Source organism: Neptuniibacter caesariensis, assembly GCF_000153345.1.
Lineage (GTDB): Bacteria > Pseudomonadota > Gammaproteobacteria > Pseudomonadales > Balneatricaceae > Neptuniibacter > Neptuniibacter caesariensis.
This window is the reverse complement of sequence record NZ_CH724125.1, coordinates 365753-423290: the sequence shown is the minus strand read 5'-3', so window position 1 is coordinate 423290 and position 57538 is coordinate 365753. Positions and strand designations below refer to the sequence as shown.

Annotated in this window: 64 protein-coding genes (2 of these 64 cut by a window edge); 50 read left to right on the top strand and 14 right to left on the bottom strand. The window is 43.9% G+C overall.

What is annotated here, in order from left to right; genetic code table 11:
• The 3 genes in view from MED92_RS02085 to serS are tightly spaced (at most 30 nt apart) and all read left to right on the top strand, a layout consistent with a single transcriptional unit that may run on beyond the window.
• Window positions 1-1106, top strand: partial view of a replication-associated recombination protein A gene (locus MED92_RS02085; RefSeq protein ID WP_202899542.1) — the 3' portion only. It extends 205 nt beyond the left edge of the window; 1106 of the gene's 1311 nt are visible here — the last part of the coding sequence; the start codon falls outside the window, past its left edge; it ends in the stop codon at window positions 1104-1106.
• Window positions 1107-1110: 4 nt separating this feature from the next.
• Window positions 1111-1482 carry a fluoride efflux transporter CrcB gene (crcB, locus tag MED92_RS02080; RefSeq protein ID WP_007019813.1) on the top strand — a complete coding sequence of 124 codons (372 nt, stop codon included), beginning with the start codon at window positions 1111-1113 and terminating at the stop codon, window positions 1480-1482.
• A 30-nt stretch (window positions 1483-1512) separates the two neighbouring features.
• A complete protein-coding gene (gene serS, locus MED92_RS02075) occupies window positions 1513-2787 on the top strand; it encodes a serine--tRNA ligase (RefSeq protein ID WP_007019812.1) in 1275 nt (424 codons plus the stop codon).
• A 49-nt stretch (window positions 2788-2836) separates the two neighbouring features.
• Here serS and MED92_RS02070 read toward each other — a convergent pair whose 3' ends face one another.
• Complete coding sequence (locus MED92_RS02070; RefSeq protein ID WP_007019811.1) at window positions 2837-3808, bottom strand: integron integrase; 972 nt, start codon at window positions 3806-3808, stop codon at window positions 2837-2839.
• Between the two features lie 318 nt (window positions 3809-4126).
• On the opposite strand from MED92_RS02070, the gene MED92_RS02065 reads away from it, so the two are divergent.
• From MED92_RS02065 to MED92_RS01985, 18 genes are all read left to right on the top strand, one after another.
• Window positions 4127-4570 carry a hypothetical protein gene (locus MED92_RS02065; RefSeq protein ID WP_007019810.1) on the top strand — a complete coding sequence of 148 codons (444 nt, stop codon included), beginning with the start codon at window positions 4127-4129 and terminating at the stop codon, window positions 4568-4570.
• Window positions 4571-4628: 58 nt separating this feature from the next.
• Window positions 4629-4919 carry a hypothetical protein gene (locus MED92_RS02060; RefSeq protein ID WP_007019809.1) on the top strand — a complete coding sequence of 97 codons (291 nt, stop codon included), beginning with the start codon at window positions 4629-4631 and terminating at the stop codon, window positions 4917-4919.
• A 75-nt stretch (window positions 4920-4994) separates the two neighbouring features.
• Window positions 4995-5318: a barstar family protein gene (locus MED92_RS02055; RefSeq protein ID WP_007019808.1), complete on the top strand. Its 324-nt coding sequence runs from the start codon at window positions 4995-4997 to the stop codon at window positions 5316-5318.
• Between the two features lie 105 nt (window positions 5319-5423).
• Window positions 5424-5801 (top strand): hypothetical protein, encoded by a 378-nt coding sequence (locus MED92_RS02050; RefSeq protein ID WP_007019807.1) that lies wholly within the window; start codon window positions 5424-5426, stop codon window positions 5799-5801.
• A gap of 79 nt (window positions 5802-5880) precedes the next feature.
• The gene (locus MED92_RS02045) at window positions 5881-6237 is read left to right on the top strand and encodes a hypothetical protein (protein ID WP_007019806.1); all 357 of its coding nucleotides are present in this window, start codon (window positions 5881-5883) and stop codon (window positions 6235-6237) included.
• An 89-nt stretch (window positions 6238-6326) separates the two neighbouring features.
• Complete coding sequence (locus MED92_RS02040) at window positions 6327-6839, top strand: hypothetical protein (protein WP_007019805.1); 513 nt, start codon at window positions 6327-6329, stop codon at window positions 6837-6839.
• 67 nt (window positions 6840-6906) lie between these two features.
• Entirely contained in the window at window positions 6907-7332 is a 426-nt protein-coding gene (locus MED92_RS02035; RefSeq protein ID WP_007019804.1) for a hypothetical protein, read from the top strand.
• Window positions 7333-7421: 89 nt separating this feature from the next.
• A complete protein-coding gene (locus MED92_RS02030) occupies window positions 7422-7796 on the top strand; it encodes a hypothetical protein (RefSeq protein ID WP_040661443.1) in 375 nt (124 codons plus the stop codon).
• A 99-nt stretch (window positions 7797-7895) separates the two neighbouring features.
• The gene (locus MED92_RS02025; protein WP_007019802.1) at window positions 7896-8273 is read left to right on the top strand and encodes a hypothetical protein; all 378 of its coding nucleotides are present in this window, start codon (window positions 7896-7898) and stop codon (window positions 8271-8273) included.
• 88 nt (window positions 8274-8361) lie between these two features.
• Window positions 8362-8670 carry a hypothetical protein gene (locus MED92_RS18930; protein ID WP_007019801.1) on the top strand — a complete coding sequence of 103 codons (309 nt, stop codon included), beginning with the start codon at window positions 8362-8364 and terminating at the stop codon, window positions 8668-8670.
• A 591-nt stretch (window positions 8671-9261) separates the two neighbouring features.
• The gene (locus MED92_RS02020; RefSeq protein ID WP_007019799.1) at window positions 9262-9897 is read left to right on the top strand and encodes a LysE family translocator; all 636 of its coding nucleotides are present in this window, start codon (window positions 9262-9264) and stop codon (window positions 9895-9897) included.
• Between the two features lie 92 nt (window positions 9898-9989).
• Entirely contained in the window at window positions 9990-10583 is a 594-nt protein-coding gene (locus tag MED92_RS02015) for a transglutaminase-like domain-containing protein (RefSeq protein ID WP_007019798.1), read from the top strand.
• A gap of 159 nt (window positions 10584-10742) precedes the next feature.
• Window positions 10743-11207, top strand: coding sequence for a class I SAM-dependent methyltransferase (locus tag MED92_RS02010; RefSeq protein WP_238321481.1), 465 nt, complete (start codon window positions 10743-10745; stop codon window positions 11205-11207).
• Window positions 11208-11256: 49 nt separating this feature from the next.
• The gene (locus MED92_RS02005; protein WP_007019796.1) at window positions 11257-11649 is read left to right on the top strand and encodes a cupin domain-containing protein; all 393 of its coding nucleotides are present in this window, start codon (window positions 11257-11259) and stop codon (window positions 11647-11649) included.
• Window positions 11636-11923 carry a hypothetical protein gene (locus MED92_RS02000; protein WP_154715124.1) on the top strand — a complete coding sequence of 96 codons (288 nt, stop codon included), beginning with the start codon at window positions 11636-11638 and terminating at the stop codon, window positions 11921-11923. Before MED92_RS02005 ends, MED92_RS02000 begins: the two co-directional genes overlap by 14 nt.
• Window positions 11924-11991: 68 nt before the next feature.
• On the top strand, window positions 11992-12399 hold the full coding sequence (locus MED92_RS01995) for a hypothetical protein (RefSeq protein ID WP_007019794.1): 408 nt from the start codon (window positions 11992-11994) through the stop codon (window positions 12397-12399).
• A 406-nt stretch (window positions 12400-12805) separates the two neighbouring features.
• Window positions 12806-15025: a DUF3857 domain-containing transglutaminase family protein gene (locus MED92_RS01990; RefSeq protein ID WP_007019793.1), complete on the top strand. Its 2220-nt coding sequence runs from the start codon at window positions 12806-12808 to the stop codon at window positions 15023-15025.
• On the top strand, window positions 15025-16383 hold the full coding sequence (locus MED92_RS01985; protein ID WP_007019792.1) for a tetratricopeptide repeat protein: 1359 nt from the start codon (window positions 15025-15027) through the stop codon (window positions 16381-16383). Before MED92_RS01990 ends, MED92_RS01985 begins: the two co-directional genes overlap by 1 nt.
• Window positions 16384-16462: 79 nt before the next feature.
• Here MED92_RS01985 and MED92_RS01980 read toward each other — a convergent pair whose 3' ends face one another.
• Entirely contained in the window at window positions 16463-17743 is a 1281-nt protein-coding gene (locus MED92_RS01980) for an MgtC/SapB family protein (protein ID WP_007019791.1), read from the bottom strand.
• An 83-nt stretch (window positions 17744-17826) separates the two neighbouring features.
• On the opposite strand from MED92_RS01980, the gene MED92_RS01975 reads away from it, so the two are divergent.
• The 6 genes from MED92_RS01975 to MED92_RS01950 all read left to right on the top strand — a co-directional run bounded on the left by MED92_RS01975 (window position 17827) and on the right by MED92_RS01950 (window position 23023).
• Window positions 17827-18150, top strand: a complete 324-nt coding sequence (locus MED92_RS01975) for a hypothetical protein (protein ID WP_007019790.1) — start codon at window positions 17827-17829, stop codon at window positions 18148-18150.
• A 105-nt stretch (window positions 18151-18255) separates the two neighbouring features.
• Complete coding sequence (locus MED92_RS01970) at window positions 18256-18957, top strand: aspartate/glutamate racemase family protein (RefSeq protein ID WP_007019789.1); 702 nt, start codon at window positions 18256-18258, stop codon at window positions 18955-18957.
• 19 nt (window positions 18958-18976) lie between these two features.
• Complete coding sequence (locus MED92_RS01965) at window positions 18977-19711, top strand: AraC family transcriptional regulator (protein ID WP_007019788.1); 735 nt, start codon at window positions 18977-18979, stop codon at window positions 19709-19711.
• Window positions 19712-19803: 92 nt separating this feature from the next.
• Entirely contained in the window at window positions 19804-20697 is an 894-nt protein-coding gene (gene yddG / locus MED92_RS01960) for an aromatic amino acid exporter YddG (protein WP_007019787.1), read from the top strand.
• A 70-nt stretch (window positions 20698-20767) separates the two neighbouring features.
• Window positions 20768-21988 (top strand): MFS transporter, encoded by a 1221-nt coding sequence (locus tag MED92_RS01955; protein ID WP_040661439.1) that lies wholly within the window; start codon window positions 20768-20770, stop codon window positions 21986-21988.
• A gap of 174 nt (window positions 21989-22162) precedes the next feature.
• Complete coding sequence (locus tag MED92_RS01950; RefSeq protein ID WP_007019785.1) at window positions 22163-23023, top strand: LysR family transcriptional regulator; 861 nt, start codon at window positions 22163-22165, stop codon at window positions 23021-23023.
• Between the two features lie 48 nt (window positions 23024-23071).
• Here MED92_RS01950 and MED92_RS01945 read toward each other — a convergent pair whose 3' ends face one another.
• Window positions 23072-24925 (bottom strand): substrate-binding domain-containing protein, encoded by a 1854-nt coding sequence (locus MED92_RS01945; RefSeq protein ID WP_007019784.1) that lies wholly within the window; start codon window positions 24923-24925, stop codon window positions 23072-23074.
• Between the two features lie 86 nt (window positions 24926-25011).
• Between MED92_RS01945 and MED92_RS01940 the strand changes: the two genes are divergently transcribed.
• Window positions 25012-25368: a DUF4124 domain-containing protein gene (locus tag MED92_RS01940; RefSeq protein ID WP_162010844.1), complete on the top strand. Its 357-nt coding sequence runs from the start codon at window positions 25012-25014 to the stop codon at window positions 25366-25368.
• A 21-nt stretch (window positions 25369-25389) separates the two neighbouring features.
• Here the strand turns inward: MED92_RS01940 and mepK are convergent, their stop codons facing one another.
• The 5 genes from mepK to MED92_RS01915 all read right to left on the bottom strand — a co-directional run bounded on the left by mepK (window position 25390) and on the right by MED92_RS01915 (window position 29218).
• Window positions 25390-25956 carry a peptidoglycan L,D-endopeptidase MepK gene (mepK, locus tag MED92_RS01935; protein ID WP_007019782.1) on the bottom strand — a complete coding sequence of 189 codons (567 nt, stop codon included), beginning with the start codon at window positions 25954-25956 and terminating at the stop codon, window positions 25390-25392.
• A gap of 88 nt (window positions 25957-26044) precedes the next feature.
• Window positions 26045-27280 (bottom strand): L,D-transpeptidase family protein, encoded by a 1236-nt coding sequence (locus MED92_RS01930; protein WP_007019781.1) that lies wholly within the window; start codon window positions 27278-27280, stop codon window positions 26045-26047.
• Between the two features lie 218 nt (window positions 27281-27498).
• Entirely contained in the window at window positions 27499-27801 is a 303-nt protein-coding gene (locus MED92_RS01925) for a hypothetical protein (protein ID WP_007019780.1), read from the bottom strand.
• A complete protein-coding gene (locus tag MED92_RS18335; protein WP_007019779.1) occupies window positions 27801-28637 on the bottom strand; it encodes a hypothetical protein in 837 nt (278 codons plus the stop codon). The genes MED92_RS01925 and MED92_RS18335 overlap by 1 nt, the downstream gene beginning before the upstream one ends.
• On the bottom strand, window positions 28637-29218 hold the full coding sequence (locus tag MED92_RS01915; protein WP_007019778.1) for a PilZ domain-containing protein: 582 nt from the start codon (window positions 29216-29218) through the stop codon (window positions 28637-28639). Before MED92_RS01915 ends, MED92_RS18335 begins: the two co-directional genes overlap by 1 nt.
• Before the next feature lie 231 nt (window positions 29219-29449).
• On the opposite strand from MED92_RS01915, the gene MED92_RS01910 reads away from it, so the two are divergent.
• Window positions 29450-30694, top strand: coding sequence for a lipoprotein-releasing ABC transporter permease subunit (locus MED92_RS01910; RefSeq protein ID WP_007019777.1), 1245 nt, complete (start codon window positions 29450-29452; stop codon window positions 30692-30694).
• Window positions 30687-31373 (top strand): ABC transporter ATP-binding protein, encoded by a 687-nt coding sequence (locus tag MED92_RS01905; protein ID WP_007019776.1) that lies wholly within the window; start codon window positions 30687-30689, stop codon window positions 31371-31373. Before MED92_RS01910 ends, MED92_RS01905 begins: the two co-directional genes overlap by 8 nt.
• A 1-nt stretch (window position 31374) precedes the next feature.
• On the opposite strand, the gene MED92_RS01900 is transcribed toward MED92_RS01905, so the two are convergent.
• Window positions 31375-31890 carry a DUF2062 domain-containing protein gene (locus MED92_RS01900; RefSeq protein WP_007019775.1) on the bottom strand — a complete coding sequence of 172 codons (516 nt, stop codon included), beginning with the start codon at window positions 31888-31890 and terminating at the stop codon, window positions 31375-31377.
• 80 nt (window positions 31891-31970) lie between these two features.
• On the opposite strand from MED92_RS01900, the gene MED92_RS01895 reads away from it, so the two are divergent.
• The 9 genes from MED92_RS01895 to MED92_RS01855 all read left to right on the top strand — a co-directional run bounded on the left by MED92_RS01895 (window position 31971) and on the right by MED92_RS01855 (window position 40993).
• On the top strand, window positions 31971-34202 hold the full coding sequence (locus MED92_RS01895; RefSeq protein ID WP_007019774.1) for a DNA internalization-related competence protein ComEC/Rec2: 2232 nt from the start codon (window positions 31971-31973) through the stop codon (window positions 34200-34202).
• A 45-nt stretch (window positions 34203-34247) separates the two neighbouring features.
• Window positions 34248-34868: a MotA/TolQ/ExbB proton channel family protein gene (locus MED92_RS01890; RefSeq protein ID WP_007019773.1), complete on the top strand. Its 621-nt coding sequence runs from the start codon at window positions 34248-34250 to the stop codon at window positions 34866-34868.
• Window positions 34869-34879: 11 nt separating this feature from the next.
• Complete coding sequence (locus MED92_RS01885; protein WP_007019772.1) at window positions 34880-35299, top strand: ExbD/TolR family protein; 420 nt, start codon at window positions 34880-34882, stop codon at window positions 35297-35299.
• Complete coding sequence (gene lpxK / locus MED92_RS01880; RefSeq protein WP_007019771.1) at window positions 35296-36285, top strand: tetraacyldisaccharide 4'-kinase; 990 nt, start codon at window positions 35296-35298, stop codon at window positions 36283-36285. Before MED92_RS01885 ends, lpxK begins: the two co-directional genes overlap by 4 nt.
• Before the next feature lie 5 nt (window positions 36286-36290).
• Complete coding sequence (locus tag MED92_RS01875) at window positions 36291-36476, top strand: Trm112 family protein (protein ID WP_007019770.1); 186 nt, start codon at window positions 36291-36293, stop codon at window positions 36474-36476.
• A gap of 9 nt (window positions 36477-36485) precedes the next feature.
• A complete protein-coding gene (gene kdsB, locus MED92_RS01870) occupies window positions 36486-37253 on the top strand; it encodes a 3-deoxy-manno-octulosonate cytidylyltransferase (protein ID WP_007019769.1) in 768 nt (255 codons plus the stop codon).
• An 11-nt stretch (window positions 37254-37264) separates the two neighbouring features.
• Window positions 37265-37732, top strand: a complete 468-nt coding sequence (locus tag MED92_RS01865; RefSeq protein ID WP_007019768.1) for a low molecular weight protein-tyrosine-phosphatase — start codon at window positions 37265-37267, stop codon at window positions 37730-37732.
• Window positions 37733-38758 (top strand): UDP-N-acetylmuramate dehydrogenase, encoded by a 1026-nt coding sequence (gene murB / locus MED92_RS01860; protein WP_007019767.1) that lies wholly within the window; start codon window positions 37733-37735, stop codon window positions 38756-38758. It begins immediately after the preceding gene.
• Between the two features lie 291 nt (window positions 38759-39049).
• Window positions 39050-40993 (top strand): propionyl-CoA synthetase, encoded by a 1944-nt coding sequence (locus tag MED92_RS01855; protein WP_272941714.1) that lies wholly within the window; start codon window positions 39050-39052, stop codon window positions 40991-40993.
• Window positions 40994-41106: 113 nt separating this feature from the next.
• Here MED92_RS01855 and MED92_RS01850 read toward each other — a convergent pair whose 3' ends face one another.
• Window positions 41107-41886 carry an enoyl-CoA hydratase gene (locus MED92_RS01850; protein WP_007019765.1) on the bottom strand — a complete coding sequence of 260 codons (780 nt, stop codon included), beginning with the start codon at window positions 41884-41886 and terminating at the stop codon, window positions 41107-41109.
• Window positions 41887-41941: 55 nt separating this feature from the next.
• Window positions 41942-42790: an SDR family oxidoreductase gene (locus tag MED92_RS01845; RefSeq protein WP_007019764.1), complete on the bottom strand. Its 849-nt coding sequence runs from the start codon at window positions 42788-42790 to the stop codon at window positions 41942-41944.
• A gap of 245 nt (window positions 42791-43035) precedes the next feature.
• Here MED92_RS01845 and pqqA point away from each other — a divergent pair, with 245 nt between their 5' ends.
• The 10 genes from pqqA to MED92_RS01800 all read left to right on the top strand — a co-directional run bounded on the left by pqqA (window position 43036) and on the right by MED92_RS01800 (window position 55452).
• Window positions 43036-43107 (top strand): pyrroloquinoline quinone precursor peptide PqqA, encoded by a 72-nt coding sequence (pqqA, locus tag MED92_RS18770; protein ID WP_003243383.1) that lies wholly within the window; start codon window positions 43036-43038, stop codon window positions 43105-43107.
• Between the two features lie 157 nt (window positions 43108-43264).
• Window positions 43265-44185 (top strand): pyrroloquinoline quinone biosynthesis protein PqqB, encoded by a 921-nt coding sequence (gene pqqB / locus MED92_RS01840; RefSeq protein ID WP_007019763.1) that lies wholly within the window; start codon window positions 43265-43267, stop codon window positions 44183-44185.
• Between the two features lie 31 nt (window positions 44186-44216).
• Entirely contained in the window at window positions 44217-44987 is a 771-nt protein-coding gene (pqqC, locus tag MED92_RS01835; protein WP_007019762.1) for a pyrroloquinoline-quinone synthase PqqC, read from the top strand.
• The gene (pqqD, locus tag MED92_RS01830; protein ID WP_007019761.1) at window positions 44980-45261 is read left to right on the top strand and encodes a pyrroloquinoline quinone biosynthesis peptide chaperone PqqD; all 282 of its coding nucleotides are present in this window, start codon (window positions 44980-44982) and stop codon (window positions 45259-45261) included. The genes pqqC and pqqD overlap by 8 nt, the downstream gene beginning before the upstream one ends.
• Window positions 45236-46420 (top strand): pyrroloquinoline quinone biosynthesis protein PqqE, encoded by a 1185-nt coding sequence (gene pqqE / locus MED92_RS01825; protein WP_007019760.1) that lies wholly within the window; start codon window positions 45236-45238, stop codon window positions 46418-46420. Before pqqD ends, pqqE begins: the two co-directional genes overlap by 26 nt.
• A gap of 11 nt (window positions 46421-46431) precedes the next feature.
• Entirely contained in the window at window positions 46432-48306 is a 1875-nt protein-coding gene (locus MED92_RS01820; protein ID WP_007019759.1) for an alpha/beta hydrolase family protein, read from the top strand.
• 406 nt (window positions 48307-48712) lie between these two features.
• Window positions 48713-49876 (top strand): alcohol dehydrogenase-like regulatory protein ErcA, encoded by a 1164-nt coding sequence (gene ercA / locus MED92_RS01815; protein ID WP_007019758.1) that lies wholly within the window; start codon window positions 48713-48715, stop codon window positions 49874-49876.
• Entirely contained in the window at window positions 49860-51593 is a 1734-nt protein-coding gene (locus tag MED92_RS01810) for a PAS domain-containing hybrid sensor histidine kinase/response regulator (protein ID WP_007019757.1), read from the top strand. The genes ercA and MED92_RS01810 overlap by 17 nt, the downstream gene beginning before the upstream one ends.
• Window positions 51594-51710: 117 nt before the next feature.
• The gene (gene nosP, locus MED92_RS01805; protein WP_040661432.1) at window positions 51711-52865 is read left to right on the top strand and encodes a nitric oxide-sensing protein NosP; all 1155 of its coding nucleotides are present in this window, start codon (window positions 51711-51713) and stop codon (window positions 52863-52865) included.
• A complete protein-coding gene (locus MED92_RS01800; RefSeq protein WP_007019755.1) occupies window positions 52858-55452 on the top strand; it encodes a hybrid sensor histidine kinase/response regulator in 2595 nt (864 codons plus the stop codon). Before nosP ends, MED92_RS01800 begins: the two co-directional genes overlap by 8 nt.
• Here MED92_RS01800 and MED92_RS01795 read toward each other — a convergent pair.
• From MED92_RS01795 to MED92_RS19385, 3 genes are all read right to left on the bottom strand, one after another.
• The gene (locus tag MED92_RS01795) at window positions 55443-55832 is read right to left on the bottom strand and encodes a bacteriohemerythrin (RefSeq protein ID WP_007019754.1); all 390 of its coding nucleotides are present in this window, start codon (window positions 55830-55832) and stop codon (window positions 55443-55445) included. The genes MED92_RS01800 and MED92_RS01795 overlap by 10 nt on opposite strands.
• Window positions 55833-55924: 92 nt before the next feature.
• Window positions 55925-56593, bottom strand: a complete 669-nt coding sequence (locus MED92_RS01790) for a response regulator (RefSeq protein WP_007019753.1) — start codon at window positions 56591-56593, stop codon at window positions 55925-55927.
• An 89-nt stretch (window positions 56594-56682) separates the two neighbouring features.
• Window positions 56683-57222 (bottom strand): rhodanese-like domain-containing protein, encoded by a 540-nt coding sequence (locus MED92_RS19385; protein ID WP_420170113.1) that lies wholly within the window; start codon window positions 57220-57222, stop codon window positions 56683-56685.
• A 218-nt stretch (window positions 57223-57440) separates the two neighbouring features.
• Between MED92_RS19385 and MED92_RS01780 the strand changes: the two genes are divergently transcribed.
• Window positions 57441-57538 carry the 5' portion of an ABC transporter substrate-binding protein gene (locus MED92_RS01780; protein WP_238321480.1) on the top strand. 859 nt of this gene lie beyond the right edge of the window, so 98 of the gene's 957 nt are visible here — the first part of the coding sequence; the start codon lies at window positions 57441-57443; the stop codon falls past the right edge of the window.

Below are 57538 nucleotides of genomic sequence, written 5' to 3'. Positions count from 1 at the left end.
TTAAGGATATACGCGTAGCCGTAGAACAGGCGAAACAGCATTCTGCGCAAACAGGGCGTAAGACCATTTTGTTTGTCGATGAGGTGCATCGGTTTAATAAATCGCAGCAAGATGCATTTCTGCCATACATAGAAGATGGCACCATTATCTTTGTGGGGGCTACGACTGAAAACCCCTCGTTTGAGCTGAACAACGCACTGCTTTCAAGGGCCAGGGTGTACCTGTTACGTTCTCTCGAAGCTACAGATATTCTTAATGTGCTTAATAGGGCGCTAGACGATCAGGAAAGGGGCTATGGCCAGCGTAAGCTGAATATCTCTGACGAGATGCTCAATCGTTTAGCTCAGGCGGCTGACGGTGATGCTCGTCGTTCGCTTAATCTGCTGGAGATCGCCGCTGACCTTGCTGTAAAACAGGATGATGGCTCTGAACTGATCAACGAATCTGTTTTGGAAGAGGTGCTCAGTTCAACAGGCCGTCGTTACGATAAACAGGGCGATTTGTTCTATGACATGATCTCGGCGTTTCATAAATCAGTTCGTGGCTCATCACCCGATGGTGCCTTGTACTGGTATTGTCGAATGCTGGATGGCGGCTGTGATCCTCTTTATGTCGCTCGAAGGCTGGTGGCGATTGCCTCAGAAGATATCGGCAATGCTGATCCAAGGGCGATGCAGGTGGCTATATCCGCCTGGGATGCTTTTGAACGGGTGGGTCCTGCGGAAGGCGAGAGGGCCATTGCCCAAGCAGCGGTTTATTGCGCCTGTGCACCGAAGAGTAATGCCCTGTATATGGCGTTTAACCAATGTCTGGCGGCGGTTAAATCACAACCAAGCTTTGAAGTCCCTGTTCATCTCATAAATGCACCCACTTCATTGATGAAAGAAATGGGTTATGGTGATGAGTACCGTTATGCGCATAATGAGCCAGATGCTTATGCTGCTGGTGAAAACTACTTACCACCGGAAATTGCCGATGAACAGTGGTACTATCCTGAACCCAGAGGGCTCGAAATTAAGATTCAGGAAAAGCTGCGTCATCTGAAGCAGAAGGATCAGCACAGCCCGCAACAACGATATTCTGATTTGGACAGATCTAAGGATTGACTCGATGCAGCATCTGATCGCTATTGCTATTGGTGGAGCACTCGGTGCGCTTGGGCGTTACTGGGTCAGTGGCTTATTGAACAATGCTGAGCACAGAATTCCCTATGGAACCCTGACCTGTAACGTGGTCGGATCATTTTTGATGGGTATCTGTTTTGTCCTGATTCTGGAAAAATCTCGATTAAGCCCAGAAATGAGACCGCTGTTAATGGTCGGTTTTATGGGCGCATTCACAACTTTTTCCACTTTTTCGCTGGAAACTATCGCAATGCTGCAGGAAGGGCATGTTATGTCTGCGGCGATTTATATATCATTAAGCGTTCTATTGTGCCTAATCGCCCTTTACGGTGGATTATGGTTTACACGCTTATTCTAATATTCTTTCTACAAGGTGTTTTAGAAGCTCATGCTTGACGCTAAATTTGTCCGTGCAAATCCACAAGACGTTGCACAGCTACTGAAGAAAAAAGGTTTTGAATTCCCGGTTGCTCAGTTCGAAGAACTGGAGAACCAGCGTAAGCAACTACAGGTTGATACTGAAAACCTGCAGAACGAGCGAAACACACGATCGAAAGGCATCGGTAAAGCCAAAGCTGCCGGTGAAGATATCCAGCCATTGTTGGCGGAAGTCGCTGATCTGGGTAGTAAGCTAGACGCGGCTAAAGCAGATCTGAATGCTGTACAGGAAAAACTGGAAGATCTGTTATCTGGAGTGCCTAACATTCCTTCTGACGAAGTGCCTGAAGGCGCAGACGAAGAAGACAACATAGAAGTCCGTCGCTGGGGTACGCCACGTGAATTTGACTTTGAACCTCAGGATCACGTAGCGCTTGGTGAAAAGAGCGGTGAGCTGGATTTTGAAACTGCTGCGAAACTGACCGGTGCACGCTTCTCTGTAATGACAGGCAAACTGGCGCGTCTGCACCGTGCCCTGATCCAATTTATGCTGCATGTTCAGACCGAAGAGCACGGTTACACGGAAGCTTACGTTCCGTACATGGTTAATGAAGACAGCCTGCGTGGTACAGGTCAGCTACCGAAGTTTGGCGAAGATTTGTTCAAGGTTCCATTTGGCGATCGTCAGTACTACCTGATCCCAACCGCTGAAGTACCAGTCACTAACGTTGTGCGTGATGAAATTGTTGAAGGTGATCAGCTGCCAATTAAATTTACTGCGCACACGCCATGTTTCCGTTCTGAAGCGGGCTCTTCCGGTCGCGATACTCGCGGTATGATCCGCCAGCACCAGTTCGAAAAGGTTGAGATGGTACAGATCGTAGAGCCGTCTAAATCCTGGGAAGCACTGGAAGAGATGACTAACAACGCTGAGGTTATCCTGCAGAAGCTGAACCTGCCATACCGCGTTGTTACCTTGTGTGGTGGTGATCTGGGCTTTAGCTCCGCGAAAACTTATGACATCGAAGTATGGTTGCCAGGTCAGGATAAATTCCGTGAGATCTCCTCTATCTCTAACATGACAGACTTCCAGGCGCGCCGCCTGAAAGCACGCTGGAGAAACCCAGAGACCGGTAAACCTGAACTGGTTCACACCCTGAACGGCTCTGGCCTTGCCGTAGGTCGTACGCTACTGGCTGTGATGGAAAACTACCAGACCGCAGAGGGTAAGATTCAGATCCCTGAAGCCCTGCAATCCTACATGGGTGGCAAGACTGAGATCTGATCTTAACGATCTAAATAAAAAACACGCTCTAGGGCGTGTTTTTTTGTGTCTAAATGTCGGATAGAGGGCTAATTACGGCTCTACCTCCGCGATTTAATACATGGGTATAGATCTCTGTGGTACGGACATCACTATGACCTAATTGCTCCTGAACCGTCCTGATATCAGCGCCGCGTTCTAAAAGGTGCGTAGCAAAACTATGGCGGAGGCTGTGACAGGTTGCCTGCTTTGCAATACCACTCTTTAAAACCGCTCGTTTAAACTCTCTTTGCATTGATCGCTCATGGAGGTGGTGACGTCTGATGGCATTGTCATTTCGTTCATCAACTAAGCGCTTCTTGGTAGGCAGCAAGTATTGCCAGGAAAACTCAAAAGGAGCGTTGGGGTATTTTCTTGAAAGTGCAGGAGGGAGGTAACACCCGCCCCAATCATGACAAAGTTTATCCTCTTGCCAGCAAAGACGAGCATGCGCAATCTGATTTTTGAGCTCTGACACACAGAACTCAGATAAGGTCGTAATCCTTTGTTTCTTACCTTTCCCCTCAAAAATATGTATTGATAGCCGATCTAAATCAATATCCTTAATACGAAGCCGACAAGCTTCCATCAATCGAAGACCCGATCCGTACATAAGCTTTGCACACAGGAGATAGTCCCCCTGCAGGTGCTGAAAAATTAAACGTATCTCGTGTTGTGTTAATACGGTCGGAATCTTTTTAGGCTTGGTTGCTCGCTTAAAAGAACCTAGCTGTAACAGTGATTCATCTCTACCAAAATAATGTTTATAAAGATAAACAAGTGCATTTAGAGCCGTCCGCTGGGTAGAAGGCGAAACTTGGCGTTTTACCGCAAGATATTCTAAGTATCGAACGATCTCAGGTACGCCTAGTTTCTGGGGATGGATTCTATTATGGAATCGTATGAAATCTAAAACCCAATGAACGTAAGTCTTTTCCGTTCTTTTGCTGTAGTTTCTTGCGCGGATATGCTCACGCAGAGATTGTATGAATTGCGAAGCCATTGTACGTCCTTGTACTGTGGTTATAGCCAGTGTTTTCTATGTGTTGTTTTTATGCAACTATAACAAAACCAAGGAGATAAGGTAGCCTGCCTTAACGGATTAATGTTAACGATTCCTATTAATTGTCATTTTCGGATTTTGATGTGGAAACACGACGCTTTGTCGTATTTCTGCAAAGCAATATTTTTGATAAGGCTCGATTAATTGCATTTATTTCAGTAGGTTATCTTTGTCTTATAAAAAACAATTAAGCAGGGGGTATACGACAAGGTGTCGCATTTCTACAAAACGCTTGTCGTATATTTAGCTGTTAGCATTATGAATAAAACACTTATATTACTTCTACTGTGTGCTCTTTCTAATATCACATCCGCTTCGATAGCTGATGAGTTAGTGGGGGACTGGGAATATTATAATTCAGGAATTGGCCGAACTTATTCTTCACTAAAAGTTTCATCAGACTATATTGGAGCATTTACTTGGAAACAGGATATGTTCAATGAGAGTTTCACTTTTAATAAAGAGAATATTACATTCGCTCAAACACATATCCTTATAGAGCTAATTCCAAGAAAAGATTATGAGTATCACCCTGTTAAATGGGCACTATTGCTGTCAAAAGCTAGTGTGGGCGCTCATTGGAATGCTCTACTAATAAGTAGGCCAGAGAATATGGAGCACAAGGGGTCTATTCCTTTTGTTCTTGAAAAAGTAGATGTGCCTTTTGTTGAATGGGTTCGTAATAAAAATGCTAACAAGTAACAGCAGCCGATCGTCGCTGCGCGCCTCCAGCTGTGTTAGGCGTTAAGTGTCACTTGCTATGAAGACAATAACAATTACGGTAGCAGTTCTAATCTTGGTGTTCCTGGGATGGTGGGGATTTAAAATCCTTACAAAGCCTAAACCTGTAGGCCAAATCATTGGAAAGGTTATTTCTGTAAATGGTGATAACGTAACTATTAATCAATCTGATGGTTCAGAGATCTCCATAACAGCTCAAGGATTAAGCACAGGAGAAAACGTAAATATCGCTGTTTATAAATCCAAACTTACAGGCAAAACCGAATATCGTTTCTATAAAAAATACAGTGTTGGGGTGGCGGGGAAGTGAAGCACTTAACAAGAAGCTGTAGCGGATCGTCGCTGCGCTCCTCCCCACTAAGCTAGGCGTTAGCACTCAAAGATTATGGAAGAACAACTACTTATTGACGTATCAGGGATCATGGATGAAGAAACCTTCCATGAATACATATCAAAGAAACTAGGTTTTCCCGGATACTATGGTTTTAACCTCAATGCCCTGTGGGACTGCATAACAGATGAAGATCAATCTTCAATGCCCCGGGTACTAATCGTTGAAGGTTTAGCAGCTCTAAATAGTTTTCTTCCCGAACTCCATGATGGCTTTGTTCAATGCCTTTCTGATTATTTAAAAGAGTTCCCAGATCGCAAAGTAATAATGCGTCAAAATAGCCCCTCTGGTGAGGGCATCGAGTTCGAAAATGAATAGAAACTATCTACTAAAAATCAGTGCTAACAAGGCCAGCCAGCATCGCTCCCTGCGGTCGCTGGACCTCGTTTCACTCGGCCGCTGCTGGCGGCGTTAGTTGTCATCATGAGCACATACGAACACACAAGAAATGGAATCGAGCAAGCTGGGTTTAACCCTGAGATTATTGAGCAACTAGCTTCCGATATTGCAGGCTCTAAAACTATTGCGCAGGCGGAGAATAATTATTTTGCCTTCGAAACAGAAGCTGAAAAATTACCTTGGCCTTGGGATCACGATTTCGGCGCTCTTGTGTTACAAAAGCAAGCTGTTGGTGCTTTAAATGAGGTTGCAAAGTATATGCTTTCACAAGCAATAAGACGTGCTCAGTGGTGTGCTACTTGCGCCACTTCCGGCGGCGAAGGTTTAGCACGTGCATCGCATATGAAGGAGCTAGAAGTTGAGCTGGCTAAAATACAACTAACAAGCAAAGGCAGCGGATGAACCGCTGCTTTAGGCGTTATACGCAATCATGAAATTGAAGAGCATAAAGTCACTGTCACATAATTTAAGTCATTCATATGTGAGCTTCGAAAACTATGTTGATGGTGAATTTGTATTCAAAGAGCTGAAAGAGTTAGCAGTTAAAGCTAACGGTGAAAGGGTATCTATACATTGGCTATATCCAGAAAATAAAGTGGTTCCTTTGTTCAGCGAACGAATCACCAAAAGTATCGAATATTACAAAGAGTGGCTTCCGCGGCTTCTCACTCAGCATGAGTTAGATGCTTCGGTAATTGCAGAGCTAAGAACCGACATATACCTTGCGCCAAATAAGCAGCTAGAAGTTCAGGCATATGCGCGTGACCTCAATGGCAAAGAGTATGTCAAAAACATCTACGAATTTGCTGACCTCAAACTATATAGAGGTGAGTCATGAGTAGAGCGTATAACAAGCAAAGGCAGCATCGCCACAACGTGGCTGGACGCGCTAACGCACGCCGCTGCTTTGGGCGTTATGAGTAATTTATGAGCGATAGAGAGATCGATAATACTCCAAAAATTCCCGTATCGTTAAAGTTGCTGGCGTATCCGTCAACTGCTTTAGCTATAGGATTCATTGTTTATACGACTGGTGCAGGGGCATTAATAGCGTTCGTTATGGGGTTGTTGTCTGCGTTTGGTTTGATTTTTATACGTGTTTTTATTCGCTTAATTTCGTTTCGTAAATTTCTAAAGGGGCTCGGAGAAGAAACTACGCCATCAGAACATAAAACTAACTTGAACATATTTGGTGCTGTACCTTTTTCAAGCAAAGCTGTCGCATTGAGCACAGCTCCAACAGTCAACGGAATTTTGGTTAGTCGTTTAGGAACAAATCGTTTTATTGGCTGGGAAGCAATTTCAGAAATTCGAAACATTAATTTTATGGGTAAGCCTGTACTGGAAGTGGTTGTGAAGGGGTTAGAAACCTCCCAAAAAATCTATATTCCATGGTGCAAGGAAGCTAATGAATACATTCCTCAGCGTCTTCACTCATAACAAACAAATGCATCCGACGCATACTGCGCGGCTGCTTTGAGCGTTATGGATCCAAGAAGTCGAGATTATGAACTTTGAAGAAAAGCTTAAGAAAAAGACTGGTGGAAGAGCATTCTTCTATTCTTTTCAAGATGTAGCTTGGGCCACTAGATATGAAGGGCTAAGAGAGGCTGGCTTTATCAATTCCGATATTCTTACACTTTCAGAAGTGAAAGTTGAAGCTGCAGAAAAATTACTTATAGATGTACTATCGACTGACCTTTGTTACAAAAGGGAAGTCATGAGTAAGTATAGTGCCAGAGAGTTGGCAAAAGAATTTATGACGCTTCAAGATAAACAGGCTCGGTTTTTCACTAATAGTAATGTTCCTTATCGTAGTGGCGAGAGCGCATGGTCTTTCACACCTATCACGGAGGCAACGATTGATACGGGCTTGATAGTGAAAGTTGGTAAGCAGCTAGATTCCATGCTTTGGGTTTCGGATATAGACTAATGCATAACAAGTCAATTAACTACGCGCCTACGGCGCCGGACAGTCAATAGCGTGGCTTCGCCACTGGCTGCCGGTTATTGAGGTGTTAAATGCCAAGAGAAGCTATGTGCAATTGCAATGAACAACCCGCTTTAATTGATATCAGCAACAATCACTCTGATTTCAAATCAAAGCTAAACCAACTGGATGTTGGCAATTGGGTTTTGTTAATGCAATGTCCCAATTGCAAGCAGCTCTACAAAGTCGATGAATGGGATAAATATCAAACCTGCTATGCAGTAAAAATTCCTTCATGCGAAAACTGGGAAGCATTTGATAGTGAGTCACTCATAAAAGAGCAAATGGTTCAAAATCGCGGTGGTCTTACCAACGAATCATGCATGTGGTCAGGCTGTGACATCAAACAAGTAAAAGGCAGTGCTTACTGTGTTAACCATCTCTATTCAGGTGGCACTCGTGCGTAAGCATTTAACAAGGCAAGGCAAAATCGCCCTGCGGGCTGGACGCGTTAACGCGCGCCTTTGCTTGCGGCGTTATGTGTCTGAAGAATTAGGGATTGCGATTTGAGTGATATTAACCAAAAGGAACTTGATACCCGAAGAAGGAGCTTGCAACTCTTTGTCTGTGGGTTTTCTGTAGTTGTAATTAAGCTTTTCACTGTAGGTCTAGTTGAAACAGCTTATATATCCGAATTAATGCTCTATTTTGGTTTCTTGTTCCCATTTCTTTTCTATATGGCTAGAGGCAATTCATTTGGGTTTTGGTTGGGAGTTGCTGCAACAGTATCAGTTTCTCTATATCTAGAAATCTCAGGTAGCCGGTTGATAAGTTCAAATCCTGAAGACGGCTTTAAAGCATCTACAGAGGTAGGTTTGTTAGGGGCATATCTAATTTATAAAGTCTGGGAGCTGTATTGTGCTCGCAAGTATAAAAACACATAACAAAAACATCAAAAGCCGCCCTTCGGGCTTGGACCGCAGCTGCGCTGCGGCCCTTTATGTTGGGCGTTATGTCTCAAGGAACTGAGTAATGAGTACAGGGTTATCTTCCTCAGCTTGCAAGAATTCAATAGAAGAAGCTGTGATGTGGAGTTTCTTAATCGCTTTTATTGCTTTCATTTCAAGTGTAATGATCATTTTTTCTGATGAAAGCAACCAAAATAATAAGAGCAAAAGCCTATTATGGGATTGGTACTGGCCAGTGCTATTAATCTTTACAGGTAAGCACCTCAGTGAAGAATCAAAGATGTGGAGGCCAGTATTTCTCTGTTCACTTTTGTATTGTGTTGGCGGGTTTTATTTAGCTGAATACTTAGGTATTTGCGTAAAAGAAACATAACAAGTAACAGCAGCCGATCGCCGCTGCGCGGCTCCAGCTGTGTTGGGCGTTATAGCTCATAAGTAGTGAGATGAATATCAAACCGATAATCTCAATATTGGCTCTGTTACTCATCATAGGTGTTGCGCCATATTTAGTATTAATCAGCGATGATAGATACTCTTGGAGTGAAATGGATATAAACCAAAATGGGTTTGTATCCTATGGTGAGGCCTATGAGTTCCTAGATTCAGGAAAGCGAATCGTCACCTCGAACGGAAGGGAATGCGTGGAATACTATGCGTATAAAGATGGCCTTCCATTTCATACGATTTGCACTGAATAATGAACTATAACAAGTTTGTTAATAATCGCCCTTCGGGCTGGACCGCAAACTGCGCTGCTTCGCAGCAATGCGACCCATTACAAAAGCGTTATAGGTCTCAATTTTCGAACAGATGAATTTAGGAAAATTCGATTTTGAGTATCACATACAAAGCTTGAAAGATTTTGTGGTTTTTCCTATTCAGTTGAAGGTGATGCTGGAAAGGTTAAATACACTTTGTCGTTCACTTATACCTATTGGCAGCGATAGTTAATGATGAGGACCTTATGAATTACGACACTTTAATTCTCTATAGCCTGGTTTCGTTTTTTTACATTATCAGCCCAGGTCCAGCGATTTTTTTAGCTATTTATAATGGCGCTACAAATGGTTTGAAGTGTGTGGCTGCATCCGCTTTGGGAAACATTATTGGTTTGTTGTTTTTATCAATACTGTCAATTAGTGGTCTGAGTGCGATACTTCTAACATCAAGTACGTTGTTTATGTTGATAAAAATAATCGGTGCTATCTATCTAGTGTATTTAGGTATTAAGCAGATCCGATCAACGGGCCGAATTCCTAGTAACCAGAATGCAGGTATTGGGTCAGATTCAAAACCGCTGGGTTCGTATTTTAAGCAGGGGCTGTTTGTTGCTGCAACGAATCCTAAGCCGATCATTTTCTTTGCCGCATTGTTCCCACAATTTTTGAGTACTGATTTGGCCATCATGCCGCAATTTACCGTGATGACTGCGATCTTTATGTTATTTTCGTTTGTATCACTGACTTGCTATGGATTCCTGGCACATAAGGCCAAAGGCTTTCTCAATAACCCTGACTATGCAAAATGGTTTCATCGTATCAGTGGTAGTTTGTTCGTCGGTATGGGGGTTAGCCTTACTCAGCTTAAAAGTGCTAATTAAGCACTTCAAATTTAAAGGGGCGGGCTTCGCCAAAATAATGGCAAGATGTGCTTTAACCTAAATTGTGGTCGTGTTAATTCGAGTTAAAGAATATGAACAAATACTTAGCTTCATCAGAATACATCGATTGGGAAAACCCGAGTGTATTAGCTCAGGCCAAAGCCCTTGCTGAGGGTTCTGAAGGCCCGGAGCAGATTGTGAAGCGATGTTTTGAATTTGTTCGTGACGAGATTCATCATAGCTGGGATTACCAACAAAACCCGGTTACCTGTAAGGCGTCAGATGTGCTCAAGCATGGCACCGGGTATTGTTATGCTAAAAGCCATCTGTTAGCAGCACTGTTACGCGCAAACAAGATTCCTGCTGGTTTATGCTATCAACGGCTGACCATTACAGACGTTCCTCCATTCTGCCTTCATGGCCTTAACGCTGTATTCCTAACGGGGTATGGCTGGTACCGCATTGATGCGAGGGGCAACAAGCAAGGTGTTTCGGCTGAGTTCTGCCCGCCAGTTGAGAAATTGGCTTTTCCGATAGTGACAACAGGTGAAGCGGATTTACCTGAAATTTGGGCAGAACCTTTACCTGTTGTAACCGAAGTTCTAATTGCTAGTCAGACTTATCAAGACGTTGCTGATAATTTACCAGATATCGAGCTGACGACTAGCTCATTAACTTTTGCTTAGCCATTCAAAGTAGAAATCTGGAATGAATGATCTATCCCTTAGTCATTTCATTTATAGAGAGCTTATCGTTTGCCTGTAATAGAACTATTTGTGATAGCTGGCTTAATGCTTATAAGTGTGTCCATCGTTTGGAGTACGCTTAAAGTTGGCATATCACCGATGCCAAGCTCGAGAAAAGCCCGCAACGCGATAATCAAGTTAATGAAAGATACTGGCAATGGGCCTGTTTATGAACTTGGTAGTGGTTGGGGTGGGCTTGCGTTGGTGCTAGCCAAACGTTTTCCCCAACGTTCAATCATAAGCTATGAAGCTTCGTACATTCCTTGGTTATTATCAGTTGTTATACAGAAGCTATTGCGCATAGATAATCTTAAAATATACCGAAAGGATTTCTTAAGGGCAGACCTCTCAGAAGCTGAGGTTTTAGTGTGTTATTTACATACGGAAGGGATGCAGCAGATAGCCGATAAACTCAAAGATGAAGAACAGGGTCATCGTTTTCTTATCAGCAGTACCTTCGCGCTGCCTGGTTACCCAATCGATAGATCGGTACAGATTAATGACTTCTATAAATCACCCGTTTATCGTTATCGCTTTACGAATGATGCGGATGAAGGAAATTAAGCTATTAGAAAGCCTTGTTGGTTCTATCTTCTAAAGGAATATTACATAAATGCCTAAAACAACAGCAACCTATTGGAATGTGTTGGCAGGGGACCATTCTGATAAGTGGGAATCTATAGAGGGTACACAAGGGCAACTTGAGCAACTGACGCTGGCTCAAGACAGTGTGACCGGTGACTATACTCGTCTTACCCGATTCAAAGCAGGGGCTAATACGGCAGAGTTCGGCGTTAATGCTCATGATTACCCGGAAGAGATCTATATAATCTCTGGTCGTTTGTATGATGCTGCCTTTGATATGTGGCTAGAAGCCGGCCATTTTGCCAGCCGTCCGCCGGGTGAGAAGCATGGCCCCTTTATCTGTGAAGAGGAGTGCCTAGTGCTAGAGGTATCCTTTCCCAGCCAAAGTATTCAATTGCCAGAGGAAGATGATGCTGAGTGATGCAGAAAGGCTCGGGTTTGATAAGATTCCTAGTGCTGTTAATTCATCAGGTGATTATCAGGCGCAGCACGAGAAGATCATTGCAGTCGCTAAACAGGTGGTGCTCCATTATAAGGGTAGGGAGGTCTATCTGAATGAACTTAGACTCACTGAGCCCTATTTAATTGGGAGAGTTACTGAGATCGCTAATGTTTGTGCTCTATCCTATGAGAGCATCAGGTATGGGCAAGCGCTGACATTTAGTTACTCTCATATACAGCAAACCATACAATAGGCTAATTCTCCCTATATGAGCTTTTAGGAATAAATTAAGTTTGTAGTACTACACAAGGAAACGTAGAAATGGAAAATCTATATAAAGCGCCAGAATCTGAATTAGCACTTGAGGCGGATAAACTGCAGAACAATTCGGGCATGGGTGAGGACGTTTACCCTGAAGGGGTAAAGGGCTGGAGCTGGGGTGCTTTTCTCCTTAACTGGATTTGGGCGATCTTTAACAAGACCTGGATTGGTCTATTGGTGCTGGTGCCTTATGTCGGCTTTATCATGATGTTTGTTTTGGGCTTTAAAGGACGCCAGTGGGCCTGGAAAAACAAACAGTGGGAGAGTGTAGAGCAATTTAATCGCGTACAACGTAAATGGGCGATCTGGGGTGTGGCATTACTGCTTATCCCTGCCATTCTGGGTATTCTTGCTGCGATCATTTTGCCTGCATACCAGGAATACACGATTCGTGCGGGCGGTATGTAGTTCAGGTTATGCCAGGTGCATTAAATAGATAATTAATGCACCTATCAGCACAGAACAAAACATGGCGGGTGCCACACGTATCGACAGTGATCTGTCACCGACCATGATTACAATTACACTCTCACTGAATTTCAGCCGAAACGCGATAAGCGTTTAACTCTATTTGTAGCTGGAATTGACGCCTCACACTCTCTTTTAAATCAGTTTTATCTTTTGATTTTATGACGTTTATTTAAATAAAATAAAAATTGTATATGGTACTGATATTCTCTGTAAATCAGGTAAAGTAGGCTTACTTCTCTTTGGATGGGGATGAAAATTTGAATGGATTCTGTAGTTTACTTGTCTGCAGTTAAGAGCTCTCCGTTCTGTCTTCTTCCCCTACTGTGTCGCTCTAGGGGATAGAATGAAGTTATTGAATCCAAAATTCTCAGTTGTTGTTTCTCTACTATTGCAGTTGCCAGTTAATTTATATGCAGCTGAAAGAATAGCTCCGCCACTTACAGAACTTGCCAATCGCTCTGGACATAATCAGGCGGGGGCGGTGGTTTTGTTGCAGAACCGACAGGTCAAGCTTGATCTAGAGGGGCAAACCCACAAAGTTCTTTATCGGGCAATCAAACTTAATAGCCGAGAGGCTGCCCGTGATTTTAGTCAGATCTCTATTGGCTTTAATAGCTACTTCACTGACGCTAAACTAGATTTTGCCAGAGTCCTGACTGCTGAAGGAAAAGTGTTGGAGCTGGATAAAGATGCTGTTCAGATACAAAACAATGCCCGTTCTGACTTCTATCAGGATGGACGTGATCTCGTATTTTCCCTCCCAGCAGTAACTGAGAATTCGGTAATAGAATATCAAATAGATTTTACACCACTGAAAGCACGTATTGCTGGTGTTACCAGTGGTGGGCATTTGTTCCATGCCCCGACCGATTCCCAGAGTGAAAAAGGATACCGGGTTGATCCCGTTTTAGAGTCACTGTTTTCGGTGCAAGTGCCTTCAAAAAAGAAGCTTAAATTTACCCAATTGGGGCAGGGGGCGGCCTATTCTAATTCACGTCGTGACGGTTTTACTGAGCACCAATGGCGATATCGTCGCTTACCTTCCGTGACCATTGAGCATGGCATGCCAGCTCTTGTGGATTTAGTGCCCTATCTTGAATATTCGACTGCTGAAGATTGGTCAGTGATTGATAGCTGGGCGTCGGAACTTTTCGATGACAAGATGATCGCTAATGATCAGATTCGCAAAATTGCGAACAATATTGCGGCTAACAGTTCAAGCCGAGAAGAAAAGATTAAGGCCGTTTATGACTTTGTTCAAAAGAATATTCGTTATGTGTTTGCCCATGTAGATCGGGGAGGTTTTGAACCGCACTCGGCTGCAAAGGTGCTGACAAGTCAATATGGTGATTGTAAAGATCAAACGGTACTCATGGTCAGTTTGCTGCGTGAACTGGGTATCGATGCACATCCTGCACTTATATCAACTGAAGGCTCTGTCAGAACGAACCCGCTGATTCCTAATCTGCCTTTTGATCATATGATTACCTATCTCCCTGAAACCACTGATAGCCCGGCGATCTGGGTCGATACTACTGGAGAGCAATCTCTTTTTCCTGGGTTCAGTAGAATGATCGAAGGGCGTAAGGCTTTAATCGTGAATGGGCAGGGGGGATTCATTAAGGGCACTCCCATGCTTAGCGCCGAAGAGAATGAGGCCATAATTGATATCCATTTTTCGAAACTGGATAAGCAGAAAGCTAATGGCGCGATCAATTTTACATTCAGTGGGCTTTATGAAGATTACTTTCGTTCTTTGTGGATTAACACCGACGATAAAAAATCATTGGCTGTCGGCTTGCTAAAAGATCTCTATCCCGAAATAGAATTGGTTGATTTTAACGTTACTTCGCCCCTGGATTTAACGGTGCCTTTTGAGTTGAATGCTCGTTTTATTAGTAGTAATGATGTAGTTGAAGATGGAAAAATCAGCTATCTGACTACACCCCTTCAACTAGTGAAATTGTTTACAGGGTTGATGGAATTACCAGATGCAAAAGATCGAATTCATGATTTCGTCTTGCCTAAAGGGTTAAGCCTTAAGCTTAATGTTGTTATCGATGCGCCTGTTAATGGGGCTAAGCCAGTTTTACTTAATACTGGCCTGGACAAGAGAAATGATTGGTTTGAATTGAGCCAGACAGGCCATGAAAAAAATGGCAGGTACCATATCAATATGGCCTTCAAGCTTCCCGCCGATCAATTGAGCAATCAGGAGTTCAAGGAATTCAGTAATTATGTTGAACGCCTTAAAAAAGATCGCCCATGGCTAGTGCTTTACCAAGTAGATATAGATCATGGTGAAGTAGAGGCTGGTATTACAAAGGCGAATAAGCCTAAAGCCAAAACAATTAATGCAGGTGATGTACTAAACCAGATACAGAATGAGTTGGATGAAGGGGAATACGAATCCGCTCTTTTGAAGGCACAGGATTACGTCAAAGCAAATCCAAAATCAGGTAAAGGCTTTTATTTACTAGGATTGGCGCAAGGGTATTTAGATAAATTCTCTGCATCTGATCGTTCTTTCGCTAAAGCTAAGTCACTAGGATATAAAATCTGATGAAAACATCATTGAAAAAAACACTATTAGCCGCTGCAATCTTAGGTATGGTGGGTTGTCAGACTGTACCCGAGGAACAACGTAAAGCTATTGAGCAGATCAAGGAGCAGCAAGCTAGCACTACTGATTCGAGCCTGCACTTTGATTTAGCAAGAGAGTATCTTAAAACTGCCGAGAAAACTGATGATATACAGTATGTCTATATGGCAGTTGAAGAGATGGAGATTTTCTCAACTAAAGAGCCACAGCATCTGGAAGGGCTTATTGCTCGTTATCAGCTTTACTATGATTTAGCTGGTCGTGGCGATGTGATAATGGCAAATAAATTACGAATGCTGTTTGATAAATTACCAGATGAAGTGATTAAAAATGTTAACCCACCAACGCTTGCTAAAGCGGTCTATAAAGTCCGAACTGAAGGTTTTAGTGATGCTTACGGCCTCCGCAGATTACTTAAAAAGAGTATTAAGGAACAGCCACATTCAGTCACTGCCCATATTATGTTAGCTAAGCTCTATGCTTACGATGAAAGATATAATCTGGCGGTACCATTAATGGCTAAAGTCACCGAGATGCAGCCAGAGAATGGAAAACTTGCCAAATTGTATGCAGATATGCTGGTAGATTCAGTCGAGAAAGATTGTCTCTATCGTGAGCAGGCACCATATAAAGAAGCCTTAGTGCAATTGCGTAAGTCCCTGAAGGCTAATCCTGAAGATCCTAAAGTTCATGCTGAAATTGCAAGAATTTACTCCAATATCGGACGTACTAATCTGTCACTTAATGCGTACAAAAAGTATGACAAGTTAAAAAATGATGCGGATAGTAAGGCTGATCTTGTTTCTGCATATGTAGAGGCAGGTAAGCCGGATAGTGCACGTGTTTTAATTGAGAAGCAGATTGCGAAGAATGATGTTTCACCTTATTTCTACGAACATAGTGCACGGTTCTACTTTATGGAAGGTGAGATCGAACATGCCTCTGAAATGTGGAATAAGATGTTCGAGTCTACAGACCGTTTTGGGTTCTATGATGTGCTTGCATATAGCTATATTAATGAAAAACTAAATGGTCACGATATAGCTATGGCAGCATTCGAGCCACAGTCAAATAGGTACCGAGGTAAATGGCAGAAGCATCTTCGTGATTACCGTCTTGGAGAGATCACTAAACCTGAGTTATTTCTCGAGGCCAGTAATGCTTGCGAATTAACTGAAGCGAATTACGCAGCGGCATTAGATGCATGGCTGAATGGGAATGATGTCCTCAACCAAAAACACTTACAAGAAGTGGTAGATAAAAAAATATATGGATTTGTGGAGTACATTGCTGCAAAGCATATGCTGGCAAATAACTGATCTGATTATCTAAGAAAATTAGCGGGTGAGGTTACTTAACCTTTAAGTGTGTAGATTCTAATTGAGTATCACTCTAAGCCTATGCCAGGTGCATTAAATAGATAATTAATGCACCTATCAGCACAGAACAAAACATGGCGGGTGCCACACGTATCGACAGTGATCTGTCACCGGCCATGATTACGATCATCATCTTAACCAGGCTGTTGACGGTTGCAGTGATAAAGATTCCTGCTAGTGCGATAGCCATCTCAATAGATTCAGGTGCCTGACGCCCTAGGGCAAGGGTAATGGGATCTACATCAGTAAGCCCAGCAATGGCTGAGAGCAGCAATGTGCCGGTATCGCCAAACCATTCGGTTAGCGCTTTAGAAAGCACCATTATCAACATCAGAATAAAACCAAACATGACGGCTGAACTGAGCGCCAAAGGGTTACGCTTTGTTTCGACTTGCTTGGTTTCTCCGTCACTGTGTTTTAACCAGATCCATAAACCAGGTAGATAGAAACCAGCCATCATGGCCAGCATAGAGGGCCAAAGCTGATAGGTCAGCGGTGCATTAATAACCAGAAGGACCATCAGTATTCGTGGAAACATGGTGCCGCAGCTAAACAGAATGCCACTGGCCAGCAGAGGACTTAAAGCAGGTTGTGACCGGGAAAGGCTTGAGAACTGAATGGTTAATGCGGTTGAAGAACTTAAGCCTGCAAACACAGACGTAAACATAATACCGCGCCTTGCGCCGCCAATGCGTATCGCAAAGTACCCCAGAAAAGAGATACTTGCGATCAGGACTACCATCCACCAAATCTCATACGGGTTAATTGCATCCCATGGCCCATAGCCTTTATCCGGAAGGATCGGCAGCATGACAATGGAGATCAGCAGCAGCCTTAACCCAGCATCCAGTTCGTACTCTTCGAGTTTTTTTAGTGCCGAATGCATCTCCGGTTTGCCATCAAGAATCAATGCTGTGATAACGGCTGCTGATGCAGCAATAACCGGTTCACCTGAAACAGCCAGCGCGCCCAGTGCATAGGTGATTAATAAGCCGACAATACCGGTTATGCTCACCACATTACTTTTCTGATAGCTGATATAGAAGGCAACAGCCAAAATAACGATAAGGGGGATTAACCCAAAACCGAGCAACCAACTGGAAAACTCCATTGCCAGGGCTGCACAAAGGCCGCCATACAATCCAGTCAGGGCAAACGTTCTTATCCCCGCGACACGGCTACCTTCAGAACTGTGCCTTTGTGACCAGCCCCGTTCTATACCAATAATTAAACCTAAAGCCAGTGCAATAAGAAGTGACCAGAATAGGTTGATTTCTAAAGAGAAAATAGACAGTTCCATGTGGTTAATATTGAGACAGTTCGTGCGTTATCGCCAGTCTGGAAGTATGATTTATTGATTAAGAACAAATCGATAAATTTGAAATGATCAGCGAACAATTAGAAAAACTGTGGGACGAAGCCCGACAAGCGCATGAGAAACTGCAGGCAGAGCATGCGAAAATGGACCCGATCATTGGTGTTAGTCAGCATATGCGTAAACAGGGGATACCCGCGGACGTCATGATGATTGACCATGCCGTTAGCGGAAAACGGATCATCATTATTCTTCATGATCACTATCCTCAGCAAATTCGGTATCAGCTTGCCTGGATCGAGAAAGATCCGGCCAATGAGTTTATCGAGATAGATTTCGCTCAGGTTGATGCAAACCGAATATTCACCTGGATGGTTGAATACTTTATTTAACTGTCATGAATCACTTACTGTACTTATATATTCCTCTGTAGACTGTATCTGTCATTGCAAGCGCCTTTCTTTAATACTGTCATACTCTAGGTATGGAGAAATCAGATGAAAACAATCGGTCTACTGGGTGGAATGAGTTGGGAATCCACAACCAGCTACTATCAGCAGATTAACCGTGGCGTGCAAAAAGAGTTAGGTGGTCTTCACTCGGCAAAAGTCATACTTAATAGTGTCGATTTTGTTGAAATAGAATCGTTACAACATGTAGGCGACTGGCAAGGTACAGCGGATATACTGATTGAAGCGGCAAAAGGCGTTGAGAGAGCTGGCGCAGATTTTGTACTGATTTGTACCAACACAATGCATAAGGTCGCAGATGCCATTCAGGAAAACATTAGTATACCTATCTTACACATCGCTGATGCGACGGCAGAAAAGCTGAAAGCTGATGGTGTGAGCAAGGTGGGGCTGCTGGGTACCCGATTCACCATGGAACAGGATTTTTATAAGCAGCGCTTAACGGACAAGCATGGTATAGAGGTTGTTGTACCTGAAGCTGAAGAAAGGGAAGTCGTGCATAGTGTTATCTATAATGAGCTTTGCAAAGGCCTGATCGAGGATCCTTCAAGAGACCGTTATCTGAAGATTATTAATGATCTCTATAAATCAGGTGCTCAAGCGGTCATTCTTGGATGTACGGAGATTGCCTTATTGGTAAAACAGACAGATACAGCGGTAAAGCTCTATGACACTACTGCCATTCATGCTGATTATGCGGTCTTCTTCGCATTAAACAAAGACCTGTAATTGTTAACCAAGTGATGTTGTGACGAATAACAAACTGATACTGGATCTACGAAGCTATGACAGTGAAACACTCTGTCATCAGCATGATTACCATCAATTGGTACTGCCGGTATTAGGTGGTATGGAGATGTTAGTCGCGGGTAAAGGTCGTCATGTTACGGGCGCTACTGCGGCAATTATTGCAGCAGGTAATGAACACGGTTGTAGTACGGATCAGGACAATCAGTTTATTGTTGCGGATATCCCGGTGGCTCTCGCGCCAGAGTTGGCCCGGTTACCTGAATATATCCAGATGGACCCTGCACTCAGCCACTATGTTAATTTCCTGTATGAACAGATCAATCAGGACCACAGTGAGAAAAGGTCGGGTTCTGCATCCAGCCAGAGACAGATGTTACTTCTGTTACTTCAGCTACTTCAGGAACGTTTTGGTGAGGATGTGAGTATTGATAAGCGGATCAATACGGCGCGTCTTTATCTTGATGAAAACTATGCAGAGCAGATATCTCTAGCATCACTGGCATCGATTGCCCATATCAGCGAACGCCAGTTAACCGAGTTATTCAAATCTCAACTGGGGATGACGCCGAATCAGTATCTGCTGGAAAAACGCATGCAAACGGCTTGGCAGAAACTTGAACAGAGCAACGACAGTATTCAGAAAGTTGCCTTTGAGGTTGGCTATTCGAGTCAGGCAGCATTTAGTGATCGCTTTAAAAAGCATTTTGGTCGTTCACCCAAATATTTCCGATAGTTCGCCGTTTCGCGAAAAATGACTGCAGTTTTACTAAAAACATATCGGTAACTTCCCGTTAGCCTACTAAGGTCTTCAGAAGGAAAGATCTTATGCAAAATTATTCAACAACTGCAGCCACGGCTATCGGTTTTATCTCAATTGTCCTTTGGGGCACGCTAGCGCTACTCACAAAATTAACCGATGGCGCTATTCCTCCCTTACAGCTGATGGCAATGACGTTCTTTCTTGCCTATCTGGGTATGCAGATACGATGGCTATACCGAGGCGAAAGCGGCTTTCGTTACCTTAAACAACCCAAAAAAGTGTGGTTGGTTGGCATAGGCGGTTATCTGAGTTATCACTTTTGTTACTTTGCTGCGATGGCGAGAGCGCCTGCTGTAGATGTTTCGCTGATTGCGTACCTCTGGCCACTGTTTATTGTTCTCTTTTCTGCACTTCTTCCGGGAGAGAACCTTAAGGTGAAACATACCTTAGGTGCTGTTCTAGCGCTGACCGGTTGCGCGTTAATTATCACCCAGGGTGGTAACGGGTTAAGTTCTGAATACGCAGCAGGCTATCTGTTTGCAGCAGCTTGCGCCCTTATCTGGTCAAGCTATTCTGTATTGACCCGTTTAATTAGTCAGGTCTCAACCGGTATTGTTGGCTGGTATTGTTTATTCACCGCAGTTCTCGCGGCTATTGCCCATTTTATCTTCGAGCAAACAGTGCTACCTGAAACTTCAATACAATGGATAGGGATTGTGGGTTTGGCTCTGGGGCCAATGGGGCTGGCATTTTTCACCTGGGACTATGGGATGAAGCGAGGCAATATCCAACTACTTGGGGTTTTAAGCTATTCAGCGCCCCTGATCTCTACACTGTTGCTGGTTTTGTTCACCGATGAACTGTTAACCAAGACATTACTCGTTGCATGCCTGCTGATTGTTATTGGTTCAGTTATAGCAGGTGTTAAGTTTGAGAAGAAGGCACATATAAAAACTTGATCTAATGTAATAACTGGGTAGAATGCTGGCTCATTTCATTGGGGTAAACCCTATGTTATTTAGGTGATTAGTGAACAGATCTGTAATTAATCCATGGTGGGTTGTTGCTGCGGCCTTCATAATTTTAGGCTGCAATATGGGGATCCGTTTAACCACGGGTCTGTTGCTACCTGAAATCAGCATAGATCTAAGTGTTCCGACATCGGAGATTGCATTTGGGTTTGGTGTACAAAATCTTCTATGGGGTGCGGTGTCGCCGATCGCGGGTATGATGGCTGAACGTTATGGAACAGCCAAGATACTGATTGCGGGAACAGTTATCTTTATTGCAGGAATGTTTTGGGCGGCCTTAACGGAAAGCAGTTTGGGTTTCTTTTTCGCTAACGCCATTCTTATTGGGATAGGCGTTGGCGCAACAACTTTCCCTATAGTGCTTGGTGCTGTAGGTAAGCGCTTTCCTGCAAAGAAAAGAACATTTGCTCTGGGTATAACCAGTGCGGGAGGTTCACTAGGTCAGTTTTTCTATGCGACGGCACTAAACCAAACGGATGCGTTTCTGAATTGGTCTGAGATCTTCATGTTGTTTGGCGCTTCCATGGCGATCATTTTTATTGCCTGTTGGTTTATGAAAGATCCTGCCGCTGAACAAGGGAGCTTAAAAGAAGTAAAAGAACCTACAAAACTATTTAATTGGCAGGCCATTGGTGAGGCGTTTAAAAACCGTGACTATCAGCTCCTCAACTTAGGTTTCTTTGTCTGCGGTTTTCATATAGCTATGATGACTGTGCATATGGCAGGCGTAGTGAGTTACTGTGGGCTACCACCAGAAATGGCTTCCAGTTCATTGGCTGTTATTGGTTTGGCTAATGTTGTCGGGGTAATCATTGCCGGTTGGGCGGGCGACCGTTGGCATAAGCCCTGGTTATTACTACTGGTCTATTGGCTACGTGCTTGTCTCTTGATGCTGCTGTTATTTATTCCGATGAATACAGCACTTTTCTATACTTTCTCTGTATTAATGGGCGTGCTCTGGCTATCTACGGTACCGCTGACTAGTGGGGCGGTTGCCCAGATATTTGGCACACAGAACTTGGCATCACTATTTGGATTTGTGATGTTGAGTCATCAGATAGGTGCATTTGTCGGGAGCTGGTCGGGAGGCATCATATTTGATACTTATGGTTCTTATGAGCTTGCACTAGTGATTAGCGCGGGTCTTGGAATACTGGCTGCGGCCGTTCATCTGCCCATCACGCCTAAAAGGCTTTCTGCATATCAGGCGAATGCATAAAAAAAGCTCGTTTCTGTCATCGCAGAAACGAGCCAAAGCGGTCATTTAGGAGAATTAAGCAACAGCACTCTTGGATCGGGGTTGAGTGCTAACTCCTGCTAATTAAGTATCTCTCTTTATCTTGCATATGTATAATCGATTGAATTTATCATTAGCATAGATGGGCTCTATGAAATGGAGATTCGCCAGCTTAAGCACTTTATCGCAATTGTAGAAACCGGCAGTTTTACGCGTGGCGCGGAAAAAGTTCACATATCGCAACCTTCGATTTCCTCTTCGATCAGCAAACTTGAAGACGAGCTTGGCGTTACGCTTTTTACCCGCGGTAGGAAACAAGCGCTGCTTACCGTACAGGGTGAGAAGTTTAAAATCTCAGCGCAGCGTATTCTTAAAGAATATGGTGCTGTAAAAACCTCTTTTCAGGAAAATACTGAAGCAATCCATCTCAAACTTTGTGTCGCTTCAAACTATCCACTACCCAAGCTATCTTCGCTTCTGGCTGATTTTACTGAATTGGTCCCTGATCTTTCCTTCAGTATCACAGACACGGCACCGGATAAAATGCTCAGCGCAGTGGGCAAGGCTGAGTTTGATATGGCTTTTGGTATTACCTACGAAAATGAGCGACTGCCACAAGGGGCACGTGCGCTGATATTAGGTGAAGAATCCTATGGGGTTGCGGTGCCTTTCGATAACCATTTAGCGCAACGTGACAGTATCAGCCTTATGGAGCTAATAGATGAGCCTGTTATTGAAATCAGGCGCTGGGAATATAGAAACGTCGTTATTCAGCGTTTAAAAGATGAAAACATCAAACTTAATGTAAAGCATCGGGTTGATCAGTACTCAAGGGCGCTCTCATTAGTTAAATCAGGTTTGGGTATTACCGTTACGGCGTCAGGCCTGATAGAGGAGGGAGTTAAATTTATACCTTTTAATGAATCTGGAATGCGGCGTCGTTTAACGCTGTTTGTTTCGCCAAGTGCTGAAAGTTTTATTAGAGATAACCTCAGTTCTTGTATTAAGGGATCTTGATGGACAGTACTGGAGCCGTTCAATGAACGTCTCCAGAATACACGCTATCTATCTGATAGCTGCGTTATAACCTGACGTAGTATTACTGTTAACCCATATCTCTACACGTCGATTACGTTCGCGACCGATTCGAGTCTGATTTGATGCGATCGGTGCAGCTTCCCCCATGCCCAGTGTTGTTTGGATATTTATCCCACGTGCGAGTAGTGCTCTTTCAACGGCTTTTGCGCGTTGAAGAGAGAGTGAAGCATTAGCCGCAGGGTCACCGATACTGTCTGAGAATCCGATAAGCATGGCTTGCTGCCCTGGATTCTTTTCAAAGAAATCTACAACACGCTGCAGATCACGCTCGGCTTTGTTATCCAACTGAAACGTCCCGCTGTGGAATCGGAAGTTCAAAGAAAGGCGATCCGCATTGGCGATGGCAGCAAGATAATTCTGCGGAAGGCTCGCCGTCATCATCGGTTTTGTTTTATAGATATTTTGCGAGATGAACCCGGCTTCTTTTACAACCTGCTGACCTGCTTCTGAAAGCACGAAAGTGATGAATTTATGTGCTTGAGAATCCGTATCAATAGTAGACGGCTCATAGATATAGAGTCGTCTTACCAACGGATAGTCTTCTGTGGAGATAGTAAATGTTGTCGGATAGATTGGATTACCATTTCTATCATCTGATATAGCCAGTGCTTTTGATCGCAGTACATAAGGAAGGCCAATAAAACCGATGGCTCCGGGCGTCTTGCTCACCTGGTCTGATAGTTCGACACTGGACTCGATTCTAACGGCATTTTCAACAAGTTTAACGCCGTGCTTCTTAAGCACCATGCTTTTAAACGAATCCCAGGTACCGGAATTAGTGTCGCGGGCAAAGACTTTAACAGGTGCATCCTGACCACCGAATTCCTTCCAATTGACTGCATTACCAGAGAACAACTTAGCCAATTGTTCCGTGCTTAGGTTATCTATTGGATTTGAAGGATTTACGATCACCGCTAGACCATCCATTCCTATAATATGTTCAGTGCTCTTTGAACGCAGGTTTCCATATTTTGGCCCCAGTTGTTTTAGCTCTTTGTCTTTAATTCGGCGTGAGGCCATCGCTAGATCTGTCTGGTTCTGATCAAGGGCTTTAAAACCTGTACTGGAGCCGTGAGCATGAATTGGAATCATCGATTCTGCATCATCACCAGCTAGCTTAAGTTTGATGTTGTTTTCAACCTCGACATCAGTTTTCTCGATGCTGATTTGGCTAGCACCTTCGCTTTTATAGAAGGCTTTTATTAACTCTGGAGCTAACACTTCGCCAATCGTGTTTGAGCCGTAAAGCCTGAATAAAGGTTTTTGGGGTTCGGGTTTTAGTACTTCGGGAATCTGGGCAACTATTTTTTCTGTAATCGTTTGGTCTTCAACTGACTTAGCAGGGCTTAGTTCTTCAATCGACTTTTCTGTTACTAAGGCAGATGTATTACCAGAAAGCGACGGCCTCTCAGATGACTTCTTGATGACCATGGGCTTAACATCTGCGATTGTCGGGTCATCGGCACTGTCATCAAAAAGCATATAGCCAAAACCTGATACCAGTAGAACAATAAGTGCGAAGGCCAAATAGGCAGTAGTGTTACTCGCAGGTTTGACTTCAGGGGAGGTAAGTATTTTTTCTGAAGGCTGATCGGGTACTTCCACTTCTTTTGCCAGGTCTAAACGTTCATTTTGCAGAAGGTCCTTGTAGATCTCTTCAAGTGCCTTACTAAAATGCAGTTCGCTGATATCTACATTGAGCAGTATTGCCTGCCTGTAATCTTGTTCATGGGTGAATCGGTGCAGATCGATTTTATTATGACCATGCTTTTCCAGCTCTCGCTTCAGTTTCCAGATAAGGTCAAATACAGTTGTTTTCACGATACTACTCTCTGTTACTTATGCAGATTCGGAGGACCGATGATTCTAGAAGCAACAGATGTATGAATTGTTACAGGATTAAACAATTGTTTGATCCAGCAAATTTATTGATTACTGCTAATATTATTGGAGAGGAGGGAACTTGCATGCATTTGAAATTAAGTACTTTAATTCTTACTACCTTTTTTTCATGCGCGATATCTGCAGGAACAATTTATACGTGGACTGACAGTGACGGTATTAAGCACTACAGCGACAAACCTCCTCAGGGAGAGGAAAGGTTGGTGGTGCAGGGAGATATTAGAGCTGGAGAGTTGAAAATTGATCGTTTTACTTCAATGAAAACTTACACGCCGCCGACAACAGGTAACTCTGTGAGAAGGCAGGAATCGAAACCAATCACGACTAGTGGTGAAATGATAGCTCCACCTACCAGGCAGTGAGGTGGAGCTTATGTTGATCTATTAACTTCCCCAGCGCCTGACTCGGCCAACATCGAGGTGGATGAAATTGCTTCGAGTATAAAGTCCAACGCCACCGGCTTTTAAATCCAAAGAGGCTTTATGCAGGTCTTTTAGTTCCACACCAGGAATTCTAATGTCTATGGCCTGACCCTTCATGTGGTAACTTTTCTTAGCAACCTTGCTGTTTTTCTGACTTAACATCGCATTGGTTTTTGGTGAGCGATAAGCTGAAATTACATGAATAGGATTGTGCTCGCCAAAGGTTTGTTGCAGTTCATTGAGTAATAACAGCAACTGCTTATCCATATTCATAGCCTGATCGGTACGGTGATCACGCAGAACATGGTTCAGATCAGCCAGGCTGTCATATTGATACTCTCCACCAGCCAAAAATGTACTGTTAATTGATTCCCCAGTATGGAGATTCAATAAAGATAAGGAACGTTCCTGTGGCTTATGGATGTTGGCAATAGCTGGGTTTGAGATAGCAGATAATGCAGAGATACCACCAATGGCTTTAAGAAGCTTTCTTCGAGTAGGGCAGTGCCCATCAGGCTTATACGACATTTAACTTTCATACTATAGATACAGACGGGCTGATTATGACCTAACGATCATGGGTTGTATATAATATGAACAGTTGTTTGCATGAGGATTATTCAGTTTGCTTCAGTTGGGCGATCTCCCAACGATCTTTTTTATAAAGGTCTCTGCGGAAATTTAATCCATTCTCATCGATAAAAGCAGTCCAATAAGTTACATGTAAGTCTATTGTGTCAGGCATATTGATAGTCTTACGTTCAGTGTCGTTAAAGTAGGTGTCTAGCTTTTCTTTTTCCCACCCATGGGTCATACGCATCAACTCATTTGCCAGTGATCTCGGTTTTTCTACTCTGATACATCCGGAGCTAAATGCCCGTGTTTCTTTTTCGAACAATCTTTTAGCACTGGTATCGTGAAGGTATACAGAATAGGGGCCCGTAGTTAAAAACTTAACTGAACCAAGTGTGCCGTTATTACTTGGTGGTTCCCAGAACCTTTGGTAGTTTTCACCTTTATAGAGCTTGTCAAGGTCAACCTGATCCTGACTGAGTATGGTCTTTGAATTACCCCAGCCAGTGACCAGTTTGAGATTCATTTTTTTTAAATATTCAGGGTCTGATTCAAGTTCAGGAACGATATCCTTGTAAGCAATGCTTTTTGGCACATGCCATGAGGGATTAATGACAAGTCTGTTTACTGTGGTATTAAATACTGGCGTCTTACGTTTTTTTTTACCAACAATCGTTTTCATTGAGAGTATTTCAGCTCCGTGTTCAAATAATCTGAGCCGGTATTCTGGAATGTTAACCTGAATGTAACGATCAGAAACGGGGTTGAATGACTTTAATCTATCGATGTTGACAGTAATCTGGAGGGCACGACTGCTCGGTGAGACGTTTAGTTCTCGTCTTGTGGCAGGACCGTAAATACCATCAGCTTTTAAACCATGACGTTTTTGGAACTTAATCAGTGCGTTATGTAGGTCGATACCAAATAAAGGGTCATCCAGTTCACAATGCACAAGTTCATCAAGATCCCCTAGCAGCATTAAGCGCGTTCTTAGTTTTGGTATAACCGTGCTTTCATCGCCAAATCTTAAGAGTTTAGTTTTAAGTAAACTAGGCCATTGATTGGCCAGGGATAATTGCTCTAGGCGTATTTTATGCTCTTCAAGGGCTAAGATCTGTTTTTCTATGCCTTGCGGTTCTGGGGTTTCGGTTAACGACATTGCCCCGGCACTTTCAGTTATCTGTTCAATACCTGAATCTAACAGAGCATAAGTCTCTGCTTCGGCATATGTGTGCGATGCTATCAGCAGCAGCGCGAATGTCTTTACTAATCTGTTCATGTAAATCGCTCCCTGATGGCCTAGGAAGGGACACCTGTTCATTAATTACAGGAAGCCGTTGGAGATTCTGCAAATTTTGAAACTGAAATATTTTCACTAGCATACATGGAGTAGATTAACTACGGCTGAAGGAGTTGGAGAGGCAGATGAGAGGAATTAGAAAGAAACAAGCCCCTGAGCGGGGCTTATTTGAATAGGTCTTTACGAAATGCTGCTATTTATTTCTTCTTATTTTTCAGTTCTTCATTCTCTTTGTAGAACTCATCTTCGTAATAGATACCTTTAACGCTGAGCTTTTTCTCTATCCAGCGGTTGTATAAGGTCCAAAGATAAAAACCAGGTGTCATCATGATCATGACGCCTAGCATCATCCCGGCGCCTGCGTATTCACGAGGAACCTGCTGAATCATCCAGTCAAGGAAGCCGAGTTCTTTACCAGCGTAATACCATAAAATTAAGCCGGCAAAACCAATCGCAACAGCGATATGATGGGGGAGTTTATTTGATTTCTCTTTGCTCATTATTTCTTGTATCGATGTACGCGTAAGCTTGGTAAATAGGGATCAGTTTCAATAACAGAGTCAGCCCTGAACTGCCGGGAACGTTTCTCCGGTGGTGTTAAGGCTGGGGTATTATATTCCGGAAATGGTTTGTCTTCACTCATTGGAAAAAAAAGAGGGAGTGGGCAATTTCTGGCCTTTCTTACCCAGTCAGTACCGCTCCTCCAGGCGATATTAGCTCGTATAACGGGTACTTGATTCTGGATCTGTACCAGTGGTTCTGACTCACTGAGTTTATTTAAAGCTTCAATTTGCATTTGAATGTGAATCTGTCCTGTATCCATCTTCATAAGCCGTTCTAGTGCTTGCTTAACACTCAGTTTCTTTTGGCTTTTACCACTGGTATACCAACTGAAGGTTACTTTGTCAGGGCAGCTTTCCAGGATCGGAAGTGTTCGATAACACTGCTTAAGGTGTAAGCGCGCTAATCCGGATTTGCTCAAACCAAGATTAAGTTCACATGCTCTTTTAAACAGAAAAGGGCCAGGTTCTTTATTCTGCTCACGATAATCTTGTATCGCTTGCTTAAAAAACAGTTTTTTTTGGTTGATCTGTTGAAGTAATGGGATAAATGAAGGAGGGACGCCCACTAAGCCATATTGATTAAGCGTCCTTCTGCCATCGCCTTCTTGCGTGTACCAGATCTGTGTGAGGAGATGAGGTAAGTTTATAGTTTCCGAAGTATCGGGGGTGAACAGCTGGAAAATGACTCGCTGATCATTCAAGAGCAACCGAAGTTCGCTAAGCGCTTGTTCAAGCTGCTCATAAGCATTTATTAGTGCAATATCGCTAGACATTAATCATCAGAATCGTCGTTGGCGAGTTTTTTCCTTTCTCTGGCCTGACTTTCAAAAATCTGTCTTGCCAGGATCATTCGGCAGTTTTCTGGCATACGAATAAATTCTACACTGATAACAAAGCTGCCATCTCCCATTTCGTCGCATCGACAGCATTGAGCGTAAATAAGAACACCAATGCAAGACTCAGGAAAAACGAGCTTAAGTGATAGAAAAGCGCCTTGTTCGATCGCATGATCTTGTCTGAACTGTAGACCGCCTTCAGAAATATTGACTTCCTGAATCGCGGCATTGCCAATCTTCATCTCTGTTGATGCGACTGCTTGAGCTATGCGTTCAATCTTGTCATGGACGATCTTTAGGAAGGAGGAAATATTGCTGTCCTTCTCGGCAATCTTGCGTAGCAGGTGACTACTCTCAGCTTCCATCTCCTGTAACTGACTCAGCAAGAGGAAGTTAGGCGATACATCAAATTGAGTAGGGCTTGGATGTTCAGAGATCTCAGATTCAGAGATTATTTTGAGTTCTAAGGAAACACGTTGCTCTATACGAAAATACTGGCGACGCTCATCAGCTTTCATTGTTAGCCCTCTGCTATATCTGTATTTAAGACCCTATGAAATAGTCTCTGACCGAGTATAAAAAGTATTTTCAAGAAAAGCACCTTCCGAATGGATATTTCGAACGCTTGTTTTTATTAAGCCCTTAAATAACTATTGTTTTGTAAACAGAAGGTTACAGAAACTTTACTAAGTGGTTTGTAAGCTTGAAAGCCTTTTTACTAAGTCTGGTTTCTGTGGTTTAATCGCGCAATGTTTAAACCCTTGTCGATATTTATTGGTTTGCGCTATACCGCTGCTAAGCGTAGTAACCATTTCATCTCTTTCATCTCTATGGCATCAATGCTTGGCTTGATGCTGGGTGTCGCGGCGTTAATTGTTGTTCTTTCCGTTATGAATGGTTTCGACCGAGAGTTGAAGCAACGTATTCTTGGCATGGTCCCTCATGCGACCATAAGTGGTTATGGGAAACCATTGGACAACTGGTCGGAACTCATTGAACAGCTTGAGAGCAATCCAGAAGTTATTGCAGCGGCACCTTTTGTCCAGGCTCAGGGAATGCTTACCAGTCGAGGCGTTGTTCGGGGTGCAATGGTCAATGGGATTAATCCTGAAATAGAGAAAAATGTATCCATACTGGGTAACCACATTGAAAGTGGATCCCTTGACGCGCTCAATGAGCAGCGTTTCGGTATTGTTTTAGGTGAAATTCTAGCGCGATATCTTGGGGCAAAAATTGGCGACAAAGTGACTTTGGTGTTACCGGAAGCCTCTGTCAGTGTTGCTGGAGTTGTACCGCGCCTTAAGCGCTTTACTGTTGTTGGTATTTTCTCTGTTGGCGCTGAACTGGATGCTAATCTGGCTTACATCCATATGCGTGACGCGGCCAAGATTAAGCGTATTGGTGAGGGTGTAGACGGTATACGTCTTAAGTTTGATGACCTGTTTACTGCGCCAACAAAAGTACGCGCCATCGCAGCTGAATTGGATGGTTACTATTATGCTAGTGACTGGACCCGTACTCACGGAAACCTATTTCAGGCAATTCAGCTTGAGAAACGGATGATTGGGCTGCTGCTTTTCCTTATTGTTCTGGTTGCTGCTTTTAATATTGTCTCAACGTTAGTGATGGTTGTAACCGATAAGAAAGCTGATGTAGCTATTCTGAGAACACTTGGGGCTACGCCTGGAAGAATAATGCGCATATTCATGGTGCAAGGTACTGTGATAGGTATCTTGGGTACTTGTCTTGGTACGCTGTTAGGCGTTCTTCTGGCTTTAAACATTGCAGGTATTATCGCCTGGGTTGAAGAAACCTTTGCAATTCAGTTCCTTGATCCTAATGTTTATTTCATAAGTACGTTCCCTTCTGATTTACAGTGGAATGATGTAGGTATTATTACCAGCACCGCACTGATTATTAGTTTCCTTGCAACTATTTACCCTGCATGGCGTGCAGCGAAGACCGATCCGGCTGAGGCATTAAGATATGAGTGATACAAACATTGTCTTAAGCGCAGAGGGTGTCTGTAAAAGCTATAGCGATGCAGGCAATACCGTTGATGTTCTATCCGGTCTCGAGTTTCAGCTTGAGAAAGGTGAGCAGCTTGCAATTATCGGGTCATCAGGTTCTGGGAAAAGCACATTACTGAATATCCTCGGTGGCCTGGATAAACCAAGCAGTGGGCAGGTCATTATTCAGGGGGAAGATCTCCACCAGGGTACTGAAAAGCGCAGAGCGCAAATTCGTAATCGCTCTCTAGGGTTTGTCTATCAGTTTCATCATTTGCTTCCAGAGTTTACTGCTCTGGAAAATGCTGCCATGCCTCTGCTGATGAGAAACCTGCCTCTGTCTGAGGTCAAAGAGGAAGCCGAGAAAGTATTACGCAGCGTTGGCCTGGAAAAACGTCTTCAGCATAAGCCTGCTCAACTGAGTGGCGGTGAGCGGCAGAGGGTCGCTATTGCAAGGGCGCTAATTGGTAAGCCGGCCGTAGTATTAATGGATGAGCCTACTGGCAACCTTGATCGAGGCACAGCGGCACATGTTCAGGATTTAATTGATGGTCTAAATCAGGAATATGATATTGCTTTTACCTTAGTGACCCATGATCCCGAAATGGCTAAAAGAACAGGAAGAATCCTGGAATTGAAGGATGGCAAGCTGGTTGAGAGGTAACTTAATCCGGTTTAACTGAGCGTTTCTTCCAGCTTCTGCCTACATGCCATGCCCAAAAGCTCTGAATACCAAAATACCCTAGCAATCCGAACACTATTCCGCAGATAACGGAGCCAAACAGCAACGGCCACCAGATCAGAGATATGCTGTTCTGTAGCCACTCCATGCTCATTTCAAATTGAATCGATTGCCCCGGTTCGCCAATGAGAAAATCCCCAACCAGATAGGTAAAGTAAAAAATAGGTGGCATGGTAAGTGGGTTAGTTATCCAAACCAAACCAACCGATATAGGTAAGTTGCTACGAATAATGATCGCTAAAATGGCAGCGACGAGCATTTGCAAAGGGATAGGCAAAAAGGCACAAAACAAACCTACCAAAAACGCGCGAGATACAGATTTACGGTTAAGATGCCAAAGATTTGGGTCGTGAAGATACTTACCTAACCAGCTTAAATGTTTATGCTGTTTAAGTTTTTCTTCATCTGGCATGTATTTCTTAATCAGTTTGCGCGGCATCTTCAGTTTTACTTATTATGGCCTACGGGGGGAGTCGAATATTATGCCCCGACAATATCCGTTAGCCAAGGAAAGTTATCATGAGATCAAGGATGATCGCAGTGACGACAGGATTTCTACTTGCTGCGTCACAACCTAAACTTTTACCCGTATGGGGTTACATCTTCATTGCAGTATCAATACTTTTGTTGCGATTAAGATACCCTGATCCTTCATCTAAAGGCATGATGTTGGTCATAGCTGGGTTGGTTTATTCCTCACTTTTCTTTCATGCCAAGCTCACTTCTGATTTACCTGAGCAATTTGCAAGAACTGACTGGCAGATAAAAGGCAAAGTCGAGACAGTTAAATACACCGACAATCAGTTTGTCAGGTTTCAGCTGATACCGCTTGAAATAAAATCGGTTAGTTCTTCGATAAACCTCGATTTCAAGCCCGAAAGAGTCCGCCTTGCATGGTTCAGGCCTGATCAGAAACTATATATTGGTCAAGAGATCTCTCTCGTCGCGCGTTTGAAACCACCTCATGGGCAAGTTAATCCGAAAAACTTTGACTATGAAAAATGGTTGTTTGCGCGGGGAATTAATGCGGTGGGTTACGTTCGACAGATTACCCGTGCAGAGCGTAACGGTGGCTCTGTAGCCGATATAGCTAGGCATTGGATAAATCAAACGATTGTTAATCAATTTAAGAATCAGCAGGTGCAAGGTCTTTATCAGGCGATATCCACAGGGAATACAAACCTGTTAACTTCAGACAATTGGGAGACGCTAAAGCAGACCGGCACCGTTCACCTAGCGGTTATCAGCGGTCTTCATATTGGTTTTATGGCTGGAATGGGTTGGATTATCGGCATGTGGGTGCTGAGACGATTACCCAGTGTAAGTTCCATGCCTTACCTGTTATCGATCAGCTTAGCTGCAGGTTACCTGGCGATCTCTGGATTTGGGCTTCCAGCCCAAAGGGCTTTTATTATGGTCACTGTCCTTTTGCTTACCAGTTGGAGAGGGCATTTTATCGATCATTGGACCCGGTGGTGGATAGCACTGGTTGTTGTGCTGCTGATTTACCCGATGTCAGTTTATGAAACCGGGTTCTGGCTGTCATTTGCTGCTGTAGCGTTGTTAATCCTGTTATCAGCATCTGAACTGAATCTGATTAAACTATTTTGTTTACAGTTTAAATTATTGATAGGCATGCTCCCTTTGTATTTGGTTTTCTTTGCAGGAGTTTCACTTGTTGCGCCCCTTATCAATCTTATTGCCATTCCTTTGTTCTCAGTGCTTGTTCCGTTGTTATTGATTCATCTAATCATGAGTTCGATAGGCATAGAACTACTTAAATACCCACTATCCATTCTGGGCGAATGGTTCTGGATCACCTCAGATAAGATCGCAAGTTTCAATTTAACGTATGTTTCAGTTGAGCTAAGTGACTTGCTTGGTATATCTATCGTCGCGTTATCTGCTTTATTGGTCATATCAAGAATCTTTGCAATTAGCCGTACGCTAATTTTCATTGTGGTACTTCCATTACTCTTAGGTGTTGTGTTCGATGGAGAACACAGCAAACCCTTAAAAATATGGATTTATGATATAGGGCAAGGGCTGGCGGTATTTCTTAAAAAGGATAAATATCATCTGCTCTATGATACGGGGCCATCTTATCGGTCAGGCGGTGCTGCATTTGAGAGAGCGGTACTCCCGCATTTAAAGTCACTCAGAGTTGAGACGATTAACGATCTAATCATCAGTCACGATGATAATGATCATTCCGGCGGCAGGGAAACTGTATACAGCCATTTTGATGTGCTTAATGAATATAGCTCCCGTTTGTCAGATACAAGTAAGTGGCAATTATGTCATGCCGGTACTCGTTGGCTGGTTGAGGGGGTCAGCTTTACTTTCTTGCATGGCTCTGTTGGTTCTAATGACAATGATCGTTCCTGTGTTCTATTAATTGAGCACGGCGACTGTAAATTATTGTTGCCAGGTGACATCGGGAAAGATCAAGAATTAAGGCTAGTGAATGCCTTACCTAGAGTAACGTGGCTGGTTGCTTCTCATCATGGAAGTAATTCCTCTAGTTCTCATGAATTTTTAAAGGCCACCCAGCCCGATGTAACAATCTTCAGTGCTGGATATGCAAATCATTTCAATCATCCGCACCCATTAGTCATTGAGAGAGTTTCAAAGCTTAAAGGCGAAATGCTTAATACAGCAGAGCAGGGGGCAATTTATCTGGAAAGTGACCTAAGTTCAGGATGTAGCTCAATTTCTTTACGTGAAGAACAACCTCGGCTATGGAGATAAATGATTACTCTTGATAGAGTACCGCGCAGTAGAGGAGAAATAACTGTGTTAGAGATTTTGCAATCCGGTGGTTGGTTAATGTTACCGATCATGGCCTGTTCTGTTATCGCACTGGCAATATGTCTTGAGAGATTATGGACATTGAGGCCCAGCAAAGTTGCTCCTCCTGGTTTACTCGCAGAAGTCTGGGCGCTTATTAAACAGCGCAATATTACTTCTGAACGCCTTAAAGAGCTAAAGCGTAGCAGCCCTCTTGGTCAGATTTTGGTTGCAGGCCTAAACAATGCTTCCCATGGTCGTGAGATTATGAAGGAAAGTATTCAGGAAGCTGCAGGGCAGGTTGTTCACGACTTAGAGCGTTTCCTCAACCCGCTAGGGACTATTGCTGCGATCACTCCTTTATTGGGATTATTGGGTACGGTTATTGGCATGATCGATGTATTCACAGAGATCATGGTACAAGGTACAGGGAATGCGAACGTTCTTGCCGGAGGGATATCCCAAGCCCTGATTACTACAGCCACTGGCCTGACTATTGCCATTCCAGCCCTGATTTTTCATCGTTTTTTCCAGCGACGAATTGATTCTCTGGTTGTCACCATGGAGCAAGAAACCGTCAAGCTTCTTGAAGTCATGCATGGCGAACGTGATGTTGATGTTGAGTAGGAAAGGATAAAGTGAAATTTCCGCGCCAACGCCAGGAAGAGGTTAATGTAAACCTAACCCCATTAATTGATGTGGTATTCCTGCTGCTTATCTTCTTTATGGTTTCAACCACCTTTACCAAAGAAACCCATTTGGAAGTCGACCTACCAGAAGCTGCAGGTGAGGCAGGAAGTTCTGATGTCGAGGTATTAGAAATCCTTATAACGGATGAAGGCCATTACAGCGTCAACGGCAAACCACTGGTAAACAGTCAGCCCGTCACTTTAAGCCGTGCTTTGAAAGAGCTTGCGGGTGAAGATCGTGAGATCCCTTTAGTTATTACTGCGGATGCTCAAACACCCCATCAGGCTGTAGTAACGGCCATGGATGTCTCCGGTAAATTGGGTTTTGCCAAACTGAGTATTACCACCCAGGAACCCGCTACAGAATGAGCTGGCTAGAGCAGCGCTGGTATAGTGATAAGCCAGGCCCTTGGCTTCTCAAGCCTTTAACCTGTATTTATCGTTTTTTGTCTGAGAAAAAAAAGCTCAAGGACCAACAGCGCCAATGGCATGCACCGGTTCCGGTCATTATTGTTGGAAATATTAGTGTAGGTGGAACGGGCAAGACGCCTTTTACCGTTTTTTTAGTAGATCTGCTTCGCTCTAAGGGCTATGCACCCGGTATCATTAGTCGTGGATATAAAAGCAAAGCGCCAGAGTATCCTTTTGATGTGAGTAAAGCGCGCTTTGCCGAAGAGGCGGGTGATGAGCCATTTATGCTCCATCAACGATGTGAGTGCCCCGTAGTTATTGATCCTGATCGTACTTCTGCAGCCCAATATCTCCTAGAGCAATATAAGTGCGATGTCATTATTAGTGATGATGGTCTTCAGCATTACAAGCTTGGTCGGGACATAGAGATCGCTGTCATCGATGGTGTAAGGGGGTTGGGTAATAAAGAGCTGCTTCCGTGCGGTCCATTGCGTGAGCTACCCAGCAGATTGAATGATGTTGATTATATCGTTGCAAATGGTCGGTTAGCTGATCTTAATCTCGAGGCTAAGCAACATTTAATGCAGCTCGAACCCTATCAGTTTAAGGCAATAGGCAGCGATGAATCTGTTTCAGTAACAGATTGGGTGAAGCGGAAGGTGCATGCAGTGGCTGGCATCGGTAATCCGCAACGGTTTTTCGAAACATTAAATCAAGATCTGGGAATTGAGACAGTCGATCACCCTAAACCAGATCATCATCAATACACTATTGAAGATTTCGAATTTGCAGATAAGCTGCCTGTTGTCATGACCGAAAAAGACGCAGTGAAAGCAGCTCAAATGAATTTAGACGACGCCTGGTATCTGAAAGTCCATGCTAAGCTGGATGAAGACTTTGCGTCAGATTTACTGCAACAGTTGCAGCGAACGAAAAAGGTATAGTTTAAATGGATAAGAAGTTACTTGATATTCTGGTATGCCCTGTGACCAAAACACCACTGGAATTTAATGAAGAAACCAATGAGCTGTTTGCTAAAGCAAGTGGCCTTGCTTACCCAATTCGCGATGATATTCCTGTATTGCTTGAATCAGAGGCTCGTGAACTGACTCTTGAAGAACGTGAAGCTAAATAAGGATAAATAATGGGATTTTCCGTCATCATACCCGCACGATTTGCCTCTACACGCTTTCCTGGTAAGCCATTAGCTGAATTGCAAGGCAAGCCAATGATTCAGCACGTTTATGAACGAGCGTGCGAGAGTGAAGCAGAAAGAATAATGGTCGCGACCGATGACGATAGAATTGCAGCGGTAGCTAAAGGATTTGGGGCTGAGGTCTGCATGACATCTCCGGATCATCCATCTGGTACAGACCGTCTTCAACAAGTTGTCAGTGATCTTGGCTTTTATGCTGATGACATTGTCGTGAATGTTCAGGGGGATGAGCCGTTAGTTCCTGCAAGAATCATCAACCAGGTAGCTCATAACCTGATGGCTGAAACCGATGCAAGTATCTCAACATTAAGTGAGCCTATCACTGATCTGGAAAGTCTTCTTAATCCGAATGTTGTTAAAGTTGTAACAGACACACGAGGCATGGCGCTTTATTTTAGTCGTGCACCTATCCCGTACCCTCGAAATGATTTTGCTGAGTCGACGCAAAGTGGTGCTATGCCAGAGGGCTACAGTTGGCAAAGGCATATTGGAATCTATGCTTACCGCGTAAAGCTATTAAATGATTTCGTTAAATGGTCGCCAGCCCCAATAGAAGAAACCGAGTGTTTGGAACAGCTTCGCGCGATGTGGAACGGAGCTCGAATTCATGTGGCTGAGGCTGATGAACAACCGCCTGCGGGTGTAGATACTCCAGAAGATCTGGAAAGATTGCAAAAACTCTTGGCTAGCCGCTAAACGGTGTTTTGATGATTAAAGTTTTATTTGTCTGTTTGGGTAATATCTGCCGCTCGCCAACCGCCGATGGGGTGTTCAGGCAAGTTGTAGAGCAACGCGGGCTGACAGAACAGATTAAAGTCGATTCTGCTGGAACTGCGGCTTATCACGTGGGTAACCCACCTGATCACCGTTCGACATTAGCTGCTAAGAAACGCGGCTATGATCTGAGCTTATTGCGTGCCAGGCAAGCCGTCGTTGAAGACTTTACTGAATTCGACTATGTGCTGGCGATGGACCATGAAAACTTGCTGAACCTTAAAGCAATTAAACCGTCGAACTTTACAGGGCATCTTGGTTTGTTCCTGGATTTTGCAGAGGCCTCAGAATCTGAAGTCCCGGATCCATATTATGGTGGTGATAGTGGCTTTGAGCATGTGCTCGATCTTGTTGAGGCGGCTTCAGAAGGTTTATTGCAAGAAATTGAAAGGCAGTTATAAGTGATTAATTGGCAATTAGATTATGATTTAACGCGCTATAACAGTTTTGGTTTCACTTCCCATGCTGAGCGTTTTATCTCAGTAACTGAAATAGATGAACTTGAACTCGCGCTATCTGATGTTGAGGCTAATAACTGGCCGCTGCTGATTCTTGGCGGGGGTAGCAACCTTGTACTCAAAGAGCGGATTCCCGGGGCCGTGATTCATATTGCCAATACGGGTATCGCTGTATTGGCTGACGATGGCGAACAGGCGATTGTTGAATCTGCCGCAGGAGAGAATTGGCACCAGTTTATTGGCCACCTACTTGAAAAGGGGCTCCATGGACTAGAGAATTTGGCCTTAATCCCGGGCTCGGTTGGTGCGGCTCCGGTTCAGAATATTGGGGCTTATGGTGTCGAGGTTTCTGATTGCCTTCATAGCGTTACCGCTTATGACAGGCAAAATAAGGAGCTTGTTCAGTTACAAAACGCTTCTTGTGAATTTTCTTATCGTAATAGCATTTTTAAGAGCCGATTTCCGGGCAGATATATCATCTGGTCTGTCAGGTTTAATCTCAGCTCTATTTTCACTCCACAGCTGGATTATTCGGGCCTTGGCAACTTCCTGGCAGGGAAAGGCATTGAGCAGCCGTCAGCTATCGAGGTCTATACAGCAATTTGTGAAATTAGGTCCAGCAAACTGCCGGTGCCATCAGAAATCGGCAATGCAGGTAGCTTTTTTGAGAATCCCATTGTCGATGAAAGTGAATACCGGAGACTTAAAGAGCAGTTTCCTGAACTGGTCGCATTTCCGGAAAGTATGGGGCGTTACAAATTAGCGGCTGGCTGGTTAATTGATAAAGCGGGCTGGAAGGGCGCTAAGCAAAATGCAGTGGGAGTTTATGATAAGCAGGCATTAGTGCTCGTCAATCATGGTGATGGCAACGCAAGTCAATTGCTTGAATTGGCAGATGCGATAAAGCAATCAGTGTGTGAGCGCTATCAAGTCAGTTTGCGAATCGAGCCTCGTATCTATCCGATATAAATTGGTTTTATTAGTGTTATAAAGCGGCTCCTTTGAGCCGTTTTTTTATGCCTTTTCAATAAGAAAAACTGATTTAAGTCAGAAAATCATTATTCTTTGGTTTAATGTTTTGATGAGCTGATTGTCGACAATCCTGCTTGGATCCCTCTAAATCCCTGAATTGAACGGCTGTTTAAATGCATCATATAGCCTTATATAGAAGGGATATAAACCTTTTGTATTAGTTTTTTCTTTGTTTAACTCAGTTAGAGTGTGTCAACACATTGAGGGAACTGTCTACAATAATAAGAAATATTCCCTTGGCTACACCGACCGTTAACTTATAACAAAAGGGCCGAGCACATGTCCTATCAAGCAGAGTATTCAAAATCGATCGAAACGCCAGAGCTATTCTGGGGTGAAAAAGCACAAGATCTTGAGTGGTTTAAAAAACCAGAGACCATTCTTTCTAAGGATGAGAACGGGATCGATCGTTGGTTCGCCGATGGTGAACTGAATACTGCATACTTAGCACTCGATTATCATGTTGAAAATGGGCGTGCAGATAATACAGCTATTATCTATGACTCACCGGTAACAGGTCAGAAGCGCAAGATCTCTTATCTTGAGTTACGTGATGAAGTTGCCAAATTTGCAGGCGTATTGAAATCACAGGGCGTAGAGAAGGGCGACCGTGTAGTTATCTACATGCCTATGATCCCTGAAGCCGTTATTGCAATGCTGGCAGTGGCTCGCCTGGGTGCAATCCACTCAGTTGTATTCGGTGGCTTTGCACCACATGAATTGGCTGTACGTATTGATGATGCTGAACCAAAGGTTATTGTTTCTGCATCTTGCGGTATCGAGATTGCTAAGGTGATTGAATACAAGCCGATGCTTGATCAGGCTATCGAAAAGTCTGCACACAAACCATCTGCTTGTGTTGTTCTTCAGCGGCCAGAAGCTGAAGCATCCATGATCGAAGGGCGCGACATTGATTGGCAGGAAGCGATGAAAACTGCTGAGCCTGCTGATTGCGTTCCGGTTAAAGGCACAGATCCTCTATACATTCTGTATACCTCTGGCACAACCGGTAAGCCTAAGGGTGTAGTACGTGATAATGGTGGTCACGCCGTTGCCATGAAGTACTCCATGAAAGCGGTTTATAACGTTGAGCCAGGTGATGTTTTCTGGGCAGCTTCAGATGTAGGCTGGGTTGTTGGTCACTCGTATATTGTTTATGGGCCACTACTGGCTGGTTGTACAACAATTGTTTATGAAGGTAAGCCTGTTCGTACCCCAGATGCAGGTGCCTTCTGGCGCGTCTGCGAAGAGTATAAGGCTAAGGTCCTGTTTGCTGCGCCGACTGCATTCCGCGCGATTAAGAAAGAAGATCCGGATGCTAAGCTGCTTGAGAATTACGACCTGTCGAACCTGGATACTATTTTCATGGCCGGTGAGCGCTTAGACCCACCGACTTACCACTGGACTATTGAGAAAACGGCTAAGCCGGTTATTGATCACTGGTGGCAGACTGAAACAGGCTGGGCTATTTGCGGTAATATGACGGGTATCGAAACCCTCGAACCTAAACCAGGTTCTGCAACGGTACCATCTGCAGGTTATAACGTGCAGATCCTTGATTCCGAAGGCAACGAACTTCCAGCGGGTGAGCAGGGCTCTATCGCCATTAAACTGCCTTTACCGCCAAGCTGCCTTCCAACAGTTTGGGGCGACTTTGAGCGTTTCCGTACGGGTTACCTATCTGAATACCCAGGCTACTACTGCTCAGGTGATGGTGGCTACAAAGATGAAGATGGCTATGTATTCATCATGGGTCGTACTGATGATGTTATCAACGTAGCGGGCCATCGCCTTTCAACTGGTGAAATGGAAGAGATTGTAGCGGACCATGAAGCGGTTGCAGAATGTGCCGTTATCGGTATCAATGATCCACTGAAAGGCCAGCAGCCTGTTGGCTTCGTTCTACTTAAAGATGGTGTTGAAATCGAAGATGATGCACTTGAAGCAGAACTTGTGGGGCTGGTACGTAAAGAGATTGGGGCTGTTGCTTGCTTTAAGAAAGCAGTAGTCGTTCAGCGCTTGCCTAAGACGCGCTCAGGTAAGATCCTGCGTAAATTGATGCGTCAGATTGCTGATGGTCAGGACTATAGTATTCCATCGACTATCGACGATCCTGCGAGTCTTCCGGAGCTTGAAGATGTAATGAACCGAAACGGTATCGTTACAGAGTAAATAGCAGCGCTAAGTTGTATTACCCTTAGCTCTGTGCAGGCGACCTTCGGGTCGCCCTTTTTTTCAAGCTATGGGTTCAAAATAAAAACCGCCAATTGGCGGTTTTTTTGTCATTACTGATGTTTCCAGCTAGGAGGGCGCTTAGCAATAAAGGCATCAATTCCTTCTTGAGCATCATCAATCAGCATATTCTCTGTCATAATTGAGCTGCACTGGCTGTAAGCTTCTGAGATTGGTTTATTTAATTGCTGATAAAAGGCCTGTTTTCCTATACTTAGTGTCTTCCTTGATTTGCTCGCAATTTTACACGCCAGATTGTTTGCAAAAGAATCCAGCTCGTTTTCGTCAACTTGCCAGTTGATCAAGCCAATCGATTCAGCCCGTTCGGCATTGATAAGATCCCCAGTTAATAAAAGCTCCATTGCATGTTTTGGTGCTACAGAACGCGTAATGGCAACCATAGGTGTTGAGCAAAACAGGCCTATATTCACGCCAGGTGTGGCAAAGCGTGATTTGGATGAAGAAACAGCAAGGTCACAGGTTGCAACTAACTGACATCCAGCAGCGGTAGCCACGCCATGCACTTTTGCAATGACGGGTACTGGCAGGCTTTGAATTTCCTGCATCATGGCTGAGCAGGTTTCAAATGTTTCTTGGTAGTAAGCTTCAGTGCCTTCACCGAGCATCTGCTTCAGATCGTGCCCGGCACAAAAGCCCTTACCGCTTCCTTGAATCAGAACAACTCTGATCGACAGATCATCTTTAATAGAGGAGAGTGCGGTAATGAGTTCCTGCATTAGCTCTAACGATAAAGCGTTGTATGCATTAGGGCGGTTAAGTGTCAGAGTGCAAACACCATCGTCATCATGACGAATAAGAAGTGAATCAGTCATAGGTAGCCTTTTTTGATTTCCAGACTACCTCGACTGCAGTAATAAGTGAATACCCTTATTTGTTTTCATCATCAGAAACTCTGACAAGTATCCAATCGAGCATTCGTGTCGAAAGAACCCGTCTTAAGATGCCAAATATCCAGGTAGGTGTTGTGACGTAATAGCGAGCCTTAGGCTTTTTGCTGGTCATCGCATGCAAAAGGGGCTTGTAAACCGATTCTGGCCCAAGAGTAAACGGGTCCTTTTTTCTATCACTATCCTGTTTGGATAATCGAAGCTCTACTGCTTCATAAACAGATTGATGAGCACTATCATCAGTTGTGATGTTCTCTTTGAATGCCTGGTAAGCATTTTTTCTGAAATCGCTTTCAACCGGGCCGGGCTCAATAAGACTGATATGTATATTGCTACCCTGCAGTTCCTGTCTAAGCGTATCTGTTAAGCCCTCCAGAGCAAACTTTGAGGCATTATATGCACCACGATATTTTAGAGTGATCAGGCCAAGCACAGAGCTGTTCTGAATAATCCGCCCACGGCCCTGTTTGCGCATGATTTTTATCACTTTGCAGGTGAGTTCGTGGGTACCAAACAAATTAGTTTCGAATTGGTTTCTTAGTACTTCCCTGGATAGGTCCTCAACTGCGCCAGGTTGCCCATAAGCGCCGTTGTTAAACAGTACATCAATTGTGCCATCTGTTTGCTCTAGTACGCAGGAAAGCGCCTCATCTATCGACTGAGTGCTGTTGAGATCTAATTGGTAGCTGAGAAAGCCTTGTTCCCGAAGTTTTTGAACATCTTCCTCTTTACGGGCCGTAGCAAATACCTGGTAGCCTTCTTGTTTCAACGCTTTAGCGCAATAGTATCCGATACCTGACGAGCATCCTGTAATTAAAACTGAGGGCATTTCAAGCTCCATATACGTACTTAATTGGTCATCAGTATATAGACAGGACTTAGCAGGTAAACACTTTCTAACATATTGATAAAAAAGAGATCCTGCGATATTCGTGAATATTTCCGGCTAACTTGTTGCTCTCCGGTGACCCAAATGACGAGTTTTTTCGTTCCAAAGTACCATACCTGCTATATCTATCCCTTCCTATTATCTTGCTGTACTACCTTTCAATAACAAAAACAGAGGAAAGCATTATGTGGACTAAGCCTGCTTACACTGATCTGCGCATTGGTTTTGAAGTAACAATGTACTTCGCAAACCGTTAATAATTGCTTATTGACGCGTTAAGAGATTACCCCGGCTTATGTCGGGGTAATTTTTCTAGGAAGGATCCAACTCAGGCTCTCGTTAAACAGCCAAGCATGATGCTCTTTAAAGCCTTTTTTAAAAGGCTCCCGACGGTAAGATAAAAGTAGAATAATAATGAAAGTACAAGTATTAGGCTCTGCAGCAGGCGGCGGTTTTCCCCAGTGGAACTGTAACTGTAAAAATTGTACCGGTGTACGCGCCGGAACAATTAATGCTAAACCACGAACACAATCTTCCATCACTGTCAGTGCAGATGGCGAAAACTGGATTCTTTTTAACACATCGCCAGACATTCGTGAGCAACTGGCTAACTTTGCACCGATGCAGCCTAACCGGTCTATTCGCGACACAGGTATCTCGGCAATCGTATACATGGATAGCCAGATAGATCACACAACGGGTTTGCTGATGTTGCGTGAAGGTTGTCCGCATAATATCTGGTGTACAGAGATGGTCGAGCAAGACCTGACATCAGGTTTTCCTGTCTTCAATATGCTTAAGCACTGGAATGGCGGAAATCATATAAATCGCATTCCTATTGGGGAGAATGATAATACGTTTGTAGTTCCTCAAGTACCTGAGCTTAAGCTCACAGCTATACCACTACTGAGTAGTGCACCTCCATATTCTCCGCACAGAGATGATCCGCACCCGGGTGACAATATCGGTATTCAAATCGAAGATACCCGTAGCGGTAAAAAATTGTTCTATGCACCTGGTCTGGGTCAGATCGAACCCCATTTGCGCCCATACATGGAAGCAGCCGATGTTCTTCTTGTTGACGGTACTATTTGGCAGGAAGACGAGCTTATTATCACCGGCGTTGGTGATAAGTTAGGCGTTGCAATGGGGCATCTGCCGCAATCAGGAAAGGGTGGCATGATTGAATATCTGGATACTTTAGAAGGTCCTCGTAAGATATTGATTCATATAAACAATACCAACCCTATATTGGATGAAGACTCACCTGAACATGCCGAGGTTCTAGCGCATGATATTGAGATCTCATACGACGGGATGTCGATAGAGTTGTAATCCAGATTTAAAGCATTGAGGCAAAATAATAATGAATACACAGGCCAACGATAAATTACCCATGAGTCGTGAAGCGTTTGAAAAAGCGCTTAGAGCGAAAGGCGATCTTTATCACACTCAACACCCTTACCATATTGCAATGTACAACGGCCAGTCTACTCCTGAACAGATTCGAGGCTGGGTCGCAAACCGTTTCTATTATCAGATAAGCATCCCCGTGAAAGATGCTGCAATTATGGCAAATTGCCCTGACCGGGATGTACGTCGTCATTGGGTGCAGCGTGTATTAGATCATGATGGTTATGATGGTGCCGAGGGCGGTATTGAAGCATGGCTTCGTCTTGGTGAGGCTGTCGGTCTAACCCGCGAAGAGATCCTATCAGGTGAGCATGTTCTTCCTGGTGTTCGCTTCGCTGTAGATGCTTATATCAATTTTGCGCGCAGAGCGACCTGGCAAGAAGCTGCCAGCTCTTCATTGACTGAGCTGTTTGCGCCAACCATTCATCAGAATCGCCTTGATACATGGCCTCAGCATTACCCATGGATCAAAGAAGAGGGTTATCAGTACTTCCGCAACCGGCTTACCGAAGCGCGTCGTGATGTGGTTCATGGTCTTGAAATTACGCTGGATCATTACACTACCCGGGAACAGCAAGACAGAATGCTGGAAATACTTCAGTTTAAGTTGGATGTGCTTTGGACCATGCTTGATGCAATGACAATGGCCTATGAACTGGAGCGCCCACCATACCATACAGTGACGGGTGAAAAGGTATTTCACAAGGGGCTGTTTAATGAGTGAGTTAAGCTTTGATGCGACCCAGATACCTACAATCAATAAGATGTTTCGCTTTCAGTGGGAAAAGGCTCAGGATTGTTATGTGCTGCTTTATCCTGAAGGAATGATTCAGCTTAATGGCCCGGCCGGCGAGATTATGGCCTTAGTTGATGGAGAGCGGAGCGTTAAGCAGATCATCGAAGAGCTTCAGGCTAAGTTTTCTGACGCAGGTGATATCAGTGGCGATATATTAGCATTCATCGGAGAAGCTCATGGCCAGCAATGGATCACCCTGTAGTGCGCATCCACAGCTCCCCATTGCCGAATATGGTATTGAGAAGCCCCATGGTCGTCCACTTTGGTTGCTAGCAGAGCTGACCTATAAGTGTCCGTTGCAGTGTCCTTACTGCTCAAACCCACTGGACTTTGCGGATTTCGGTAGCGAACTGACAACTCAGCAATGGTTGGATGTATTTGCCCAAGGAAGAGAATTAGGTGCCGTTCAATTGGGTTTTTCAGGTGGTGAGCCGTTGGTCAGGCAGGATCTCATTGAGTTGATAGGTGGCGCCCATGAAATGGGGTACTACACAAATTTGATCACATCCGGTGTCGGCTTGAACGAGCGAAAAATGGCTGAATTCCATAAAGCCGGCCTGGATCATATCCAGGTGAGCTTCCAGGCCAGTGACGAATCCGTTAACAATATGTTAGCGGGTTCTAAAAAAGCCTTCGCTCAAAAGCTTAAAATGGCCCGAGAAGTCAAAGCGCAAGGCTACCCAATGGTGCTTAACTTCGTTACACACCGTCACAACATTGATCGTATCGATCGCATAATCGAGCTTTGTGTTGAGCTTGAGGCCGACTATGTTGAATTAGCAACCTGCCAGTATTATGGCTGGGCATTCGAGAATGTAGAACAGCTTTTACCCACCCGGGCACAATTAGAACGTGCTGAAGCCGTAACGAATGAATATCGGGGAAAGCTTGCCGCTGAAGGCAATCCAATCAAACTTATCTTTGTTACCCCTGATTATTATGAAGAACGACCCAAAGGCTGCATGAATGGCTGGGGACAGGTGTTCTTAACGGTGACCCCTGATGGGAAAGCACTACCTTGTCACAGCGCCAGGATGCTGCCAATCGAATTCCCCAATGTAGCCGAAACGAGTCTCGAGGAAATATGGAGTAAAAGCCCTGGCTTTAACTATTTCCGTGGCGATGACTGGATGAAAGAACCCTGCCGTAGCTGCGATGAAAAGGATAAAGATTTTGGTGGCTGCCACTGTCAGGCCTATATGATGACAGGGGATATGCACAATGCAGATCCTGTCTGCGGAAAATCTCAGCATCATGGCTTGATTGTTGACGCAAGGGATCGGGCTGAGCAGGTTATCAATAACAGTGAAGATTTTCTGTTCCGCAACGAGCGCAACTCCAGGATTATCGCTAAAGGTTAACCGGAGCATTCATGCTTAACGCTTTACCAGGTTTCTGGCAATCAGAACTTAGCGCTGAAAAGGCGTTAGCGGTAAGTACCGAATTTAGTCAGATACAAGTAGATGACTCAGAGAATGTTTACTGGGTAGAGTTGCGCCCGCATCAATCAGGCTGTAGCTTTATCTGTAAATGGAATCCTGAAACCGAGGTAGTTACTCAGTTAACGCCTGACACATATAGTGTACAGAGCAAAGTACACGAGTACGGAGGCCGAGCCTGGTGCTTAACTGACGATCAGATCTTTTTTATTAATGCTGCTGATCAGCAGCTTTATAGTCAATGCCTTAAATCACCTGAATTAATCACTCAATTAACAAATGATCCTGACATTAGATTTATAGAACCAATCTATGATTCATCTCGCCAACGAATTATTTGTGTCGCTGAGTATCATGACTCTGAAGATGTAGAGAACAAGATAGTATCGATAAATCTTGAGAGTAAATGTATTGATGTTTTGGTTCAGGGTTCTGACTTTTACGCTTATCCTGTTCTGGATAGCGAAAACCATCAACTTGCCTATATTTGCTGGAACCACCCGGAGCAACCCTGGACTGCAACGCAATGCTGTGTAGCGACTCTGGATAGAGAAGGGGACGTTACTGCGATTCACAATGTTGCGGGGCTACGCTCATCGGAATCTGTTTCGCAGCCCCTATTTGTAAATAATCAGCTCTATCTAATTAGTGACCGGAGCGGTTGGTGGAATATTTATCACTGGAATCAGCTAACAGGCGAGTTAGCAGGCAGTGTTCTAGCACCTGAGGATATGATGTCTTCTCCGTGGCAGTCAGGCTTGAGGCATTACGCGGTGATCCCCAGCACCAAAGAGCCGTTAGTTTGTTCGATTAGAATCAAACATGAAGGATGTGAAATCTGGTTGGATGATCGAAAACTGGATTTGCCATTTAGTTTTTTTAGCGCTTTGAGCTGCTCAGAAAACTTCGCTTATTGCGTTGCTTCCTCAGGGGATACGAAGCAAGGTGTGATACGCATTAATCTAAAGAGTGGTAAATACCAGGTCATCAGCGGTTGTGAGAAACCATTAACCATAAACAACTGTTCTTTACCCGAGCCCCTTTCCTTTTCATCTGGAGATGTCACTTCATACGGCTACCTATACCCGCCTAAAAATGTGAGCTATCAACTAAGTCACGATGAGTCTGCACCGCTGATCATATTTCTGCATGGTGGGCCAACCGCAGCTACTTATCCTGTATTCAACACTAAGATTCAGTTTTGGACGCAACGGGGCTTTGCAGTACTCGATCTTAATTACAGAGGTAGCAGTAACTATGGGCGGCAATATCGATTTCAGCTCAAACACCAATGGGGTGTAATAGAGATAGAAGATATTAATGTTGCGGTTCATGAGCTTGTGAAGCGATCAGATATTAACCCTGAAGCTATTTTTATAAGAGGCAATAGCTCAGGTGGTCTATCTGCTTTGAATGCCCTGTGCGAGCTGGATTGTTTTACTGCAGGCGCGAGCCTCTATGGTGTTACAGACCCGCTAGTGCTTAACGGATGTACCCATAAATTCGAATCGCATTACTTGGAATGGCTGATCGGTTCGGCTGATAAAGATAAGGGTCGCTATAGGGAACGGGCACCAATAAACAATGCGGATAAGATAGATTGCCCCGTGATTTTCTTTCAGGGAGAGCAAGATAAAGTGGTACTTCCTGAACAGACTCGGCATATGGTTAATGAGCTCAGACTTAAAGGCGTTCAGGTAGAAGCCTATTACTTTCCTGATGAAGCGCATGGGTTTAAAAAATCAGAGAATGCTCAAACTGTCCTCAATAAAGAGCTTGAATTCTATCAGTGTCGATTGGGTGGCTAGTTGTCTTGCACTGTTTTACTTATCTAAAGACGGCAGACCAAAGTATTAGAAAATATCGTTCTGTTGCAGAGCAGCATAACTTATCGAATGCAGAGATAATTATCTTATTGAAGAAGCACTGTTTCTTTATATCCACTCTCTGGCTTTGAGTTATCTGTCTAAGAGCTCTAACCGTCGTACTTTGCCTGCAGCTTGCAGGCTTTTTTTTGCCTGCCACATTATTAAAAACCATGCTAGTTCAATGGATTAGACACTAATAATGTTAATGAACTCTAAACAAAATTGACTATGAAATTGTCCTTAAGGATGCTTGGGCGAAGCATCTCTATGAGGTAGACTCAAAAGTTATTAAAACAATAATAATTAGCGCCATTACTGGCATGCTGATGTTATATGGGTGCCTGTAATGAGTAGCGATATATCCAACCTGCGTAAGTTTGTCTCACCCGAGATTATTTTTGGGGTGGGGGCGAGAAATTCTGTTGCCAACTACGCAAATACATTCGGTGCCAGAAAAGTACTTATTGTGTCAGATCCTGGAGTAGCTGAAGCCGGCTGGCTAAAGGAAGTTGCTGATCTTCTTTCTGAAGCGGATATAGAACACGTCACTTTTAGTGATGTTTCTCCTAACCCCCGTACTCAAGAGGTTATGAAGGGCGCCCAAATCTATCAGGAACATAATTGTAACGTTATTGTCGCTGTGGGTGGGGGCAGCCCGATGGATTGCGCCAAAGGAATTGGCATTGTCAGCGCCAACGGCAGACATATCCTTGATTATGAAGGTATAGATACGATACATCTGCCTATTCCACCACTTATCTTTATCCCAACCACAGCGGGCACATCAGCAGATGTATCTCAGTTCGCAATCATATCGGATCCAATTGAGAAGGTTAAAATTTCCATAGTCAGTAAAGCTGTGGTGCCTGATGTCGCTTTAATCGATCCTGAAACGACCATGACAATGGATCCGTTTCTTAGTGCATGTACCGGAATTGACGCATTGGTTCATGCCATTGAAGCATTTGTTTCTACAGGCTCAGGCCCCTTAACGGATATGCATGCGTTAGACGCTATGAAGCTCATAAATGAGAACATAGTCACACTGGTAGAAAATCCTGGTGATATTCATATTCGTGAGCAAGTAATGCTTGGCTCCATGAAAGCTGGCTTAGCTTTTTCAAATGCAATACTAGGTGCTGTGCATGCTATGTCACATAGTCTTGGAGGTTATTTAGACCTTCCTCATGGTCTTTGCAATGCAATGTTGTTAGAACACGTTATTGATTTTAACTACAAAGAAGCCAGCGACAGATTTAAGGTGGTTGCTGAAACCATGGGTATTGATACCCGAGGGCTAAATACACCTCAAATTCAAAAAGCCCTGATGCAAAGGGTTATTACTCTAAAAGCGGATGTAGGATTAACCCAAAAGCTTGCTGAAAGTGGCGTTAATATTACTGATATTCCGGTGCTGTCTGAACATGCATTAGACGACCCTTGTATTTTAACCAATCCACGCAAATCAAATCAGCGTGATGTAGAAGCCGTTTATGAAGAAGCACTCTGATAAACCTGGCCAAACCGTAACAAACCTTATTGGTCTGGGGAATCATTCGGCAAGGAAAAGCTACTACCCTGAACTTGTTACAAAAATTGATGAGCTGGAAGCTGAAAAGAACCGCTATAAGTGGTTATTTGAAAATGCCCAGCATGGCATTTTTCAGGTTATGTTGGATGGACCTGTACTAACCGCAAACCCGGCTATTGTAAAAATCTGTGGTTACACAAGCGCTGAGCAGTTTTGTGACAAGATAAGGCACTTAGAATCATTACTCTTTTGCTGTGCAGATGCTTATGCAGATTTTCGTTATCACCTGGTTCAATACGGACGAGTCTTTGGTTTTGAAACACTATTTTTACGAGCGGATGGACAGTGCGTGCACGTATCTATCAATGCGCTGCTAAAACAAACTGAAGGGGCTGCCCCAACCATTGAGGCATTCGTTCAGGATATTACGGAACGTAAGAAAACACAGGACAAACTTAAGCGCCTCAATGAAGAGCTTGAAGAACGGGTTGCTTCCAGGACTCAGGAACTTGTGTCACTCAACGATAAGCTCTGGCAGGAAATATCTGAACGTGAACAGATCCAAAAGGAGCTTAAAGTAGCTAAAGAGGCCGCTGAGGACGCTAACAAAAGCAAAGATAAGTACCTTGCAGCTGCCAGCCATGACCTCCTTCAGCCGATGAATGCCGCACGGTTACTTATTGCAGCATTACGGGAAAGAGCTCTCCAGGAACAGGATGCCCATCTTGTAGAAAGGGTTCATCTTGCATTAGAAAATGCAGAGGATCTTTTAACGGACCTTTTAGATATATCCAAGCTGGACCAAAACGCAGTTAAGCCGGATATAACTGATTTCAGAATTAGTCAATTGATCAATTCAATGGTAGGGGAGTTTCAACCGGTTGCTGAGAATAAAGGCCTCACTTTGAAGGGATTGGATAGCTCAGCGATGGTTAGAAGCGATTCAAGGCTGCTCTTGAGAATCATCCGAAACTTTATCAGTAATGCTATTCGTTACACTGACGAAGGACGGGTTCTAGTGGGTTGTCGTCGCAAAGGGCAGGTATTGAGTATTCAGGTTTGGGATACTGGTACAGGTATACCTGACGACAAGCAGAACGAGATTTTTAAAGAGTTCCAGCAGCTCGAGTGTCATACGGCGAAAGATCGTCAGGGCGTGGGGTTAGGCCTGGCTATAGTAGATCGAATTGCAAATATGCTGGGCCATCAATTGAAACTTAGCTCGATCGATGGAAAAGGCTCAATGTTTTCTATCGAAGTACCCATTGCTGAGCCACAAGGTGAAGTGGTCCATGCTCCAGGGTTTGGTTTTCAGGTACATGAGCCTTTGAATCAATTAGCTGTACTGGTGATCGATAATGAAGAGAACATCCTCAGCAGTATGTATGCGCTTCTGACTCAATGGGGATGCCTGGTGACTACAGCGTCATCTGAGTTTGAAGCTATTGATGCATGCAAGGAATTTATACCTGATATTATTCTTGCCGATTACCATCTTGATTATGACAAGCTAGGAACGGATGCGATAAAAGCGGTGCGGAATAAATTAGGCCTAGATATACCTGGAGTGATGCTCACTGCAGATCGCAGTGATGAATGCCGACAGTTATTTGCTCAACTTGAACTTCAGGTTATAAACAAGCCAGTTAAACCTGGCAAGCTCAGGGCTCTGCTTACGCATATTTCCAATCAGTGACAGGTAATTTCTATATCCCGTTAGCATGCCTGCTCGAAGCGTAAAAGGGGTCACAAGTAGTATTTTGGGATTGATCCTCCGGTCCTAGAATGAATTTAATAAACATTTCGGGATCCTGTGACTTTGACTCAAGAGAATGCTTTTTTAACAGCCTCATCCTTTAGCAACAACCCTGCTACCGCTGCTGCTGAGTTAAAGCAACAGCTTTCATCTACCGAAATTTCGTCTGTTATATTCTTCTGTTCTGCAGAATATGACCTTCAAGCGCTATCCTTTGCTCTTAATGAAAACTTTCAGACGGTGAAGCTTGTTGGATGCACTACAGCTGGAGAAATTACCCCCAATGGATATGGCCAGGGCTGTATCACAGCCATAGGCTTTGAAAAGCAAGGCTTTGCTCTTGAAATAGCTGCCATTGAGTGCCTGGAAGACTTTGAATTAACTGATGCGCAAAAGCTTGTCGATCAATTGATAAATGATTGCAGGTCACACGAAACCGCCCCAATTAAAGGCAATACATTTGCCCTGACGCTTTTGGATGGTCTTTCTATACAAGAAGAGAATGTTCTGGTTGCACTTAATGCAGCTTTGGGAAGTATCCCTCATTTTGGTGGTTCTGCAGGGGATGATATCCACCTTGCAAAAACCCATGTGTTCTTCGATGGGGAATTCCACACTGACGCCGCAGTCATCATGCTTATCAATACGATTTATGACTTTGAAGTTTTCAGTACACATCATATGCATCAGGAGCATGAAAAGCTGGTAGTTACAGCTGCAGATGCGGAGACAAGAACTGTTTATGAACTCAATGCTGAGCCAGCAGCTGTCGAGTATGCGAGAGTGATTGGGGTTAATGTTGATGATCTAAACCACGAAGTTTTTGCGCTAAATCCCATTGCGGTCAAACTGGGCGATGAATTCTTTGTTCGCTCGATTCAACAGGTTAATGATGATTTGAGCCTTAAATTCTACTGTGCCGTTGAAAACGGAATTGTACTGACTGAGATGAAACCAGGTGATTTAGCATCTGACTTACTAAAAAAAATCGATGAGATTAAAGCCCGTATTGGCGAGCCACAGCTGATTCTTGGTTGTGACTGCTTCCTAAGAAGGCTGGAATGCGAAAGGCTTGGGTATTCCGAATCTGTATCTGAGATTCTTCGTCAGAATAACGTGATTGGTTTTAATACCTACGGTGAGCAGATGGAAGGGATGCATATCAATCAGACCTTCACCGCTGTGGCGATTGGGAGGAATGTTAATGTCTGACCAAACGCTACAAGAGCGCATTTCTCAGCTCGAATATGAGAATAACAAACTCAAAAAAATTAATGCGGTATTGATTGAGCGAGTGGAAGCTGGAGGCTGCCAGGGTGCCAACCCTTATTCTGCCTTTGAACACTCGGTGATATTAGCGGAACAGGTACGCGAACGAACGGATGCATTGAATCGGGTGTTATCTGAGTTAAAAATCAGTCACCGCGCGCTTAAAAAAGCCAACGAAATTGCCGCTTTAGCCAACCAGCGACTGATTGATGCTATTGAAAGCATTTCCGATGCCTTTGTGCTCTTTGATCAGGATAGAAAAATTGTCCTGTTTAATAGTAAATTCAGCAGGGTCTGGGCGGAAACAGGCCTGGAAATCAAAACAGGCATAACAATTAATGATATTAATCGCCTTGCCCGCGAAAGTGGTCTGGTTAGAGAAGAGTATCCAGCAACCAATTCAGACAGTAAGGTTTTTAGGTTAAGAGATAGCCGCTGGATCCAGATGTCAGAACGTCCCACAGCAGAAGGCGGACTGGTTATCCTCTACACAGACATTACAGCGATAAAAGAGCGTGAGATGGCTGATAGAGAGCTTGCGCTGGCACAGAAAACCAAGCTCTTACAGAATACCGTGGACAATCTGTCCCAGGGTGTTGTTTTGGTTACACCTGAAGGCCGTGTCGAACTATGGAATGATCGATTCCTGGACCTCACTGGTGTCGATGGCGCGCAGGTTGAAGCTTATCCGCCTTTCGCTGCACTTATGCTAGATAACCACTCGATACTTCAGCATGCACTGACCGCCGCGCAACAGGGTGAGGTGTTAGCCTCAGAACAACGTGGTGCCAATGGTCAGGTGATAGAAGTCAGAACCCATCCGATGCCACAAGGTGGGTTTGTTAACACCTATACCGACATTACTGAACGGCACAGATATGCTGAATCGCTGAGGCAAAGTGAACAGTGGATCCGCTTAATCACCGATAATGTTCCTGCATTAATAGCCTATCTTGATCAGGAGCTAAATTATCGTTTCACCAATAAAGTCTATAACCAATGGTTTGGTAAAGGTGATACTGAGTTGAACGGTAAAGACATCTTTGCTGTTTATACAGATGCTCAATATCTTGAATTGAAGCCCTACATAGACCGTGCTCTGTCTGGTGAAAATGTCACATTTGAAGCCTGGCAGAGAAACGCGCTGGGTGAAGATCGTTATATGCTGAAATCTTATGTGGCAAATATCGACAATAAAGGTGAGCCGGATGGTTTCTTTGTCATGATACGTGATATCACTGAGCGAAGACGATCGGCCGAAGCACTAGAATTGTCGCATCAACTTCTTGAGCAGAGAGTAGAAGAACGCACCTCCGAGTTAACTGAATTAAACGAGCAGCTAAGATCCGAAATTCAGGAACGTGTAGAGGTTGAATCAAGACTGCTAGACGCCAAGATGGAAGCAGAGCAAGCCAATCTCTCTAAAACCAAGTTTTTGGCGGCAGTAAGTCATGATTTGCTACAGCCACTAAATGCAGCCAGGCTGTTTTCAGGGGCATTGTCTGAGCAGATAAAAGATCCAAGGAACTGCTCACTCGCCCAGTCGGTTTCTAATTCACTGGACGATGTCGAATCACTTTTACGCACGCTAGTGGATATATCGAAGCTGGATGCGGGGGTTGTTACTGCCGATGTGATTAATTTCAGTCTGTTAGATCTTATGAATACACTTTCTACTGAATTTCAGCAGCTTGCTATTAGTGAAAATCTGGAGTTCAGTGCAGTCAATTGCAATACAACCGTCCGCTCCGATTCTCAGTTATTAGCTCGCATTCTGCGTAACTTTCTGACCAATGCGATTCGTTACACGCCAGACGGTAAAATCCTTTTTGGCTGCAGACGTGATGGTGATGATATCTGGATCGAGGTCCATGATACGGGGGTAGGTATACCAGAAAACAAAGTTCAGGAAATCTTTCAGGAGTTTAAACGTCTGCCTCACCAACAGTCTGGCTGCGAAAAAGGTCTGGGCCTTGGCTTGGCGATTGTTGATAAAATTTCCCGCGTTCTGGGTCACGAGATCAGGGTCGACTCCAAAGAGGGGAAGGGGTCTGTTTTTGCGGTTAAGGTACCAAAAGGCGAACCTGCTTTTTCTCCTGAATTAACAGGGCCAAATCAGCCCGTGTTTTCCAAGGGACTTGAACAAGCAAATATCTGGTTGATAGATAATGATGAATCTATCTGCCAGGGAATGGCAACGCTCCTCGAAGGCTGGGGATGTAATCTAATAACGGCACTTTCCTTTGATGATTTGGCAACTAAGGTCCGCTTCGACGACTCTGACGTGAATGTATTAATTGCTGATTATCATCTGGACAACGACGAAACAGGCATTGATGCAGCCCGTGAAGTAATTAAACACCTGAATCGTCCATTACCCGTGCTCATGATTACGGCGAACTACAGTAAAGAGCTAAACCAGGAGATCAGAGACCTTGGTTTTATGCTCTTAAATAAGCCTGTTAAGCCGCTGAAGCTTAAAACAACCCTGATTCACCTGGTTGAGCAATCAAACACAGCCTATTGCTGAGCTTTAATGTAGCGCGTCAGCTTAGCTTCTACCTGCGTAGTGTGAAGGGCAAACCATTCGAATAGGAAACCAGTGAGTTCAGACAGTTCTATGTCGTGATGCTTGTATTCGAAACACTTCTCTTTAAGCTGCGCCAATAGATACTCGTGCTCAGCTCTGTGCTCTTCGTAATCTGGATAATTGATATCCAGCATCAGATTTTCTTCACTAAGAAAGTGGAAGTCAGCATATTTCTCAACTTCACGTAATAAACGGCTGGAGCGCAGCCTGTCTTCATCGAGCAGGCTACAGCTTCTGATAAGATCCAAGAAGATTCTGTGTTCAAAATCGATCTTTTCATGCCCCAATTCAAATTTCTTATCCCAGACAATGTTTCTCACGATGCTGTTCCTTCAACATATTAAGATCTAATTTAATTCAAGCATAAAAAAAGCTGCAACAGCAGCTTTTAATTCAATGGACTATTTACCAATCAGCGTTTTAGATACTCATTAAAGTCTATGTTACCTGCCGAAAGTACGGCCTGGATTCGGTTGTGAACACCTAACTTACGCAGGATCGCAGAAACATGTGCCTTAACCGTGGTTTCAGCAATATTTAGGTTATATGCGATCTGCTTGTTTGACTCACCCTTTGACATACGCTCAAGCACCAGTAGCTGTCTACGTGTTAAGGATGATAATAATTCAGGGGGAATTTGGTTGTCGTCTTTGCGTTGTGAACGACGGTTATCAGGCTGGCTGGCACGGATTATATCTGAAGGCAGATAGACATTACCTGCCAGTATTTGTTGAAGTGCATCCGTCATCTGATCGCGTGGTGAAGACTTAGTGATAAAGCCAACCGCACCATAGGTAATCGCTTGCAAAACAATCTGCTTGTCTTCTTCCGCTGAGACAATGACAACCGGAACCGTAGGAAGATCGTTACGCAAGGTAATCAATCCATTGAGTCCATTCATGCCCGGCATGTTCAGATCGAGTAGTATCAGGTCAAGATCTTCTTCGTTTTTCGCAATTTCTAACGCGCTATCCAGATCTTCAGTTTCAAGAGTCTGGCACCCAGTGAAGCTATTCACAATAACATTGATGATTGCTTCTCGAAAAAGCGGGTGGTCATCCGCAATCAGGATCTTGTACACGACAATATCTCCAATAATTATATTTATTATTACACCTTGGTGTGTTTGCTCATCCTGAGTCTAATCGGGACTAAAACCATACCTAGCTGCTATTTGTTCTTCCTTATTAGAGGAACGGGTATGGCTTTAACCATCTCTAAGCCATGCTCAGCCCAACCATCTGTACCATTACGGTACCAGTATAATTGAGTATATCCCCAGCCAGATGCTCTCTTAAGTGCATTCCAAGACATCCAGCAATCAGCACGGCAGTATATTACAACCGCAGCGTTTTTATCACGTTGCGTGAGCTTCTCTAAGTTTGAGCGAAAGTATTCTTTCCACTCCGCCTCTAGCTCACCTAAACCAACATTTGGCAACCACATGCTTCCAGGAATGTGATAACGATCTTCTTTCTCTATAAATACACGGTTCCAGGGAACAGGCTGAACATCTAATAAGTACGGAGGTTTGCGAGATCTTAAAAAAGTAAATAACTGCTGGGTGGTCAGGTTCTCAGCATATTCACTTTGCAGCGGCGTAGGGCTTCTATATCTAAAGAGCCGATAACCGTCAGCCGAATACAGCTCAAAATCATCATGTTCTGTTTGAACAAAATGTTCACTTGCATAGAGCGAGCCACCGCTTATAAGAACAAGAATCAGAGCAGTATATGTTAACTTGAAGATATCGCAGTTCCTTCATGCCTATTACCCGTCTATTACACCCTGCGAAAGTGTGGGTCTAAATTCTACCATCGAGCAAAACAACAGGTACGAAAGTACTATTTTGACACACAGGTCAGCCGCTTATGTTGTTATCTATATCAAATATCCCAGCTAACAACTGAATAGTTCCCATGAAATTGATGCGTATCTCACTGATTTTGTTGCCTTTACTGATAATATCCCGAATCTCGGCTGCAACAGATCTCCCAGCTATAAAAGTTGCAGTCCTGGCAACAGG

Coding starts and splice junctions, on each gene's coding strand:
- crcB (WP_007019813.1), top strand. CDS start 1,111: ATGCAGCATCTGATCGCTATTGCTATTGGTGGAGCACTCGGTGCGCTT.
- serS (WP_007019812.1), top strand. CDS start 1,513: ATGCTTGACGCTAAATTTGTCCGTGCAAATCCACAAGACGTTGCACAG.
- MED92_RS02070 (WP_007019811.1), bottom strand. CDS start 3,808: ATGGCTTCGCAATTCATACAATCTCTGCGTGAGCATATCCGCGCAAGA.
- MED92_RS02065 (WP_007019810.1), top strand. CDS start 4,127: ATGAATAAAACACTTATATTACTTCTACTGTGTGCTCTTTCTAATATC.
- MED92_RS02060 (WP_007019809.1), top strand. CDS start 4,629: ATGAAGACAATAACAATTACGGTAGCAGTTCTAATCTTGGTGTTCCTG.
- MED92_RS02055 (WP_007019808.1), top strand. CDS start 4,995: ATGGAAGAACAACTACTTATTGACGTATCAGGGATCATGGATGAAGAA.
- MED92_RS02050 (WP_007019807.1), top strand. CDS start 5,424: ATGAGCACATACGAACACACAAGAAATGGAATCGAGCAAGCTGGGTTT.
- MED92_RS02040 (WP_007019805.1), top strand. CDS start 6,327: ATGAGCGATAGAGAGATCGATAATACTCCAAAAATTCCCGTATCGTTA.
- MED92_RS02035 (WP_007019804.1), top strand. CDS start 6,907: ATGAACTTTGAAGAAAAGCTTAAGAAAAAGACTGGTGGAAGAGCATTC.
- MED92_RS02030 (WP_040661443.1), top strand. CDS start 7,422: ATGCCAAGAGAAGCTATGTGCAATTGCAATGAACAACCCGCTTTAATT.
- MED92_RS18930 (WP_007019801.1), top strand. CDS start 8,362: ATGAGTACAGGGTTATCTTCCTCAGCTTGCAAGAATTCAATAGAAGAA.
- MED92_RS02020 (WP_007019799.1), top strand. CDS start 9,262: ATGAATTACGACACTTTAATTCTCTATAGCCTGGTTTCGTTTTTTTAC.
- MED92_RS02015 (WP_007019798.1), top strand. CDS start 9,990: ATGAACAAATACTTAGCTTCATCAGAATACATCGATTGGGAAAACCCG.
- MED92_RS02010 (WP_238321481.1), top strand. CDS start 10,743: ATGCCAAGCTCGAGAAAAGCCCGCAACGCGATAATCAAGTTAATGAAA.
- MED92_RS02005 (WP_007019796.1), top strand. CDS start 11,257: ATGCCTAAAACAACAGCAACCTATTGGAATGTGTTGGCAGGGGACCAT.
- MED92_RS02000 (WP_154715124.1), top strand. CDS start 11,636: ATGATGCTGAGTGATGCAGAAAGGCTCGGGTTTGATAAGATTCCTAGT.
- MED92_RS01995 (WP_007019794.1), top strand. CDS start 11,992: ATGGAAAATCTATATAAAGCGCCAGAATCTGAATTAGCACTTGAGGCG.
- MED92_RS01990 (WP_007019793.1), top strand. CDS start 12,806: ATGAAGTTATTGAATCCAAAATTCTCAGTTGTTGTTTCTCTACTATTG.
- MED92_RS01985 (WP_007019792.1), top strand. CDS start 15,025: ATGAAAACATCATTGAAAAAAACACTATTAGCCGCTGCAATCTTAGGT.
- MED92_RS01980 (WP_007019791.1), bottom strand. CDS start 17,743: ATGGAACTGTCTATTTTCTCTTTAGAAATCAACCTATTCTGGTCACTT.
- MED92_RS01975 (WP_007019790.1), top strand. CDS start 17,827: ATGATCAGCGAACAATTAGAAAAACTGTGGGACGAAGCCCGACAAGCG.
- MED92_RS01970 (WP_007019789.1), top strand. CDS start 18,256: ATGAAAACAATCGGTCTACTGGGTGGAATGAGTTGGGAATCCACAACC.
- yddG (WP_007019787.1), top strand. CDS start 19,804: ATGCAAAATTATTCAACAACTGCAGCCACGGCTATCGGTTTTATCTCA.
- MED92_RS01950 (WP_007019785.1), top strand. CDS start 22,163: ATGGAGATTCGCCAGCTTAAGCACTTTATCGCAATTGTAGAAACCGGC.
- mepK (WP_007019782.1), bottom strand. CDS start 25,956: ATGTCGTATAAGCCTGATGGGCACTGCCCTACTCGAAGAAAGCTTCTT.
- MED92_RS01930 (WP_007019781.1), bottom strand. CDS start 27,280: ATGAACAGATTAGTAAAGACATTCGCGCTGCTGCTGATAGCATCGCAC.
- MED92_RS01925 (WP_007019780.1), bottom strand. CDS start 27,801: ATGAGCAAAGAGAAATCAAATAAACTCCCCCATCATATCGCTGTTGCG.
- MED92_RS18335 (WP_007019779.1), bottom strand. CDS start 28,637: ATGTCTAGCGATATTGCACTAATAAATGCTTATGAGCAGCTTGAACAA.
- MED92_RS01915 (WP_007019778.1), bottom strand. CDS start 29,218: ATGAAAGCTGATGAGCGTCGCCAGTATTTTCGTATAGAGCAACGTGTT.
- MED92_RS01910 (WP_007019777.1), top strand. CDS start 29,450: ATGTTTAAACCCTTGTCGATATTTATTGGTTTGCGCTATACCGCTGCT.
- MED92_RS01905 (WP_007019776.1), top strand. CDS start 30,687: ATGAGTGATACAAACATTGTCTTAAGCGCAGAGGGTGTCTGTAAAAGC.
- MED92_RS01900 (WP_007019775.1), bottom strand. CDS start 31,890: ATGCCGCGCAAACTGATTAAGAAATACATGCCAGATGAAGAAAAACTT.
- MED92_RS01895 (WP_007019774.1), top strand. CDS start 31,971: ATGAGATCAAGGATGATCGCAGTGACGACAGGATTTCTACTTGCTGCG.
- lpxK (WP_007019771.1), top strand. CDS start 35,296: ATGAGCTGGCTAGAGCAGCGCTGGTATAGTGATAAGCCAGGCCCTTGG.
- MED92_RS01875 (WP_007019770.1), top strand. CDS start 36,291: ATGGATAAGAAGTTACTTGATATTCTGGTATGCCCTGTGACCAAAACA.
- kdsB (WP_007019769.1), top strand. CDS start 36,486: ATGGGATTTTCCGTCATCATACCCGCACGATTTGCCTCTACACGCTTT.
- MED92_RS01865 (WP_007019768.1), top strand. CDS start 37,265: ATGATTAAAGTTTTATTTGTCTGTTTGGGTAATATCTGCCGCTCGCCA.
- MED92_RS01850 (WP_007019765.1), bottom strand. CDS start 41,886: ATGACTGATTCACTTCTTATTCGTCATGATGACGATGGTGTTTGCACT.
- MED92_RS01845 (WP_007019764.1), bottom strand. CDS start 42,790: ATGCCCTCAGTTTTAATTACAGGATGCTCGTCAGGTATCGGATACTAT.
- pqqB (WP_007019763.1), top strand. CDS start 43,265: ATGAAAGTACAAGTATTAGGCTCTGCAGCAGGCGGCGGTTTTCCCCAG.
- pqqC (WP_007019762.1), top strand. CDS start 44,217: ATGAATACACAGGCCAACGATAAATTACCCATGAGTCGTGAAGCGTTT.
- pqqD (WP_007019761.1), top strand. CDS start 44,980: ATGAGTGAGTTAAGCTTTGATGCGACCCAGATACCTACAATCAATAAG.
- pqqE (WP_007019760.1), top strand. CDS start 45,236: ATGGCCAGCAATGGATCACCCTGTAGTGCGCATCCACAGCTCCCCATT.
- MED92_RS01820 (WP_007019759.1), top strand. CDS start 46,432: ATGCTTAACGCTTTACCAGGTTTCTGGCAATCAGAACTTAGCGCTGAA.
- ercA (WP_007019758.1), top strand. CDS start 48,713: ATGAGTAGCGATATATCCAACCTGCGTAAGTTTGTCTCACCCGAGATT.
- MED92_RS01810 (WP_007019757.1), top strand. CDS start 49,860: ATGAAGAAGCACTCTGATAAACCTGGCCAAACCGTAACAAACCTTATT.
- MED92_RS01800 (WP_007019755.1), top strand. CDS start 52,858: ATGTCTGACCAAACGCTACAAGAGCGCATTTCTCAGCTCGAATATGAG.